Below are 54,971 nucleotides of genomic sequence, written 5' to 3'. Positions count from 1 at the left end.
CCAGGTCGAACACCCCGTGACGGAGGCCGTGTTCGGGCTCGACCTGGTCGCCCTGCAACTGCGGGTGGCGGAGGGCGAGCCGCTGGAACCGACGCCCCCGTCGCCGTCGGGCCACGCCGTCGAGGCCCGGCTCTACGCCGAGGACCCCGCCCGCGACTGGCAGCCGCAGACCGGAGCCCTGCTCGCCCTGGAGGTGCCGGACGCGCCGGGCCTGCGCCTGGACACCGGGTACACCGGCGGCGACACCATCGGCGTGCACTACGACCCGATGCTCGCCAAGGTGATCGCCCACGCCCCGACCCGCGCCGGGGCCGTCCGGCTGCTGGCCCGCGCGCTGGAGCGGGCCCGGATCCACGGCCCGGTCACCAACCGCGACCTGCTCGTCCGGTCGCTGCGCCACCCGGACTTCGCGGCGGCACGCCTGGACACCGGGTTCTACGACCGGCACCTGGCGGCCCTGACCGCCCCGGCCCCCGGCCGGGCTCCGGCGACGGCCGCCCTCGCCGCGGCCCTGGCGGCAGCCGTCCGCACCGCCGCCTCCGGCGGCCCCGCCCCCACCCGCTTCGGGGCCTGGCGCAACGTGGCATCGGGGCCGCAGGTCAAGCGTTACCGCAGCGAACCCGACGGGACCGAGCACGAGGTCGCCTACCGCACCCCGCGCACCGGAGTCCCGGAACCGCACGACCCCCGGGGCGTCCGGGTCCTCACCGTCACCCCGGACCGGGTCACGCTCGAAGCAGGCGGCGTGGCGCGGCACTTCACGGTCACCGCCGACCGTGACGGCGACCGGGTGTACGTGGACGCCGACGACGCCTCGTACGCCTTCACCGCCCTGCCCCGCTTCACCGACCCCGCCACGCACACCGACCCCGGCTCCCTGCTCGCCCCGATGCCCGGGACCGTCGTCCGCCTCGCGGAGGGCCTGGCCGCCGGGGCCCCCGTCGAGGCCGGGCAGCCGCTGATCTGGCTGGAGGCGATGAAGATGGAGCACCGCATCCTCGCCCCCGCCTCCGGCACCCTCATCGCCCTGCACGCCGCCCCCGGACTCCAGGTCGAGGTCGGCGCGCTGCTCGCCGTGGTCCAGGAGGACCCGGACGCCATCCCCGTACCGGCCGTGGTCCAGGAGGACCCGGCCGCCATCCCCGTACCGGAGGAGACCGCATGAGCACCGCCCGCACCGCCGTCGGCACCGTCCTCGAAACCGAAGAGCACCAGGCCCTGCGCGCCGCCGTCGCCGCCCTCGGCAAGCGGTACGGGCGCGACTACATGACCACCGTCATCCGCGAGGGCAACCACACCGACGAGCTGTGGGCGGAGGCCGCCAAGCTCGGCTACCTCGGGGTGAACCTCCCCGAGGAGTACGGCGGCGGAGGCGGCGGCATGGCCGAACTCTCGATCGTTCTTGAGGAGTTGGGAGCCGCCGGCTCGCCCCTCCTCATGATGATCGTGTCGCCCGCGATCTGCGGCACGGTCATCGCCCGCTTCGGCACCGACGAACAGAAGCGGACGTGGCTGCCGGGCCTCGCCGACGGAAGCCTCACCATGGCCTTCGGCATCACCGAGCCCGACGCCGGCTCCAACTCCCACCGCATCACCACCACCGCCCGCCGCGACGGCACCGGCCCGGACGCCGACTGGCTGCTCACCGGCCGCAAGGTCTTCGTGTCCGGCGTCGACATAGCCGACGCCACGCTGATCGTCGGCCGCACCGCGGACGCCCGCTCCGGGAAACTCAAACCCTGCCTGTTCATCGTCCCGCGCGACGCCGAGGGCTTCGGCCGGAACCAGATCGACATGGAACTCCACGCCCCCGAGAAGCAGTTCGAGCTGGTCCTGGACGACGTACGCCTCCCGGCCGACGCCCTGGTCGGCGACGAGGACGCGGGCCTTCTCCAGCTCTTCGCGGGGCTCAACCCCGAACGGATCATGACGGCCGCCTTCGGCATCGGCATGGGCCGCTTCGCGCTCGGCAAGGCCGTGGAGTACGCCAGGACCCGGCAGGTGTGGAAGGCCCCCATCGGCTCCCACCAGGCCATCGCGCACCCCCTGGCGACCGCGCACATCGACCTGGAGCTGTCGCGCCTGATGATGCAGAAGGCGGCCCGGCTGTACGACGAGGGCGACGACATCGGGGCGGGCGAGGCGGCGAACATGGCGAAATACGCGGCCGGGGAGGCGTGCGTGAAGGCGGTCGACCAGGCCGTGCACACCCTCGGCGGCAACGGCCTGACCCGCGAGTACGGCCTCGCCTCCCTGATCACCGCGTCCCGGGTGGCCCGGATCGCCCCGGTCAGCCGCGAGATGATCCTGAACTACGTCTCGCACCAGACGCTGGGCCTGCCGAAGTCGTACTAGCCCGGCCCGAGAGACCCGAGAGGCCCGAGAGGCCCGAGAGGCCCGAGAGGCCCGAGAGGCCCGAGAGGCCCGAGAGATCCGAGAGATCCGAGAGATCCGAGAGACCCAAGAGACCCAAGAGACCCAAGAGAAGCGCCTCCGACCTCTCCCCATCCCTCCCCCACAGGGGTGATTCCGACCCTCCACACCCGCACGGCGTCCCGCGCCGCCCCTCCCGGGCGGCGCGGGAGACCGCGACGACAGGGGACCGCCATGGTGTTCCGCAGCGAGTACGCAGACGTACCGGCCCTCGACACGCCCATCCACGACGCGGTCCTCGGCGGGGCCGCCGGGTTCGGTGACACCGTCGCCCTGATCGACGGAACGAACGGCGCCTCCCTCACGTACGCCCAGCTCGACGCCTTCCACCGGCGCATCGCCGCCGCGCTCGCCGAGGCCGGTCTCCGCAAGGGCGACGTCCTCGCCCTCCACAGCCCGAACACCATCGCCTACCCGGCGGTCTTCCACGGGGCCACCCGCGCCGGGGCCTCCGTCACCGCCGTGCACTCGCTGGCCACACCCGAGGAGTTCGCCAGACAGCTCGCGGACAGCGGGGCGAAGTGGATCGTGACGGTCTCCCCGCTCCTGGCGACCGCTCGCCGCGCGGCCGAACTGACGGGTGGGGTCCAGGAGATCTACGTCTGCGACCGGGCGGAGGGCCACCCCTCCATCCTGGACATGCTGTCCTCCACCGCCCCCGTGCCTACGATCGCCATCGACCCCGGCGAGGACGTCGCGGCGCTCCCGTACAGCTCCGGCACGACGGGCACGCCCAAGGGCGTGATGCTCACGCACCGCTCGATCGCGACCAACCTGGAGCAGCTGAGACCGTTCATCCCGATGGGCCAGGGCGACCGCGTCCTGGCCGTCCTCCCCTTCTTCCACATCTACGGCCTCACCGCCCTCATGAACGTCCCGCTCCGCTGCGGCTCCACCGTCGTCGTCCTGCCCCGCTTCGACCTGGCGCAGTTCCTGGAGGCCATTCAGACGCACCGGATCACCGGCCTGTACGTGGCCCCGCCGATCGTGCTGGCCCTGGCGAAACACCCGCTGGTGGCGGAGTACGACCTCTCCTCGGTCCAGTACGTCGTCAGCGCCGCCGCCCCCCTCGACGCCGACCTGGCCGCCGCCTGCTCGGCCCGCCTGGGGGTGCCGCCGGTGCGGCAGGCGTACGGGATGACGGAGCTGTCGCCGGGGACGCACGTGGTGCCGCTCTCCGCCGAGCGGCCGCCGCCGGGCACGGTCGGCAAGCTGCTGCCGGGCACCGAGATGCGGATCGTGTCGTTGGCGGACCCGGCGCGGGACGCGGAGGAGGGGGCGGAGGGCGAGATCCTCATCCGCGGCCCCCAGGTGATGAAGGGCTACCTGGGCCGCCCCGACGCCACCGCCGCCGTGATCGACGTGGACGGCTGGGTGCACACCGGCGACGTCGGGCGGGTCGACGTGGACGGCTGGCTGTTCGTCGTCGACCGGGTCAAGGAGCTGATCAAGTACAAGGGCTACCAGGTGGCCCCCGCCGAGCTGGAGGCCCTGCTCCTCACCCACGAGCACCTCGCGGACGCGGCGGTGATCGGGGTGTACGACGCGGACGGCAACGAGGTCCCGAAGGCGTTCCTGGTCCGGGGCCCGGCGGCGGACGGCCTGACGGTGCAGGACGTCCTGGCGTACGTCGCCGAACGCGTCGCCCCGTACAAGAAGGTGCGGCAGGCAGAGTTCGTCGAGGCGGTGCCCCGGGCGGCGTCCGGCAAGATCCTCCGGCGCGAGCTGCGCGACCGGGAGAAGACGGATCATTCGGGAACAGCGGAGGAACAGTGACCCTGATCGTACGGACGGGGGAGCGGGGCGTCGCGACCCTGACGCTCAACTCCCCGGCCAACCGCAACGCGCTCTCGGCGGCGCTGGTGGCCGAAGTGCGGGAGGCCCTGGAGGACTGCGGGTCCGACGACACCGTACGGGCCGTGCTGCTCTCCCACACCGGCACGACGTTCTGCGCCGGGGCGGACCTGAAGGAGCCGCCGGACCCGGGTGCGTTCGTGGGCCTGATGCGGGAGATCGTGGCGCTGCGCAAACCGGTCGTGGCCCGGGTGACGGGCCATGTCCGGGCGGGCGGCCTGGGCCTGCTGGCGGCGTGCGACATCGCGGTGGCGGGCCCGGCCTCCACCTTCGCCCTCACGGAGTCCCGCCTCGGGCTTGCCCCGGCGGTCATCTCCCTGACCCTGCTGCCGCGCCTGGACCGCACGGCGGCAAACCGCTACTACCTCACCGGGGAGCGCTTCGACGCGGCGGAGGCGGCCAGGATCTCGCTGGTCACGGTGGCCGCCGAGGACGTCGACCAGGCACTCGTCCCCGTCCTGGACGGCCTGCGCAGGGCCTCGCCGCAGGGGCTGGCCGCATCGAAGGAGCTGGTCACGGCTACCGTGCTGAGGAGCTTCGACCAGTACGCCGAAGACCTCGTCGCCCGATCCGCCGCGTTGTTCGCCTCCGACGAGGCGAGGGAGGGGATGACGGCCTTCCTCGAACGACGGGACCCGGCATGGGTGCGGTGACCTCCTCTTCCACGTCCAAGGCTGCTCACGCGCCGAAGCAGGACCGCAGCCGGGCGACGCGGCAGCGGCTCCTGGAGGCGGCGGTGGCCTGCCTCGCCGAACACGGCTGGGCGGGCTCCACCGTCTCCGTCGTCGCCGAGCGGGCCGGCGTCTCGCGCGGCGCGGCCCAGCACCACTTCCCGACCCGCGAGGACCTGTTCACGGGGGCGGTGGAGTACGTCGCCGAGGAACGCTCCGCCGCCCTGCGCACGCTCCCCGTCCAGGGCCGCGCCGAGGTGGTCGCGGCCCTGGTCGACCTCTACACCGGCCCCCTCTTCCGGGCCGCGCTCCAGCTCTGGGTCGCCGCCTCCAACGAGGCCCAGCTCCGGCCGCGCGTGACGGAACTGGAGGCGCGGGTGGGCCGGGAGACGCACCGGATCGCCGTCGAACTCCTGGGCGCCGACGAATCCCGCCCCGGAGCGCGCGAAACGGTCCAGGGCCTCCTGGACATGGCCCGCGGCCTCGGCCTCGCCAACCTCCTCACCGACGACGCCGCCCGGCGGGCACGGGTGGTGGCGCAGTGGGCGGCGCTGGTGGAGGAGGGACTGGGGTGAGAGCCCTGATGGAGGGCCGGGACGGCTTCAGGGAGCGGCCGGGGGGCCTCAGGAGGTGGCCGCCGGGGTGTCCTCAGGAAGTGGCCGGAGTGGCCGGCTCCTGGGGCTCCTGGGAGGCACTGCCGTCGTAGACGTGGTCCGGGGTGGCGATCCGCGTGACCGCTCGGGCGAGCAGGGTGGACGGCTCCTGACCATCACCGAGGGAGTCCGTGTTGATCATGATGACCATGGTGGCCTTCTGCGCGGGCAGGTAGACGGTCACCGTCTCGTACCCCGGCAGTGAACCGTTGTGCCCGATCCACCCGTCGGCGTCGAAGATGCCGAGGCCGTAGCTGAGTCCCGGGAACCCGGTCGGCAAGGTCTTGAGCCGCTGTGCCTGGGTCGCGGGGCTCAGCAGCTCCCCGGTGGCCGCGACCTTGGCCCAGCGGCGCAGGTCGTGCAGATCGGAGATCATCGCGCCGGCCGCCCACGCCCACGAGGGGTTCCAGTCCGTGGCGTCCTCGGTCTCGCCGCTCAGCGTCTGGTCGGTGTAGCCGCGGGCGTGCGGCTCGGGGAACTCGGCCCCGGTCGGGAAGAGCGTGTCGTGCAGGTGGGCGGGGCGGAGTACCCGCTCGTGGATGACCTGGCGGAGCTGCTGACCCGTGACCTTCTCGATCACCAGGCCGAGCAGGACGAGGTTGGAGTTGGAGTACTGGAACTCCGCACCCGGCTCGAAGGTGTTCTTGTGCTTCATGCCGTACGCGAGCACGCCCCGCGGGGTGAACGAGCGGTACGGATCGCTCAGCAGGTCGTGCACGAAGTCCGCGTCAGCCGTGTACGGGAACAGGCCGCTGCGCATCCCGGCGAGCTGGCGCAGCGTGATCCGGTCGCCGTTGCGCACGCCGGGGACGTAACGGGAGATCGGGTCGTCCAGCTCGACGAGCTTGTCGTCGACGAGTTGGAGCAGCGCGGTGACCGTGAACGTCTTGGTCTCACTGCCGATCCGGATCCGGGTGTCGGCCGACATCGGCTCGCCCGTGACCGTGTTGGCGACACCGTCGGCGTGGACGTAGCTGCCCTTCCCCGGCATCCACAGCCCGACGACGACACCGGGAATACCGGCCTGCTCGCGGACGTCCGCGATGGCCTTGTCCAGCTTGGCGGTCAGCTCGGGGCCGAGACCGCCGGGCGGACAGTCGTCCCGGTCGTGTCTGCTGAACAGGTCGTTCCCGTGGTGGTGGTGCTGATCGTGCCGGTCGAGGCCCGCGGCGTGGACCGCCGGGGCGGGAGTCACGGCCATCGGGGCCAGTACGGACGCCGCGAGGAGCATCGCGGCGTACAGGCGTCGGGTGGGGGAGCGTCGCACAGGGGCCTCTTCCGGACCGGGGGGGAGGGAGGGGAGCGGAGTGACGGCAACGACACCACCCGGCCCCCGGACTCCGTACCGCATCCCAGCCGCGCCCTGCGAAGTCCACTCGTTCGGCGTCGCGCGGGACGGGGCCGTCAGGGCCGCGCGATACGGGCGAGGTATGGGACCGTCGGGACCGGCGTCAGGCGGTTTCAGGCGGTTTCAGGTGGGGCCGGCGTCAGGCGGGGCCGGCCGGGGCGCGGTCCCCGGGCCCTCACCGGCCGGAACGGGCGTCGCCTGGTGGTAGTACATCCGCCACGACGTCTCCCCGGCCCGCCTGCGCCACAGCGAACTCCGGCGGGCCCGGACGCCGCCGATGACGGTCTCGTACGTGAGGTGCACCAGCCCGGGCCCCAGAACCGCTCCGGTCATACCGGAGGGCTCGTAGCGCGGGCTGTCCGCGCCTCCGCCGTCCAGGCCGGGGAGGGCGATAAGCATCTCCTCGTACGTCCACCGCCTTCCGGAAGCCCCGATCTCGACGAACTCCGGGTCGAGCAGTGTCTCGGTGAGGGACCGGGAGAGACGGACGGCGGGGTCCATCAGCCGCAACTCGCCGTCGATCGCCGCACTCACGTCTTTGTGTTCCTGATACATCCGGCCATCGTCGCCGACGAGGAGGCCCGGGCGTCATCCGTCCCGGACGGCGTGAGCGTCAGGAAGCCATGCGGGCCCGGTCGGACTCACTCCGCAGGACGCAGAACTCGTTGCCTTCGGGATCGGCGAGGATCGCCCAGCCCGAACCATCGGGATTGTGGTGATCGCCGACGAACGTGGCGCCCAGCTCCAGTAGCCGGCCCACCTCCTGATCGCGCGAGGTCTCCGGGCGCAGGCACAGATGGAGCCGGTTCTTGACCGTCTTGGCCTCGGGCACCTGATTGAAGTGCAGCACCGGGCCCTCCGCCAGAAGCACCTGGGCCTCCCGGACACCAGGCCTGTCCTCCGGGTGCAGCGGACGACCTGTCACACCGCTCCAGAACCGGGCCAGCCCGTAGGCATCCGCACAGTCGATCGCCACGTTCTGCACCACCGAAACCATGCGCCCCAGCCTTCCTGATCTTCCCGCGGAACGCCACCGACCTGCGCCCGTTCCGCGTTTGCGCGAGCAGCGGTGCGTTCGCCGCCGCAGATGAGGCCCTCACCTTTCGGCGGCGCGGCGATAGGTGTTGATCAGGACGCCGGACGGTGTCGGCCGCGTCGCGGTGAGCGTCAGGTGACGAGGGCTCCTGCCATCGGCGAAGAGCCGCTTCCCACCGCCCAGGAGGAGAGGGAAGACGAGCAGCCGGTACTCGTCGACGAGGTCGTGCTCGATCAGGGTCGCGAGCAGCTCTCCACTGCCCAGCACCACCGTCTCGCTCCTGGACGCGGCCGTGATCCGGCTGATCTCCGCCACCGGGTCGGCCCCGAGGAGGATGGAGTTTGCCCAGCCCAGCTCCTTCAGCGTGCGGGACGCGACGTACTTGGGCATCGCGTTCATCGCGGCCACAGCGGGGTCGTTCAGGTCGGCGTACGGCCAGGTGGCGGCGAAGATCTCGTACGTCCTGCGCCCCAGGAGCAGAGCACCGGCAGCGGCCGTGGCCTCGCTCATGTACCGCTCGACCACCTCGTCGACGTACGGCAGCACCCAGCCGCCCTGATCGAACCCACCGTCCCGGTCCTCGTCGGCCGAGAGGACCGACTGCATGACGCCGTCCAACGAGACGAAGTTGACCACGACCAGCTGACCCATGTGCTGCTCCTGTCCGTGCGGTTGCCTTGGTGCGGCTGCTTCCATCGATGCTGACCGCACGCGGGAGCGGAACTCATCGGTCGCGGCGGCACCTGAGGGAGCGTCCCGGGGGCTGCGCGACGTGCCGCCGAAGACGTTCACGGCGAAGGCGACGCCGGCGCCGGTGCGTGGCGATCCGCTCGTAGCCCTCGTCACCCGCAACCAGGACCACAAGCACCGCGCAGAGCACTGCCAGGACCGCCTGGGACGCGTGGGCCACCGGCAGATCAACCTCGGACAGGCCATAGCTGATCAAGGCTGAGGAAGCCGCCCCCAGGCTCAGTGCGAGGATGAGGCGGCGCGTACGGCCCGGAACCGTTCCTCCCTTGGTGGCCCACTGTTTCAGGCCTTCGACGAACCAGAAGACAATCAGCGCCCCCGCCACGACCCCCGACAACAGGACAGCCAGTCCAAGATCCAGGAACCACTTCGGCATGTACATCATGGTGCGACGGACGGGCAGCCACCCTCCTGAGTACGGCTACTCACCTGAAGCGGCCATAACGACTGACCCCGGGCTCTCACCGCAGGCTCGGCCGATGCCGTACCCGGCGAAACGCGTGGTGTGCGGGGGCCGCCGGAACCGGGTAACGTCTTTGTCATTCCAGACGCCGATTTACGAGTGAGCGCGTGATGGGCCGCCGCTGACGTCCTGCCGACGTCGCCGCCCGTCCCCCACCGGTGAATCCGTAGATCACTTCACATCGCAACCGGGAGAACCCGTGACCGTGAGCAAGAACATCAACAACCCCGTGGGCCAGGGTGGCGGCCAGCGCAAGAAGCTGTCCCGCGCCGAACGGCAGAACAACGGCCCGCACCGCAATCTCGACCGCCGGAGCGCCGCCGACCAGAAGGCGGAGCTGGTGCGCAAGATGCGCGAGAAGACCGGCACGGCCGAGGGCACCGGTCAGACGGGCGACGACACCGCGCAGTCGGGTGACGGCACCGCCCAGGGCTGACGCCCCGCCCCGCCGTCGCGGGGCGGCACCGCGCGGGGGCTCCCGTGTTCTGTTCCGCGGCCACACGCCCGATCGTCCGTCCCAGCAGACCGATGATCGGCGGTGGCCGCGCCCATGTCATCGCTCGTGGCTATGACCGCACGACCGGCACCGGCACCGGCACCGGCACCGGCACCGGTCCCGGTCCCGCATGGCTCCAACCGTTGATATCGAGCCCTGTTCCGTACAGACGGTCCACCTTCAACCGGATGACCATGCGGCGCTCGGCGACCAGCTCCTCCAGAAAAGCATCCGCATTCTCCGGCTTCGCGGCCGGCGGAATCAGTCCGAGCGGTTCCCGCCCGACCGCATCGCCGGGAACCGTGGTGCTGGGACCGTGGCGAGCGTGCCGAACTGCTGCTCGCCGAGCAGGCGGGAAAGGACTTCGTCGGACAGCGGGCGAGGCGCTGGTCTCTGGGTCATGAGACGACCAATGTCCGTGGCCGACCCGGAATTCCACGAATGCCGCGATCCCGGCGCACTTCACGACCCCTCGCAAATGAACGCCGCATTCCGATTGTTCGGCGCGCCGGGGAAACGTAGCGTCGCGATCATGGGATCAAGGACCGGAAACACCACCGACCAGGCGCCGGCGAACCCGGCCGCCACCGATGACATGCTGGCCACTCAGCCGATCGGCTACTGGAGCGCCCTGGCCCACGCGACCGTCACGGGGCATCTGCGTGACGCGATGGCCAGGATCGACGTCACGCAGCCGCAGTACTGGGTACTCAACAGCGTGAACGGCGGCGGCCCCGCCGGGCCGAGCCGCGATGAGGTCGTCGATGGGCTGACGCACCTCGCCGACGGGCCGCACGAGATCGCCAGGGTCGTGGACCAGCTGCTGCACCGCGAGTGGCTCAGGACCGATGACGGGCAGCGGCTGCACCTGACGGATGCCGGGGAGGCCGCCCGAGTGCGGCTGCGTGAGCTGGCGACCGAGGTACGCGCCGAAGTCCACCAGGGCATCAGCGACGAGGAGTACGTGGCCGCGCTCAAGGTACTGCGCAAGATGGTCGCCAATATCGCGGGCGTCGGAAATCCGGGGGCAACGCCCCGCACTTCATGATGCTCGGGCTCGCCGGAATACGGGGCGCCGGGCCCGGCAGCGCCCTCGGGGGAGCGCGGGACCGCCACCCCCGACCGTGAGGGCGCGCCGCTGGATGCGAGGGGTTGATGACCTCGGAGGTAATTGAGGCCCTCCGTGGGGCCGCCTACCTTCAGCACTGTTCGGAGGCCCCAGGGAGGGGCCACTTCCATCCGGGCAACTCCGCGGAGCACGAGAGGAAGACGACCATGACTTCGACGCAGTACGACGGGGTTACCTCCTACCCGAGGGCGACGGGATCCGACGGGTTCGCGAGGCTGGCGCTCAAGCTGGACGCGGTGGTCACCGGCCTCAACGGCATCGCGTACCTGGCGCTCGCCACGGTCCTCGACTCCTTCTTCGGCATCACGACGGCAGTCCAGTACCCGGTCGGGGTCTTCCTGCTTCTCTACGCGCTGGGAGTGCTCGCCGTCGGGACGCGGAAGGAGATCAGTCGCACGGGCCTGACGGCGGTCATCGTGGCGAACCTGCTGTGGGTTGTGCTCAGCCTGGTGACAGTGGTCTCCGGTGTACTCTCCCCGACCGGCTTCGGCACGGTCTGGATCGTGCTGCAGAGCCTGACCGTCGGCGGCTTCGCGGCCCTCCAGTACGTCGGACTCAAGCGGCTCTGAGCCCGTCCGGACCGGGCCCGGGGAGGCGATGGACCGAGGGTGACACGTACGGCTTCGCCCCGCCTGCTCGCCCGCGCCCGGTCCGGACGCGCCACCGTCGAAGCCAGGTACTTCGGCGCGGTCTGCGGCCGCCCTTCCCCGGACGGGCTTGACCGCGCTGCGAGACTTCCGGCATGGATATGGGGCGCGAGTCGCGGTGGGAGAAGGATGCGATGACGGTAGAGATCGCCTTTGCCCTGGTGACCGCTGCTGCCCTCGCCGCGGTGGTCTTCGCCGTCGCGCTGACCCTCACTCTTGTTCTTGACTTCTCCGACGCGGCGACCAAAGGGGTACGGACGGGGGGAGCCCTGGCCGGAGGGGCGGTCGGCGTGTGGCGTCTGGTACGGGTCCTGTGTCGCTTCGACGTGGAGCGACATAAAGGCCACTGACGGCACGGCTCGATACAGCGTGGCAGAGCCGGTCGGGGGGAGGGCCTCGGACAGCGGCAGGTGGAGCGGGCTCCGGAGAGGGCCGGCCCCACCTGGAGCGGCTGCGGGCTCAGCGGTACCGGATCACGTGCAACGCGTGGACTCCGGTCGGGTCGAACGACACGGGTTCCTCGGACGGAACCGTCGAGGAGCAGTACCCCGGTCGCTGTGGTGACTCCGTTGACCAGCCATCCCACGGCCTCGCGGCCCCGGCCGTCCGTGCGACGGATCCAGATCAGGGCCCGTGACCCGGCAGGGAAGGACGACAGTTCGTCGACCGCCGAAGACCAGACCTGATGGTCCGAGGTCGACAGGACGGGGCCGAGGTGGGCGAGGGTCGAGTCGAACCAGTCGGCACGGCCGGGCGGGGGTGGAGTCGGGAACTTCCCGGTGCCGGGGACGCCTCCCGCATCCCAGTGGGCCAGCCACTCCCAGGGATCCGAATTCGGCAGACCGAACGGCTCGGTGGTGTCCTTGGGTACGACCAGTGTCGCGTCGAGCATGGTGTCCTGCCAGCGTCCCCCGCGCAGGTGCCGCCGGGTGTCGCAGGAGAAGACCCAGCCCCGCCGGGTCTCGTCGCCGGTGGTGGGCCCGACCAGCTCGGCCTCGCCTCCGTATGCGTCCTCCAACCACAGCCGGGCCTTGGTCACCGCCGCCTCGAAGTCGTGAGCCTCCTGCTCCCAGGGCCGGCGTGGAGCCCTCAGCGCCTCGGGCAGGGCACGGACGAGGACCAACTCGCGCACCTGGTCGGTGTCCAACCGGGCGAGGGACGACGTCAGGCTGTCGAGGAAGACGACCTGCCCCTTGTTGTTGTGCGCGTACACCAGATTGCCCGTGACTTCCTGACCGCCGAGTTCACGACGAATCCACACCAGCCCCCGGGTGTCGGGCCCGGGCTCCGAGACCGCCTTCACGACCTCGTCCCAACTGTTCGCGCTCACCCGCTCGAACTCGGGGAAGTACCGGCGGGTCAGCCTGCTCCACCAGCCGGGCGCCTCGTCCGAAGGCTGCCAGGCGAGCGGTACGGAGGGGCTGCCATTGATCGCCGAGTGCATGGCCACCACGGTTCCGCGCGCGTTGATCCTGCGCCCCTGGTTCTGACTGCGGGCGACAGCGGCCTCGTACGACGCGGCGGGCTCCAGGTCGGCGAAGGGCGCGCTCGGCGCGGGGTGGAAGGGCGAGCTGCCGTCCTTGGGGACGACGCCCGAGGCCGCGAGCATGTTGGTCGGGGCGGAGCATGCTACTGCCCTTTCCTGGGGGGCCAGTTGCCCGAGGATTGGAGGGCCATGTATTCCTCTGCCGGCGGGAAAGCGGGGGCGAAGTGCGCGGCGGAGCGGTCGTGCGGGACCACGATCACGGCAGAGAAGGGGGCCTGAGTGAAATCTCCTGTTTCGATGTGCTCCTTGAAATCGAAGCAGACTGTCCAGCCGTAGGTGAATTCAATAGCAGTATCCGGGCGCATGACGATGGAGTCCGCTCGGTCCGGGTATGCGACCTGCCGTAGGAACGCTTCGGCGCTTCTCACTGCTTCGTCTTTGATTGCCATCCAGGAAGCTCCCTTCCCTCTCTTGGACATGCTCAGGAGACGGCGTCCGAAGGTTTACGTCGACGATCTCGCGTCGTACGCCAACTCAATCGTGAGCGCCGCGTAGACGACGGCGGCTGACGCCGATGAGTGCGAAGAAGCAGTAACAGCGGGGGGGCGACACCCCGGCAAGGGTAGACCGCGTCTCACCAAGTCCCTGTTACGAGCTCTCAAGGGGCCTTGAGCAAGTCACGGAGGCCGGCCACGTATGCCCCGATGTCGCGGGCGCCGGCCGCTGCCTCGGCGGTGCCGACCTGGGAAGGGGCCGCCCCGGATTGGTGGGCGGCGCGGCAGGGGCGGCAGAGGCCGTCGGGGAGGGCTTCCGGGCGTCCGGGGGTGCCGCAGTCGGCGCACTCCACCAGGACGCGGCGGGCGGGTGCGTCGGGCAGGGCCTGCTCGGCGGGCAGCCGGGGCGGGATCTTGTCGGTGAGGCGGCGGCGGACGAAGCCGACCGGGGAGTCGACGCGCTCGGGGAGCCCTGCGGTGAGGGCGGCGGTCAGGTAGTCCGCGTCCACGCCTCGGGCGAACCAGGCCGCAGCCGCCGCTTCCAAGGCGGTGCAGTCGTCGGCGGACAACGCCAGGCGTTGGTCCGTGCGGCCGAGTCGGGCCAGGGCGAGGTAGGCAGGGGAGTGGGGTGCGGTCGGAGCTGTCGGGCCCGACGGCGGAGCCGAGCTCTGGGCCGGGCCCGGCGCGGGTGCCGTGTACGGAGGTTCGGCCGGGGTGCGCTGGTGCGGTACGGAGGTGTGGGCCGGGGCCTCCGCGGACTCTGCGGGACCGGGGGCGGCATCCCCGGGAGACGGCTGCGATTCCGGGGCGGCTTCTCCCTGGGGCCCGCCCGGCATCGCGGGCGGGGGCGGGTCCTCGGCCGGGACCCAGGGAGGCGGAGGGGTGGCGGTGGAGGAGGCCGCCGTCGCTCCGGGCGCGGGGCGGGCGGCCCCGGCGTCCTCGGTGGCGAGGTAGGTGTTCCACCATTCGTTGTCGCGGGCGGTGCGGGACCAGAAGGTGCGGAACGCCCAGCGGGTCTCGTCGCCCGCGCCGACCGCGCATCGGACGCGCCGCAGGTGGCCGGCGACGGACAGGCTGGTCAGGGCGGTGGAGATGGCCTGCTGACCGTAGAGCGGGAGCTGCTTGGCCAGGGTCTTCACGCTCATCGCCGCGCCTTCGGGGAGGTGGTCGACGAATCCGGCGACGTACCGCTCGCGGGCCGGGAGGAGTGCGAAGTCGTGGCGCGAGCGGGCTTGTTGGCCCGGTGCGGAGCGTTTGCCGTAGCCGGGCTTGGCCATCGGGTACGCGGCGGAGAGTGCGGGAGTGTGCAGGGCGGAGCTAGGGTGCTGGGTAGCCAAGGGATCGTCTTTCTAGGGTATCGATCTTGCGGTGAGACCCCGGCCTGGTGTGCAACCACCGCGTCGGGGTCGTTTGGTTCTCGCACCGTAAGCAGTCGTGACGCTGTGCCGCAAGCTGTCACGATTAGTCATACTTGCTGACCGTTACGGGGTAGGGAGGTGGGGGCGGTTTTCCCAACCCCCTTCCTCTACCTACCGGTTAAAGAGGGAGCTCGAACCCCGGGTCCTGCATCCCGGAGCCCGAAACTCGGACCCCGGGTTTCGGAACGGGGCGTGGTTTGAGTACGCACGAACGAGTGATGGGCTCTACCGAACCTCGGGTCTTGACTCTGGGGTCTCGGGTGCTGAGTTTCGGATCGTGTTACGAAGAAATCGCCTCGGCCAACTCGACTCACCAGGAACGGGTGCCGTCCCGCAGATATATCGGCCGGCTGTCCCTCAGGGCCTCCACTGCCGCGTTCAATCGATGCCGCATTCGCTCACTGACCAGACCGCGCGCCTCCTCCAGAGGTACGAAGCGTGCTTCGGAAAGTTCATGATCGTGAGGTCGTAGTGCCTCGTCGTCGTTGAGAGTGCCGCCGTTGAAGATGAAGGCGATCTGGTCGTCCCACGGACCGTGCGGGGCGACCCAGTCCACGACCAAGAGGCCCTGCAGATCAATGTCGCGGTCCAGCTCCTCTCGCAACTCGCGCCGAGCTGCTTCTTCGGGCGGCTCGTTCGCTTCGGCCATGCCTCCCGGCAGGTCCCAACCCGGCTTGTAGGTGGGGTTCACCAGCAGCACGCGCCCAAACGGATCTCGGAGGAGCACGTCTGCCGCGACACGTTTGCGGGCCTGCTTGGCGTTGCCTTCGGCGAGGTATGCGTTCCAGGCGTTACGGGGGCCAGGTGTTGGACTCACTTCTAGGTACCTCCCCCAGGCGGGATGATGTCGGCCAGCAACAACATTCTTGCGCGTCGTGCGTCGTCGAATCGCTCCAGGTGCTGGCGGACCGGTGCGTGTGCTCTGTAAGGCACCAGGAGACGGCGCAGTGAGTCGAGCTGGCGCACTACACGCACGGAGCCCAGCGTGGGACTCGTGCTGAGGAGGTCGTTGCCGACGAGGAGGGCCGCATCGAGATTTCGGCGGGTTACGTGAATCCTGGCCAGCGTGATACGGCTCAGAGCCAGGGACCGTGCCCGGCGCTCCTCGCGAAGCCGTACGGCGCTCTCCGCGTGTAAGAGAGCCTGTTCGTATTGCTCGAGGTCACTCAGGATGAGCGCTGACTCACTAGCCAGAGCTGCTTCGTCGAACGGGCTCAGCCAGGGGTGCTCGTCGTCCGCCTGCGCCATGAGCGCGCTGCGGGCGTGCTCCAAGGCGCGGTGCGCCGCGCTGCGCTGGGAGGCTGCGGCGAGGGCACGCGCATGCATGGTGTGCAGACGAGCGGCAAGGGTGGGTAGGCAAGGTCCTCGTCCCACGAGTTCGAGGCCGGTCTGAGCCCAGTGCGCGGCCTGCGCCGCGTCGCCGACCTGGAGAGCGAGATGGCTATTGCTCGCGGCGACATGGGCGGACAGGGCAAGATCGCCCGAGGCGCGTGCCAACGGCAGCGCTCCGGAGAAGTGCTGTTTGGCCAGGTCGTCCTGGCCGGAGTCGTGAGCCATCCACCCGGCCATTTCTGTCAGGGCCGCTGCAGCGGCGAAGACGTGAGGGCCCCCGTTCGCCGCGACCAGACGTGGTGCGACGTGCGTGCCGAGGTGCTGTATCACTGCCTGGTAAAGCCGCCCTCCCCCTGTTTGCCTGTCAGCTGCACGAAAAGCGTTCATCGCGTCCAAGTCCGCGCTCGAAGGCGCGGCCTGGACGTGCAGCGTCTGCGTCCCAACAGCTGCAGGCTCCCACTCTCTGCGAGCAAGACCCAGAAGATGACCGGGAATATGGAGGGCATCCGCGATCTGCTCGAACAGAACGAGCTTCTCGACCCGGCTCTTGCCGTTCATGTAGTCGTAGAGCCGCCCCTGAGTGATCTCGGCCGCCGCGGCGAGCCGTCGGGTGCTGACCCCGCGGTGGTTGAGGAGGCGGAACAGCGTGCCCATGTCCCGGTCCGCGCAAGCTGTGAGCAGACGCACGTCGTCGAGCAGGCCCGCTACGACCTCGCGCGGGTCCATTGCCTGGCGGTCCATCGCCCGTCCCCCTACATGACGTCAGTCCGATGCTACGGGCAGCCATCGCTCGGTGACTCCATCTTGGGGTCACCTCACGGAGTCTCTTCTTGCCTTGCGTAAGCCGTTGACTGAATAACGGTCGCCCCGCGGGTCGCCGTTGCCTCTCGCGCGGGGGCTTGGAGAGAGCCCAGCCCTGCGTCCCCCGTCAGGGCTGGGTCGCCCATCTCCCAAGGAGACAGGTCGTGAGGATGATGACCGCCGCCCGATCGAGCGCGATCGGTGCGCCTGGCTACAGCGAGACCCTTCTGTGTCGACCCGAGTCCGCCCGCCGAGCGCGTCTGCTGGTGTCGACAGCACTGCAGGTTTGGGGTTTGCATGCCTGCACGGACTCGGGAGCGTTGATCGTCTCCGAGCTGGTCGCCAATGTCGTTACCCACACGCGATGCCGCCTGATGCCTGTCACCATCACCCGCATCGGGGGTTGCACAGTCCGGATTGCGGTAGCGGACACGTCCAGGTCGGTTCCGGCTATGTCTTCTCCAACTTGTGACGCCGGAAATGGCCGTGGCCTGTTGTTGGTCGACGCCCTGAGCGACCGCTGGGGGTACAGGCTCCACCGTGCGACCAAGGTCGTCTGGGCGGAACTGAGCAGCGAGTCTGACGAGGCTGAGAAGTGACGCGGCCGGCAACCGCCCACAGGGTCGCGTTGTGGCTCCTGTCGTCGGAAGAGTTGGCTGACGATTCTCGATCGGAGGGGAAAGTCGCAGTCGAGTCCCGGGAGCCGGACGCTGCTCTCTTCGCGCGCATCTTGGACGGTCTGCGCAGGAACGCTGTCGCTTCCGTATGACCTCAGAGTTTCCGCCTGCGGTCGATGCTGTCCGGCACGGGCGGATTGTCTCAACTCCCCGTTCACGGGAGCTGAGGAGACCTCCGCCCGCGTCCGGCCGGAGGAGCACTCGAAGAAGGAAGGAGCACGGCATGGCAGAGAACGCTTCACCATCTCCGCAAAGAAGCGGCCTTCTGGTGGCGGTCGAGGAACTAATCGCCGTCCACGACCGGTACGACAGCCTCCGATCGGATAACCAGGGGAGCTCCGGAGATTCACCGTGGCCGGGTGGCGACGGAAACCTGAACGACATCGAGTAGCACCGCAAGAACGCGGGGGCCGGCATGGCTTGCTGTGGCGGCCCCCGCCGATGGTCTGCGCCACGAAGTCCAATACATCAGGAGGCAGCGATGGAACACCGGCTGGTCCAAGCCCTTGAGAAGGCTCTCGGGTGGAACGGAGCTGAGGAACTCGGCACCAGCTTCGTGAGGGGGCACGTGGACGACCAAACCCTCGCCTCCCGCATCATGACCCCGAACCGCCTACTCGACATCGCCATGCGCAGGAGCCTGAACCGCCCCCAGCTCCGATGCTTCCGCCAGGGCGAGGAAGTTCACCCGGCCGTCTACTACACCGACAGCGTCAGCCCTCGTGGCCAGAGCATTTCCATGGTCAACATGCGCAGCCTGGGGTCTCTCCTCAAGGGAGGCGCGACGCTCATCCTGGACCAAGCCAACGTCTTCGACCCGACGATGGAGGTGGCGTGCAGGGCCCTCCAGTGGTGGTCGCGCGAGCGGGTACAGGTGAACGCGTACCTCACGACTAATGACGCCGCCGGATTCCCGCTGCACTGGGACGACCATGACGTCCTGGTCGTCCAGCTCGCGGGGGAGAAGGACTGGGAGGTGCGCGGCACTTCACGTAAAGCCCCGATGTACCGGGACGCGGACCCCAACATTACGCCGAGCGAGTCCATCGTTTGGTCCGGCACCATGAGGGCCGGCGACGTCATGCACATCCCGCGTGGACACTGGCACCAGGCCACTCGTACCGGCAGCGGTTTGGGGAAGAGCCTTCATGTGACGTTCGGTATCACCAAACGCACGGGAGCCAGCTGGCTCGCGTGGCTCGCCGACTGGTCCCGCGAGCAGGAGATCTTCCGGCACGATCTCGACCGCTCCAGCACGGTCGGCGACCGCGCCCTCGTCGACGCCGCAGCCGGGCTTATGGGCGAGCGACTCCCGGGCGACTTCCTGGCAGCGTACGAGCAGGAGACGGTGCCCTCACGGCACGTGCCGTTCCTCGATATCTTCGGCCCGCTGGAGGCCGTGGTGTGCGTCACTCAGTTTCCACCCCGAGTGCAGGAGAATGGAGGGACAGTCGATGTCCTGACCTCGGGAAAGAAACTCACCCTCACCGCCCAGGCGCTTCCATCGCTGCGTCTCTTGCTGAGTGGCAAGCCCGTTCACCTGGACCAAGCGGCCTCTTCGAGAGGTGCCGAAGTCGCTGAAGTAGCAGCGATTCTGGTGGAGGAGGAGATATGTGCACCGCTAACCCCCGAATTGTCCTCGGGTTACACCGGTCTCGTCACCAGCGCTCCATCCTGACCAAGGCCGTAGACCTCGGTGTCACGGCGATCGACACCAGCGCCAACTACCTCAGGTTTCAGTCTCACAAGGTCCTTGCCGAGGTAGCCGGAGACCTGCTTCCGAACTTCTCGGTATCCACGAAGATCGGCTACTTCTCCGTCGGCGGGACTTCGATGCACTCGCTCGACCCCGATCGCCTCCGTGCCGCCTTGGAGAGCGCCGTTCGTGAGCTGGGCAGGGAACCGGACCTAGTCTTCCTGCACAACCCGGAACACAGCCTCGCCGAGGTCTCCGAGAAATCCGCGCTGAATCTCCTGGGCGATGCCTGCTCCGTGCTTGTGGACGCCACCGCGCGTGGCCTCTGCGGGGCTTGGGGGATCTCATCATGGGATCCACGGCCGCTGATCAACCTGGCGCATCGGCAGTTTCCTCGCCCAGATGCCCTCATGCTCCGGGCAGGGCTCCTGGTCGGTGCCGATGTCCTCCACGCGGGTGAGCAGTTCGCCTCACGCGTCGACCCTTCAGCCGTGTGGGGCATGAGCCCCTTCGCAGGCAACACAGCCGACCGGGTGTGGGCCAAATTCGATCCGCGATTGTTCCTGCGTGCTCCAGAACGGGCCAGCAGGACCCAGGCTGCCTTCCGCGTTGCCTTCCACCTACCCGCAGCAGCCAGGGTTGCGGTTGGCTCCAACAACGCGGAGCATCTGAGTGAGTTGGTCGGATCGCTCGCTCACGGAGTGAACGCCGAGGCTGTCGCCGAGTACCGCCGCCTACTGATGCGAGCACGTCAGGAGGCATGAAGCTCGCCGACGATCCGAACGGCTTCCTCACGGGCCGGCACCAGCCGCGGGTCGGCTTCGTGCGCGTACGGACCGACGATCTTCGCGCAGATCAAGAGAGCCATCAGCCGGCCGGACCTGCTTTCCAGGTCCGGCCGCCGCTCGTTCCATACACGATCCGCAAGAGCCGGTACGGCCAGAGCGTTCCCCCACAGGGTCGCCGCGTCCAGCCCTCTCGGCGCGGTCCCCCAATCCTCCCAGTCGATGATGCAGAACTCGGGGCCGCCCATGACGTTGGCCCAGGTCAAGTCAGCATGGGCCGTGGTCCACTCGTCTACGGTGAGGTCGGCGACCTCAGGGAAGACGTGCCGGATGGTCGCCTCCACGAGGCCCTGCGTGATCGACTCGGTGTCCGGTGTCGCGATGCGAGGAGTGGACTGCGCAGCGAGTGCGTCCAGCGACGCGTTCAGGCCGCCCCACCATGTGTCCGCCAGCTGAGGGTCCTCGACCACCAAGGCCGCTTGTCCGACGGGAGCCCCGGCGACGAACTCTGTCTCGTCGGCCCGCCACATGACCGGTTCCCGCGTGTCCCGCCAAGTCAGCCCTGCGTGCCATCGGGGCATGGCCACCCCGCGCAGAACTACGGCTGTCTCCGGCCCGTTGCCGCCCTGGGCCGCGATCCGTTGAAACGATCGCCGCTCCACCCGCACCCACGTGTTCCGGTCCGTGCGCCCTCCGACGGACCGCCGCTTCCGGATGACCGCGTCCCGATCAATCCGGACCTGCAGGGACCGCTCCACGTGGTCGAGCACGTCACCGACCGGCTCAACCCTCAGGTCAACAGCACGCGCAGAATGCCCCGACAACGTCATGGCCGGACCGTAGCAAATTGCGCTACTCGGGTAGGTAGCCTTCTCTCAGCCACCAGGGATGTGTTGCGGGTGGGCAGCTCGCGGCCGGGGTTGGGCGATCCGCTTCACGCCCTCACTCCTCGCGCAGGCTCAGGACCAGCTCGCGGGGCAGTCCATGGGTGTCGTGGAGGTAGTGGAAGTCCTCCTCGGTCAGCGGGCCTTGGAACCGGGGCTTGGCGAGCACCCCCCGGCCGCGCTCCAGGAGTCCGCGGAACCGGTGTTCCTCTTCGAGGAGCATTCCGAGCACGTCGCCCGGGCGCAGGTCCTGCCGGAAGTGGTCCAGGGTGTGCTCGACCAGTTCCTCCGGCAGGTCGCCGACGCAGCGCGAGGGATCATCGCGCCACAGCACGGTGAGTACCCGTCGTACCAGGCGGCGCAGCACGTAGCCGCGCCCCGTGTTGGCCGGGCGTACGCCGTCGCCGAGCACCACGACGGCCGAGCGGAGGTGGTCGCAGACCAGGCGCAGTGACGGCTCGTCCAGCGGCCAGAGGGCGGGTACCAGGTGACGCCAGGGGGAGAAGAGGTCACAGGCGAAGACGGACGGCTTGCCCTGGAGCAGGGAGGCCAGCCGCTCCAGGCCGAGGCCGGTGTCGACGTTGCGCTGGGGGAGCGGGACGAGGGAGCCGTCGCCGAGGCGGCGGTGGGTCATCGTGACGTGGTTCCACACCTCGACCCAGCGGTCGTCGCGGGTGGGCGTCGACCGAGGCGGGCCTTCGCCGGTCCACAGGAAGATCTCCGAGTCGGGGCCGCAGGGGCCGGCCGAGCCGTTCGGCCACCAGTTGTCCTCCACGGTGAGTTCCACGGGGACGCCGAGGCCCTGCCACAGGTCGACGGAGGCGGTGTCCGGACCGGTTCGGCCGTCACCGGCGAAGGCGGTGGCGTGCAGCAGACCGGGATCGACGCCCAGGCCCTCGGTGAGGAACCCGTACCCCCAGTCGAGACTGAGCGGGCCCCCGTAGTCGCCCAGCGACCAGGTGCCGAGCATCTCGAAGACCGTCAGGTGTGTGGTGTCCCCGACCTCGTCCAGGTCCGTGGTGCGCAGACAGCGCTGTACGTTCACCAGTCGCCGGCCCAGCGGGTGGGGGCGGCCCTCCAGGTACGGCGTGAGCGGGTGCATGCCGGAGGTGGTGAAGAGTACGGGGTCGCCGTCGGGCGGCAGCAGGGTCGAGCCGGTGATGCGGCGATGGCCGCGCTCCTCGTAGTACTCGACGAACGTGCTGACCAGCTGGTCCGTACGCATGGGTGGGGCTCCTTCGCGTTGAGGCGGGGAGGCACCGGAGAACGGGACCGTTCGGTCACCCGGCCGGGGCCAGGGGCGCCACGGCACTGCCGACGGACCGTTTCCGGTCGCCGGGGGGAGAGTGAAGGTCAGGCGGCGGCAACCGGCGAGCTGGTCGCTCGCGCGGTCGCGGTGGTGCTGAGGCCGGTGACGTTCATGCGGTCGAGCCTAGCGTGGTCCTCGCGCCGGAGCACCCGGATTCTCCAGCCCGCGCACCGGCCGACGCGATCACCCCGCGAAGGAGAGCAGCGCGGTCAGTTCGTGATCAGCGGTCGCGCGAAGTCCGTGTTGTCCACCACCGCGTCCATCTTCGGCAGTGGGTCGACCTCCCTGAGGTAGAGACGTTCCGCCACCAGGTAGCGGTCGCGGTGGATCGCCTCCGCATCCGAGCCGGCCCAGTTCCGGTCGCGTTCCGCGCCCCGGCGAACGGAGAGTTCGGCGTCCACGTCCATCCAGATGCGGAAGTCCCAGTACGTGTCGATCTCGGGCCGGAACGCGAAGACTCCGTCCACGATCAGCACCGAGTCCGGGTCGAGCGGGGCCGTCTCCGTCGCGTGGCTCTTCTGCGTCAGCGGGTCGATGGAGCACAGCGTGCAGGAGTCCGCCGCCGGGTTCCGGCAGGGGTCCAGCAGCAGGCGGCGGGCCGCTTGGTAGTCGTACGCGTTGCGGTAGTAGCCCTCGCCCGACTCCCGGTCGTAGAGGTGGCGGTCCTTCCACGGGTTCTTGTAGTCGTCCAGTGTGGCCCGGAGCACCGGGCGGCCCGACTCCGCTATGCGCTCGGCCAGTTCGTGGCCGAAACTCGTCTTGCCCGCTGCGGTGAAGCCGTCGATGCCCACGAGCAGGCGGCCCGGACCGATGGTCAGAACGCGTTCCGCGAGTGCTTCCGTCAAGGCGCTGCGATCGGCCGACGCCGGTGCCGGACAGGGCTGTTGCCAGGTCGAGGGGGAGTAGTGGACGGGTGCCGCGTCAGTGGGTCGCATCGGCTGATCCTCCCAAAGGCCCCTGGCGGGCCCTCAGGTGGGCCCGTTCGCCCTGGTGGCCGAAGAGGACCAGGAGTTCCACCGTCCGGTCGTCGCCGGGGCCGAGCCAGTGCGGCACGTGGGTGTCGAACTCGGCCGCCTCGCCCGGCTTCAGGACCAGCGTCCGTTCGCCCAGGATCAGTCGCAGCCGCCCGGCCAGCACGTACAGCCACTCGAAGCCCTCGTGGGTCCGCAGGGTCGGCTCGGTGTCCGGGCCCGGCGGGATCAGCAGTTTGTGGGCCTGGACGCCGCCGGGGCGGCTGAGCGGTACGTAGGTGAGGCCGTCACGGGTGACCGGGCGGAGGTGGATGCGCGGGTCGCCGGTGCGGGGTGCGCCCACCAGTTCGTCCAGCGGCACCGCGTGGACCTCCGCCAGCGGCAGCAGCAACTCCAGGGTCGGCTTGCGCGTGCCGCCCTCCAGACGGGACAGGGTGCTCTCGTTGATCCCGGTCCGCTCGGCCAGCTCGGCGAGGGTCATCCCGTGCCTGCGCCGCAGGTCGCGGAGGCGGGGGCCCACCGCGGCCAGGACGCCGTCCTTGGCCTTGCCGGTGTCCTTGGGCGTCTGTCGTACCGCGTCTTCTTCGGCTGCCATGCCTGCCAGGTTGCCGAAACGGCATGGGAGCTTGCAAGGGTGGCAGGCCGCGGCGCACCTTTCTGTCCAGCGGGGCGGCTCGTCCGGAGCGGCCTCCACGGGCATGAAGGGAACAGCCATGGGCAGCGACACCACCGGCGTCACCGACTCCGCCGCCTTCTGGGAGAACCACTACGCCGGCGTCGACGCACAGTGGGGCACCCGCCCCAACGCCGTCCTCGCCGAGGTCCTCACCTCCCTGGCCCCCGCGCCGGGCGGCGGCGGACGGGCGCTGGACCTGGGGTGCGGGCACGGCGGGGACGCGCTCTGGCTCGCCTCGCTCGGCTGGGACGTCACCGCCGTCGACGTCTCGTCCACCGCCCTGGGCAGGGTCGCCGCCGGGGCCGCCGCGGCCGGGCTGACCGAACGTGTCCACCCGAGCCGGCACGATCTGGCCCGGACCTTCCCCGACGGGACCTTCGGTCTGGTGACCGCCAGCTATTTCCACACCCCTGTGGAGATCCCCCGCGAGCAGGTACTCCGGCGGGCCGCCGGGGCCGTCGCCCCGGGCGGCCTGCTCGTCCTGGTCGAGCACGCCTCGCTCGCCCCCTGGTCCTGGCGGGACGGCCACGAGGACGTACGCTTCCCCGCCCCCGACGACGTGCTCGCGTCCCTGCGGCTCGGCGACGGATGGCGGACCGAGCGGTGCGACGCGCCCCGGCGGACCGCCACCGGGCCCGGCGGTGAGACCGCGACCGTGACCGACAACGTCATCGCCGTCCGACGCGCCGACACCCGGGACTGAGCCGCCCTCGGGCGTGACAGGCGGACGTCCGCCGGACCGGGGTCAGGCAGGGGCGAGTTCGGCCGCCCCGGCAGGCCGGAGTCAGGCGGGGGCGAGTTCGGCCGCCCCGAAGGAGACGCTGAACCGGGCGCACCAGATGCTCACGCCGGTGAACTCGTCGAGGTCGACGCCGGCCGGCAGGGCGTAGTTCTGGTCGCCCTTGTTGCCCTTGAGCTTGCCGAGACTCTCGTAAGCGCCGTCGTCGAACACGCTCCAGCCCTCCCTGCCTTCCTTGACCGGAGCGTCGGTGATCCAGACGTGCAGATCCGGGCCGTTGCTGGTGTCCAGGCCCTCCAGGCGCAGCGTGCGCGAGCCGTCGGGCAGGCGGACCACCTTGACCGTGCCCCTCGTGCGGTGTTCGTGGCTGATCAGCTCACCCGTCGCCAGCGTCTCCGGTCCCGGCGGCGCCGTGGACCGGGAGGCGCCGGGGGAAGGCGGCGCGGTCTCCGGCGGGGCGGTGGGGACGGCCAGTTCCTCGCGTACGGTCTCGTCCTGCCACAGCTTCCACGGCTGGAACCAGTACAGACCCACACCCACGGCCAGCGTGACGGCGATCAGCGCGGCGGCGAGCACCGGCCCGCGCGATCGCGAGCGCCGTCGCTTCGGAGCGTCCGCGTGCCGCGGATCGTGCGTGGTCATGGTCTCGCCTCTCTGTCGGTGCCGGTCGTCGGGTGCGAGCCGTGACCCGGTGTGCGTCGGTACGGGAAGGACGCCCGCGCGCCACCGGACCCAGTGGACGCGCCCGAACAGGGCCCACCAGGGTCTTCGTACGCCGACTCGGGTTCCCGGTCGCCTTCACGATGGTGGCATTCACCCTACGAAGGCGAAGTGGGCACAAGGGGCTTCGAGTTCTTACGAAAGCGGGACGTCGACGGCTGGACCAGGGCCGGACGCCGCCGACCGGTGCGAGGCTGGGGCCATGCAGACACCACCGCCGGACGCCGGGCTCCGCGTGCTCGTCGTGGACGACGGCCCGGCCGTGGCCGTGGCCGTCGCGGGGCACCCGGGCCGCGCCGGCCATGAGGTCACCCGCGCCGACGACGGACCGGCGGCCCCGGCGTGCGTCGCGCGGCACAGATCCGGCCGGCCGGGGCACTCCACGACGACCGAAGGCTGACGGACCCGTGCTGGACATACTCATCATCGCCCTGCTGGCCTTCTTGGGCGCCGCGGTGGCCGGTCTGCTCGGCGCCCTGGCGCTCCGGCTGCTGCGTCACCGTTCCCTCGTGGTCACACTCACGGTCGTCGCTGCCGTCGCGGTCCTCGCGATGCTGCTCGGAACCCTGGCCGTGGCCTGGGAGATGTTCCTGTCGCCGCACGACCTGAACGTGATCGTGATCGTCGTGGCGATGGCCGCCGTCGTCTCCCTGGCCACCGCGCTGCTGCTCGGCCGCTGGGTGGTCGCCCGCAGCCTGGCCCTGACCGAGGCGGCCCGCTCGTTCGGCGACGGCGGCAGCTTCGCCGCGCCCGCACAGGCTGCGACAGCGGAACTGATGGCGCTGAGCGCGGAGTTGGAGTCCAGCAGCGCCAAGCTGGCGGAGTCGAGGGACCGTGAACGCGCCCTGGAGGCATCACGGCGAGAGCTGGTGGCCTGGATCTCGCACGATCTGCGTACGCCGCTCGCGGGTCTGCGCGCCATGTCCGAGGCCCTCGAGGACGGTGTGGCCGCCGACCCCGACCGCTATCTGCGCCAGATCCGCTCCGAGGTCGAACGCCTCGACACCCTGGTCGGCGACCTCTTCGAGCTGTCCCGCATCCACGCGGGCGCCCTCGCTCTGAGCCGCGCCCGGATCTCCGTCTACGACCTGGTCGCCGACGCCATGGCCGGGGCCGACCCGCTCGCCCGGGAGCACGGAGTACGCCTGGTCGGCGAGGCGGTCGACAGTGTGCCGGTGGAGGTCGACAGCAAGGAGATGAGCCGCGTTCTGGGCAACCTCCTGGTGAACGCGATCCATCGCACTCCCTCCGACGGCACTGTCGCGGTGGCCGCGCGACGCACCGACGACGGTGTCGTCCTGTCCGTCACCGACAGTTGCGGCGGTATCCCCGAGGAGGACCTGCCGCGCGTCTTCGACACCGGCTGGCGCGGCAACCACGCCCGTACGCCGCCTGCGGGAGCGGGACTCGGCCTGGCCATCGTGGCGGGCATCGTCGAAGCCCACCAGGGCCGGGCCGCCGTACGCAATGTGATGGGCGGCTGCCGCTTCGAAGTCACCCTGCCCACGACGCGTGCTTAGGACCGGCCCGGGGCCGGGTCGTTCACGAACAGGCAGAACGGATGGCCCACCGGGTCGAACAGCACCCGTACGTCGGGCTCCGGCTGGAATTCCGCGGGTGTCGCGCCCTCCGCCACCGCGTGGGCCACGCCTGCCTCCAGGTCCGTCACCTCGAAGTCCAGGTGCAGCATCATCAGCTGGTCGCCGGGGGACGCGGGCCAGACCGGAGGCACGTACGCCTTCTCCGTCTGGAAGCCCAGGCCGGAGCCGCCGCCCGGCGGGAGCAGCTTCACCCAGTCCGGCTCCTCCTGCACCGGCTCCCACCCCAGGAGGCGGCGGTAGAAGTCCGCCAGCTCCGCCGCGTCCGGGGCGTCGAGCACCGTGCTGGAGAGGGTCAGGGACGGTCGGGGGGTGGTCACGGTGAGCCTCCTCGTGCCGGAGATGAGGTCGAGATGCGCCGGGGTCTGTCTGCCGGCGTCTGTCGACGTGTGCCGGCGTCTGCCGACGTGCGCCGCGTCTGCCGGCGTCTGCCGACGTGTGCCAGGTTCTGCTTCTGCCGACGTGTGCCGGTACGCATACCCCGTACCCGCGCGTTCATCAGCCGCGAGCCCCCGCGTCCGCCCCCTCTCACCCCGTGATGTCGTCGTACCCGTCGATCTCGCGCGGGTCCCGCGTCCCCGGGCCGACGTACGTCGCCGACGGGCGCACCAGACGCCCCGTGCGCTTCTGCTCCAGGATGTGCGCCGACCAGCCCGCCGTACGGGCACAGGTGAACATCGACGTGAACATGTGCGCCGGGACCTCCGCGAAGTCCAGCACGATCGCCGCCCAGAACTCCACGTTCGTCGCCAGGACGCGGTCCGGACGCCGTGCGTGCAGCTCCTCCAGCGCCGCCTTTTCCAGCGCCTCCGCCACCTCGAAGCGCGGGGCGGCCAGCTCGCGGGCCGTGCGGCGCAGGACGCGGGCCCGGGGGTCCTCGGCGCGGTAGACGCGGTGGCCGAATCCCATCAGGCGTTCGCCCCGGTCCAGGGCCTGCTTCACGTAAGCGCTCGCGTCGCCCGTACGCTCGATCTCCTCGATCATGCCGAGGACCCGGGACGGGGCGCCGCCGTGCAGCGGGCCCGACATCGCGCCCACCGCACCGGACAGGGCGGCCGCGACGTCCGCGCCCGTCGAGGCGATGACCCGGGCCGTGAACGTCGAGGCGTTCATGCCGTGCTCGGCCGCCGACGTCCAGTACGCGTCGACCGCCTTCACATGCTTCGGGTCCGGCTCGCCGCGCCAGCGGATCATGAACCGCTCCACCACCGACCGCGCCTTGTCGATCTCGCTCTGGGGCACCATCGGCCGCCCCTGGCCGCGCGCCGACTGGGCGACGTAGGACAGCGCCATCACAGCCGCCCGCGCCAGGTCGTCGCGGGCGGTCGCCTCGTCGATGTCCAGCAGCGGCTTCAGACCCCAGACGGGGGCCAGCATCGCCAGCGCCGACTGCACGTCGACCCGGATGTCACCGGAGTGCACGGGGAGCGGGAACGGCTCGGCGGGCGGCAGCCCGGGGTTGAACGCCCCGTCCACCAGCAGGCCCCACACGTTTCCGAACGAGACATGGCCGACGAGATCCTCGATGTCGACCCCGCGGTAACGGAGCGAACCGCCTTCCTTGTCCGGTTCGGCGATCTCCGTTTCGAATGCGACGACTCCCTCAAGGCCGGGTACGAAATCGGACATCAGGCGGCTCCCTCGGTTCGGCGGGCGGCGGGCGGGCGGCAGACCCGTTCGGCGGCCGTGGCGTACGGAGTGTGCACGTACCCGAAGGTGCGTGCGTGTACCCGGGAGGCCGCCGCTGTGCGACATCCACAGGGGCCTGCCCCAAGATATTGGCGGGTTCCCACGGAGCGGGGAAGCGTGACATCCGGCACAGGGCTCCCTTTCGGCGGTGCGTGGTTACGGGCCCTCCCCGCCGGGCACACTCCGTCGCTGCGGCAGGATGGGCCTGTGCCCACACCAGACGATTCCTCGGGATCCCTCCCCGACGATTGCACCACCGATCCGGCGGCGATGCGCGAGCAGTACCGCTCGGAGGACTTCACCGAGCACGACCTCAGCCCCGATCCGATGGACCAGTTCGCCCGCTGGTTCCGGCAGGTCGCCGTCGGCGGGGTGCTGCACGAGCCCAACGCGATGATCGTCTCCACCGCCGCTCCGGACGGCCGCCCGTCCTCGCGCACCGTGCTCCTCAAGCAGTACGACGAGCGGGGCTTCGTCTTCTTCACGAACTACGACTCCCGCAAGGGCCGCGAGCTGGCCGCCAACCCGTATGTCTCGCTGCTGTTCCCCTGGCACCCGATGGCCCGCCAGGTCATCGTCACCGGCACCGCCCTGCGCACCTCCCGCGAGGAGACCGTGGGCTACTTCCGCACCCGCCCGCACGGCTCCCAGCTCGGCGCGTGGGCCAGCGCCCAGTCCACCGTCGTCGCCTCCCGCGAGGAGCTGATCCGCCGGTACGAGGGGCTGGCCGCCCGCTACCCCGAGGGCGAGAAGGTCCCGGCCCCGCCGCACTGGGGCGGCTTCCGGGTGGTGCCCGAGACGATCGAGTTCTGGCAGGGGCACGAGAACCGGCTGCACGACCGGCTGCGGTACGTGAGGGAGGGCGACGAGCCGGGCGCCGGGAAGTGGCGCGTGGAGCGGCTCTGCCCGTGACCCTGCCGCTGTGAGCTGTGAGCTGTGAGCTGTGAGCTGTGAGCGGCGTGCGGGGCCGGGAAACGCAGAAACCCGCAGGCTCTGGTTCCTCCGTGCACAGAGGAGCCGGCCGGACTTACCGGCGAGCCTGCGGGTCGGTGACTGCTGGGGATTGGCCGGCGTCCGGCCTGCACTGCAGAAAGAGTGCGACGACGGGCGTCAGCCCGCAGTCACCTCACGAGTCCGAGAAGAAATCACTTCTTGAACACCTCCTTTCCTGTGTGCCCACAGCCTAGGAGCGTCCCGGATCGCGGTTCAACCGATTTATTCGGTGACTTTCTCCGCGCCGATTTTTCCCCTGGTGCCCGTGAGGCCCAGCGCTCCCCGGACCTTCCGCAGATCGACGAACTTGAAGCCGGTGGCCTCCCGTCCGTCCTGCGCCGGGGTGGCGCTGCCGTCCTGGACGACGAGCAGGCCGCCCGGGTACCGGCTGCCGAGCGGTTCGGCTCGCACCGCCGCGCCGTCGCACACCTCGGACCCGTCCAGCGTCGCCGAGGCCGCCGTCACGCGGAAGCCGCCCGCGTACCCGGGGAGGGCCCTGTTCTCGCCACCCGCCCCGTTCTCGCTGCCGGCCCGGCGGGCGTACGCGGCGAAGGTGTCGTCGCCCTGACTGGAGGCCAGCAGATACCGGTCGCCGTTCCGCCCGGGGAGCAGGGTCAGCCCCTCCACGTCGGCCGAGATCCGCGTGCCGCCGAAGCCGGGGTCCTCGCCGGGGGCGCACTCCTCGCTCTCCTCGTCGTACGTCCCCGGCACGCCGTACTCGCGGACCTTGTCGACCAGCGCCGGCTTCCCCCGCAGGTCGGCGGGCATCCGCCAGATGCCCACGTCCTCCTGGCCCGCGTAGAGCGTGCCGTCGGCCGGGTCGACCACCATCCCCTCGACCTGGGGCAGCTCGCCCGGTTCGCCGCACGGCGTCCAGGACGTGCCGTCGGGCAGCCGGAAGGCGGAGGGCAGGTCGAGGCTCCGGACCTTGCGGTACGTCACGGTGCCGGACCGGGTCGGGAGCAGTTCCAGCAGCGCGACCGAGGTGCGGTTGCGCCGGCTGGCGAGGGCGTACGCACGGCCGCTGCGGCGGTCCGTCCAGGTGGCCAGGCCGTACGCCGTCGCCTGCTCGTTGACCTCGTCCTGGTCGGCGGAGAACACCCGGGGCGCGGCCGGGTCGGTGACGTCGGTCAGCGGGCCGCCCGGCCGGGACGGATCGATGCGGTGGACGCGCAGCCGGTCGTGGCCGCGGTCGGAGGTGACGGCCAGGTCCGCCGTCCCGCCCCCGGAGAGCCGCAGCCCCTGGACCAGGTCGACGTTGTTGAAGCGGCCCGGGGCGTCGTCGGGGCCGGGCGCGGGCGGCGCGGGGAGCGACTGCACCGGGCGGGCGTCCAGATCGTAGACCCGCAGCCCGCCCTCCTTGGCGGTGGCTATCACCAGGCTGTCGTCCGGAGAGGCGGGATTGCGCCAGATCGCGGGGTCGTCCGCGTTGGCGTTGCCGCCCTGCTCGTCGTCGTACAGCGTGGCGGTCTCGGCGCGCGGGGTGACGGCGGGAAGCGGCAGGGGGCCGCCCTGCCGCGCGGCCGGAACCAGGGGCGCGGCGGGCGCGGGCGCGGCGGCGACGAGTGTCCCGAGCGCGGCGCAGACGACGAGGGCGGTCGTCGCCCGCGTCGCTGTGGGACGTGCGGTGCGGAAGGGCGTCACGGAGGAGCTCCTTGCGGTCGAGGGTCGGAGGAGCGGGGTCGGGAGCGGCAGAGCGGGCGGGAGGAGCTATGCGGGCGGGCGGGGCCGTGCGGGCCGGGAAGGGCCGGGCCGGGGCGTCCCGGGGCGACCCGAGGCGGGGGCGAAGACGCCCCGAGGCGTACGAGGGCGTGTGCGAGGCGTGTGCGAGGCGTGTGCGAGGGCGAGGGCGACCCAAGGATGGGCGGGGGCGGTGGACTCCGCGTGACGTCGTCACCACGCACCGCCGTGCCGCCGGTGAACTCCCCACGCCGAGGGATCGACGGGCCCGGCCGCGTTCGCTCGCGCTGTGGCGTGAAAGCGATGGGCAGCGAGGGGAGTCCGCCGGTGGGAGAAAGGATTTTCGGCGAAGTTGATGTGTGCTGGGTCACGTTCGAGTTGAATGGTCTGACGTGCAGCAATACACGCGGCGACGCGTGGGAGAACAGCCGACACGTGGCGCGGGGGTGCGGAGTGGGTGCTTTCAGCAGCAGCGGGACCACCGACGAGCTCGGACCGGACGAGGATCCCGGCGGCGGGTCACCCGGGCGCTCCGCCGACGCCGCGTCCCGGCCGGCGAGGGCGGGATCCCCGGGGAGCCTCCCGGGTCCGAACTGCTGGCGGCGTTGCTCGACGGCATGGACGCCGCGCTCTGCGCGTTCGACGCGGCCGGCACGGTCACCCACTGGAACCGCGAGGCCGAACGCGTCCTCGGCTGGACGGCGCACGAGGCCGTGGGACGTAACGGCTTCGCGGGGTGGGCGGTGCGCAGAGCCGACGCGGACGAGGTGCGGGCGCGGCTGATGTCGGCCATGGACGCGCCGGGGCGGCAGGTGCACGAGTTCGCGCTGCTGCGCAAGGACGGCGGCCGGGTGCTGGTGCGGACCCAGTCCTCCGGGGTGCGCGGCGCGGACGGGAAGCCCGCCGGGGTCTACTGCGCGTTCAGCGAGGTGCACGCCCAGATCGGCCTGGAGCGGGCCATCGCGCTGAGCGAGGCGCTGCTGGAGGACGTGTCCTGGGGTGTGGTCCTCGTCGACGTCGACCTGCGTCCGACGGTCGTCAACGCGTACGCGGCCCGTGCGCTCGGCGGGGGCCGCGCCGCTCTCCTCGGCCGTCCGCTCGGCGAACTGGTGGTCCAGGGCGTCGAGGAGCTGGAGGCGGCCCTGCAGCATGTGCTCGCCGAAGGCGCTCCGACCGCCCCCGCCGAGCTGTGGGTGACCCTGCGGACGGCCGAGGGCGAACGGCGCCGGTGCTGGCGCAGCGGGTTCCTGCGGCTGGCCTCGCCGCTGACGGAGGAACCGGTCCCGCTCGGGGTGGGATGGCTGTTCCGGGACGTCACCGCCGCGAAGCTCGCCGAGCAGGAGGCCGACCGGCTGCGGTTCCGGACGAGCCAGCTGCACCGCGCCGCCCGTACGGCCGCCGAGTGCGAGGACCCGATGGAGGCGGCGACCGCCCTGCTGGACTTCGCGCTCGCCGGGTTCGCCGACCACGTCCTGGTCGACCTGGTGGCGGGCGATCCGTCGACGGGCGATGCGACGGCGGGCGGGCGCCTGGTGCGTACCGCGGGGACCCCTTCGGACGGGCCCGGCCCGTGTCTGCTGGTCGCGGGCGGCTCGATCCCCGTCCGCTACGGCCCCGGGCACCCGGCCCTCCAGGCGCTCGAGCGCACCGGCTCGGTCCGTACGAGCGCGGGCGCCGGGACCTCCGGCGGGCCGGAGTGGGCGACCGAGCGCCGCTGGCCCGGGGACGCGGCCCACGCCCTGTGCACGGTGCTCCGGAGCCGGGGGCGGACGCTGGGCGCGCTGACGTTCCTGCGCGCGGCGAACCGGGCCGCCTTCGAACGTGCCGACGCGGCGTACGCGGAGACGGTGGCGGCCCGGGTCGCGGGAGCGTTCGACCTGGCGCGGGCGGTGCGGCGGGCGGCCACCGCCACCTGAGGCCCTCCCGGGAGAGCCTCTCCGGGAAAGCCGGTGTACACGTTCATCCCGGTGGTCGAGGACGCCTGCCGCGCGGGCCCGCCGACACTCAGTTCTGGAACGCGGCCTTCCGGAGGTCCCTGATCCTCGTGGCCTCCGCGAGCTTCTGCGGCCCCGGGAATTTCTGCAAATGGGCCCCCATGGCGACCGGGTCCTGGATCGACAGCAGGAACTCGGCGATCTCCTCCCTCGCGACCACGTCGCGGAACTCGCTCGCGGTCAGGGGGACCACGCCCTGCGCCGTCGAATCCCTCCGCTCGATCCCCACGATGTCGTAGGGCGCGCCCTGCTGCGCGATCCAGCCCTGCTCGGAGCCCGTGGCGCCCTTCATCAGGTACTTCCGCTTGATCCGGATGGTGAGCATGTATCCGTACCGGGCTTCGGACGCGAACTGTCTCGCTATCGCGGGGTCCGTGGAGAACTCGATCAGCTTCGCGGTCTCGTCGTTGCGGGTTTGATGCTTGTAGCCCTCGACGTGCTCGGCGTCGGGCCGTGTGGCGTTCGCGTCCGGAGCCTTGACCATCTTGGGGAGGCTGATGAACGAGCCGCTGATGATCTCGTTCTGGAGGTGTTTCCTCTGTGTGGGCGTCACGCCGCGCATCAGGACGACCTCCTGTTCGCTGTCCTCGGGCAGCGAACCGACATGGGCCTCGGGGCTCAGGGGCGAGACCGGATCCTCCGGGGCGATCCGTCGACCGGCCGCCTCCGCCTGCTCCTCGCCGTCCGTCATCCGCTGGACGGCACCGTGCGAGCCGTTCGCCGCGCCGCGGGGGGCGGTGACGGACGGGGCGGTGCGCACCCCCGCGGCGTAGGCGGCGCCGTCCTTCTCGGCCGCCCGCTCGGAACCCTGCTTGGGGTCGGTGACGGTGACCCCGGCGCCGTTGCCGTGGCCCTTCTCGGGCACGCCCTTGAGGTTCTTGTCCACGTGGCTCAGCTCGTGACCGATCAGCTTCTCGTCGCTCGCGGCCCCGGAGGAGAGGAAGATGTGGTTGCCGACGGTCATGGCCTGGGCCCCCATCGCCGCCGTGGCGCGCTGGGCCATCGCGCCGCTGTGGAGGCGGGTGGAGGCGAGGGCGTCGTTCTGGTAGAACGCCCCGGCCTTCGCCACCACCGAGGAAGGCAGGGGAGCGCTCGACGAGTTCATGGCGGAGGCCAGCAGGGCGCTCTGGCCTTCCGGAGTGGTGTCCGGCACCCTCTCGTGGTCGTGATGGCGGTGTTCGTCCTCCGCGGCGCGCGCGACACCGCTGCCGCCCGGGGCGCGCTGTACCCGAGCTTCCCGCGCCGGGTGCCCGCACTCGGGACCGTGCTGATGCCGGTCCCCCGCTCCCCGGTGCCCGGCCTGCCGCAGCATCGCGACCACCGTCTCGTTCCCGACGGTCCTCTGCAGGTCGGGCATCCGCTGTGCGGCTGTTCCGGCGGATGCGGGCGTCGTGCGCGGCCGGCCGGGCGCCGGCGACTTCCCCGCTGCGGTGTCGTCCTCACGGGCTAGTCTCATGCGTTTTCCTCCGACGATCACAGGCGGGCCAACCGCCTCACGCTCGCACGGAGTCCGGGTGGGTTCCCAGGGCCCGGGGGGCAGACATGCGGCACTCCCGGTCCCCGGAGGGCCGCACCGGCGGGGAAGACCGGCAGGAGGTGGCCGTACCCGGCCAGGATCGGGAGGGGCACGGCCACCTCCTGCCCGGCGGGGCGCCGGGACAGAGGAGTCCGCGCCCCGCGCCGCGCGCAGGCGTTCAGTGGCGGTAGAAGATCCGGTCCCGGTACTCCGTCATGACCCGGCCGTTCCACTCGTGGCCGCCGTCGACGTTGCCCGAGCGCAGCATCGGCGGCTCGACGCCCCGGGCCACCAGCTGCTCCACGGCGGCGGCCAGCATCGCCTGCATGATCGCGCTGGTCACCACGGTCGAGGCGGGGGCGAAGGGGGCGTCGACGCCGGGGGCCGTCAGCTCCGCGTCGCCGATCGCGATCTTGCTGTCCAGGACGATGTCGCAGTGGTCGCGCAGGAAGCCGCCCGAGGCGTGCCGGGAGCGGGTGCTCTCCGCGTACGCGACCGAGGTGAGGCCGATGACCTTCAGTCCCAGGGCGCGGGCGTTCTGCGCCATCTCGACCGGCAGGGCGTTGCGCCCCGACAGCGAGACGATCACCAGGAGGTCCCCGGCGGTGGCGGGGCTGGAGTCCAGGACGGCCGAGGCGAGCCCGTCGACCCGCTCCAGCGCCGAGCCGAGCGTGGCCGGCATGACGTCCACGCCGACCACGCCGGGCACGGTGAGCAGGTTCATCAGCGCCAGGCCGCCCGCGCGGTAGACGACGTCCTGGGCGGCCAGCGAGGAGTGGCCCGCGCCGAAGGCGAAGAGTCTGCCGCCGGACTCGACGGTGTCCGCGACGGCCGCGCCGGCGGCGGCGATGCTGTCCGCCTCCTCGTCCCGCACCCGCGTCAGCAGGCCGATCGCCGCATCGAAGAACTGACCGGCCAGCTTGCTGTCGCTCATCGGGGGAGCCCTTTCGACGGGGGATGCGGCGGTGCGGAATGCCGGTGCCGCCGATCACGTTGCGGTCTGGACCAGTGGACTGTCAATAGCGCCTCGTGGCCCCCGCCACACGCACTTCCCCCCGTCTTCCACCGGGGCGGCACGGTTGTCGGCGCTATGCGTCAGAATTGGTGCAGGGCCATCGCACGACGTTTTCTAGTCACAGCATCGAGGGGCACGTATGTCCGGACTGATCGACACCACGGAGATGTATCTCCGCACCATCCTCGAACTGGAAGAGGAAGGCGTGGTCCCCATGCGCGCCCGCATCGCCGAACGGCTGGACCAGAGCGGTCCGACCGTCAGCCAGACGGTGGCCCGCATGGAGCGCGACGGACTGGTCCAGGTCGCGGGGGACCGCCATCTGGAGCTGACCGAGGAGGGCCGCCGCCTCGCCACCCGCGTCATGCGCAAGCACCGGCTCGCCGAGTGTCTGCTCGTGGACGTCATCGGCCTGGAGTGGGAGCAGGTCCACGCCGAGGCCTGCCGCTGGGAGCACGTGATGAGCGAGGCGGTGGAGCGGCGGGTGCTGGAGCTGCTGCGCCACCCGACGGAGTCGCCGTACGGGAATCCCATCCCGGGCCTGGAGGAGCTGGGCGAGAAGGCCGGGGCCGACCCGTTCCTGGACGACTCCATGGTGAGCCTGGCCGAGCTCGACCCGGGCACGGAGGGCAAGACCGTGGTCGTGCGCCGGATCGGGGAGCCGATCCAGACCGACGCCCAGCTGATGTACACGCTGCGCAGGGCCGGGGTGCAGCCCGGGTCCGTCGTCAGCGTGACGGAGTCGCCCGGCGGGGTGCTGGTCGGCTCCAGCGGGGAGGCGGCGGAGCTCGACTCCGAGGTCGCCTCGCACGTCTTCGTCGCCAAGCGCTGACCCGGCTGCCGCCCGATGCTGACGCGTTCGTCGCCCGGTATCGGCCCGGTGGCCGCCCGCGCGTCGGCCGCGGCAACACAACCGTGATGTGCGCTCGCCGATTTCCGTCCGGAACGCCAGCGGCCGGACGCGTCACATGCCAGGCTGAGGCCAGGCAGAGGACCTGAGGGTGTCGGCCGGCTCCGGTCGGCACGGTCGGGGAGGGAGCAGGGAATGCGCCCGTCGTACCAACGCGCGCACCGCACGGTGCCCGGCGCGCTCCTCGACGCCCTGAGGAATGCCCTGATCCCGGCAGGTGCGGGGCCCTTCGCGCCGCTGCCTGCCATCGTTGTCGAGGATGTCGGGCGCGGTGCCCGGACAGGGGGCGGCCCCGGCGTCCGAAGGCGCCGGGGCCGTTCCTCCCCTGTGCTGACCCGGAGCCCCGAGCTCTCAAGGTCAGTTCCCGCGGGCCCCTGTCCCCGAGCGGCCCGCCTCCCGCTGAAGATCTCCCCAGGCCGGTCGGCATCAATCCTTGACCGGTGTCACTCGAACGTGGGGTCTTCGGTGGCGGAACCTGTTCTCGAATAAGCGTTCGATAGTCTGGTGGGGTGCGACCACACGGTGATCGAGGACCAGAAGGGGGTGCCAGGACTATGGTGCGGCGCATCGATGTGACCGGAACCGACGGCGTACGCCTCGCGGCATGGGAGTTCGCCGATCCGCCCAAGGAGCGCGCGGAAGCGGACACCGCGCCCGGCGTCTTACTGCTGCACGGACTGATGGGCCGGGCCTCGCACTGGGCCCCGACCGCCCGCTGGCTGGCCGAACGGCACCGCGCGGTCGGCCTCGACCAGCGGGGCCACGGCCGCAGCGACAAGCCCGCCGACGGCCCGTACAGCCGCGACGCCTACGTCTCCGACGCCGAGGCCGCGATCGAACAGCTCGGGCTCGGCCCCGTCACCGTCGTCGGCCACGCGATGGGAGCGCTCACGGGCTGGCAGCTCGCAGCCAAGCGCCCCGACCTCGTCCGCGCCCTCGTCGTCTGCGACATGCGGGCCTCCGCTCTCGGGGCGGCCTCCCAGCGCGAGTGGAGCGACTGGTTCGACTCCTGGCCGCTGCCCTTCGCCACCCTCGCCGACGTACGGAAGTGGTTCGGCGAGGACGACCCCTGGGTGGAGCGGCCGAACCCCTCCCGCGGCGAGTTCTACGCGGAGGTGATGGCCGAGCGGGAAGACGGCTGGCGCCCCGTCTTCTCCCGCCGCCAGATGCTGCGCACCCGCGCCACCTGGGTCTTCGACGCCCACTGGGAGGAGCTGGCCCAGGTCCAGTGCCCCGCCCTGGTGCTGCGCGGCCTCGACGGGGAGCTGGGCCGCGCCGAGGCCCAGGAGATGGTCCGGGTCCTGCCCCGCGGCCAGTACGCGGAGGTGGCCGACGCGGGCCACCTCGTCCACTACGACCAGCCGGAGGGCTGGCGGGCCGCGGTCGAACCCTTCCTGGAACAGCTGAGGGCTGTCCCGTAATCAGCCCTTGCCGACCGCCGCCAGGATCTCCGGCAGCCGGGCCGCCGTGCGCCGCGCGGCGATCCGCAGCCCGGCCCACCCGACGAGCGCCCCGTACACGAGCCCGCCCGGCACCAGGAGCCACAGCGCGTCGTGGCGGTCCGTGACGTGCATCCAGACGGTCGGCACGATCACCGGCGCGGCCAGCAGCGCGGCGGCCACCATGCCGCCGAGGATCGAGATCCAGGCCAGGCCGCCCTGCCCCGGCGCCACGTTCTTGAACGCGCCCTCCTGCGGAATCGAGTACGGGAACAGCGCCGAGGCCACCGCGCCCGTCGCCAGCATCGAGCCCAGCAGCGCGAACGACAGGCCGAGCGCCCCCGGCAGCGCCTGCCAGTCACCGATCACCGCCGCCGTCACCGCGCAGACGACCAGCGTGAACGGCAGGGTGAGCAGCAGCAGGACCAGCGCCCGCGCCCGCAGTTCGACGTACGCGTCCCGGGGCGAGGAGATCGTCAGCGCCACCATCCAGAAGGCCGAGGTGTCCTGGCCGAACTGGTTGTACATCTGCATGCCGAGCATCCCGGCCGCGAAGCACGCGAAGTAGACCGAGCCGGTGCCCTGGACCGCGTTGAGCAGCGGCACGATCGCCCCGACCGCCAGCGCCGTCACCCAGGCCGCCTTGGTCTTCGGGTCCCGGGCCACGTACCGCAGGCCGCGCTGCATCACCGTCGCGGTGCGGCCCTCCGGCAGCAGCGCCGACAGACCGCCCCGGCCGGACTCCTCGCAGGCCGGCTCCGCCGCCGCCAGGGTCGAACCGTCCGGCGAGGTCATCAGCCTCACCAGGGTCCGCCGCCACATCCACATCAGCGCCGCCAGGGCCGCCACCGTGATCAGGAGCTGGGCGAGGGCGACCCCGTACGCACCGTCCGAGGCCGCGTCCACCGACGCCACGGCGGAGGCGCCGGGCAGCCAGCGGACCACGTCGCCCGCCGGTTCCAGCGTGGACAGCCCGCCGGCCCGACCGAGCCGCTGCGCGCCGAAGTTGACGAACTGGATGCCCACCGCGATCACCAGCCCGCTGAGCACCGCGAGGTCGCGGCCCTTGCGGGAGTTCAGCAGCCGGACGTTGGCCGTGGCCACCGCCCGGGACAGCGCCACGCAGAGCAGCATCGTCAGCGGGACCGCGAGCACCGCGAAGACCACGCCCGCCGCCCCGTGCGCCGTCGCGATGACCGAACCGGCCACCAGGCACAGGGTGAACAGCGGGCCGATGCCGATCATCGAGGACACCAGCAGGGCCCGGACGAGCGGCTCCGGCCGCAGCGGCAGCATCACCAGCCGGGTCGGGTCGAGGGTGTCGTCACCGCTGGGGAAGAACAGCGGCAGCACCGCCCAGCCGAGCGCCACGACACCGGCCAGCAGCACCACGACGGTGCCCGCGTGCTCGTTGCCGCGCAGCAGCACCAGGCCGAGCACCTGACCCGCGGCGAGCAGCAGCGTGAAGACCAGGGAGGCGACGAACACCGCCTTGCGCCCGGAGGACTGCCGCAGTCCGTTGCGCAGCAACGTCCACTTGAGCCGGACGAAGATCGGGGTCAGGCCCGTCGTCGGCCCCGCCGGGGCGGCCGACGTGACCGGGGCGTCCAGCACGCTCATCGGGAGCCGCCCAGCCAGTCGAGGGAGTCGCCGGCGTCCCGGCCGCCCGCGCCGACCAGTTCGAGGAAGGCGTGTTGCAGCGAGGGGGCGTCGCCGCGCACCTCGGCCAGGGTGCCCCGCGCCTTGATCCGGCCCGCCGCCATCACGGCGACCCAGTCGCACAGCGACTCGACCAGCTCCATCACATGGCTGGAGAAGACCACGGTCGCCCCGGACCGGGTGTAGCGCTCCAGCACCCCCCGGATCGTCTGCGCCGAGACGGGGTCGACGCCCTCGAACGGTTCGTCCAGGAAGAGCACTTCGGGGTTGTGGAGCAGCGCCGCCGCGAGCCCGATCTTCTTCCGCATGCCGGTCGAGTAGTCCACGACCAGCTTGTGCTGCGAGCCCGCGAGATCCAGCACGTCCAGCAGCTGGGTGGCCCGCTTGTCCACCTCGTCGCCGGGCAGGCCCCGCAACCGCCCGTTGTAGGCGAGCAGTTCACGCCCCGAGAGCCGCTCGAACAGCCGCAGCCCCTCCGGCAGCACCCCGATCCGGGACTTCACCTCGACCGGGTCCGTCCACACGTCGTGGCCCGCGACCTCGATCTTGCCCATGTCGGGCCGCAGCAGCCCGGTGACCATCGAGAGCGTCGTCGTCTTGCCCGCCCCGTTGGGCCCCACCAGGCCGACGAACTTCCCCGCGGGAAGCTCCAGATCGATCCCCGCGACGGCGACCTGGTCCCCGAACCGCTTCCACAGCCCCTGTACGCGGACGGCGGGCCGCGCCTCCTGGGCACCGCCCGCCGTCAGGTCCTTCGCCGCGTCCGTCTCCGCGCCTGTCTCCGTACGTGCATCTGCCCGGTCCGGCATGGCACAGCCTTTCGATATCCCCATAGATGGGGACCACCCTACGAAAGGCCTGTCCGGAGCCCCGGGAGACGCCGTCCGGGCGCTCTACGGAACGCGCGTACGGGCGTCGGCCGCCTCCCGTGCGCAGGCGTACGCCAGGGGGCTGATCAGCTCGTCCACATCGGGCAGCCAGCGGTTGGCGTGGGTGGGCTTCCGCGCCCACTGCACGGCCCCCCGGGCGCCGACCCGGGTGGGCGGCGCGGCGACGTAGTGGCCCTCGCCGCGGCCGGTCAGATCGATCGCCCCGGCGTCCCAGCCGAGCCCGCGCACCAGCTCGGAGGTCTTGGCGGCGGCGCCCGGCAGTACGAAGAACAGCATCCGGCGGTCGGGTGTGCGGGTGACCGGGCCCAGCGTCAGGTCCATCCGCTCCATCCGGGCCAGCGCCAGGAACCCGGCGGACTCCGGGACTTCCAGCGCGTCGAAGGTCCGGCCGGTCGGCAGCAGCACCGAGGCGCGGGGCTGCCTGCTCCACATGCGCCGGGCGGCGGCCCCGCTGCCGGTCGCCCGGCCCGCCCAGTCGGTCCGGTCCGCGTGGGCCCCCGGCAGGGCGCAGTCGGCGTCGCCGCACGAACACCGCTCCCCGCCGCCCACCGCCTCCAGCCAGGCGCCGGGGAACACGTCCCAATGACGCTCTTCCGCATACCGCACCGCGGCGTCGAGCAGGGGCTCACCCCGCTGCTGAGGGACCTGTGCGGCTTTTGTGACTCCGATGGGCTCTTCCACGCCGTGCACAACTCCCGCCGTCACCTGGGGTTACGGCCTCCCCTGAACCGGGGCCCGGCGCATCGATCCCGCACGCGGGGCGCATCGGTGCACGGGTGGGGGCGCGCGTGAGGCGTCGCACCGAAGGGCGGGTAACCACCTCCAGGACCGCCGCCCGGGGCCGCTCCCGGCCCTCCGCGACGGAGCAACGCGCCATGGCCGTACCGAATGCCGATGGAATATGCGCATTTCTTGAGTATGTGACGGGCAGTGATCACTTCCACCGATCACTGCACATAACCGATGCTTCAGGGGGACATATGGCTGCAAGGCCTCTCGTAGCCCGCCAGCCCAACGAACGGCTCCAGACGCTCATCCAGGAAGCCGCCTGTTCCAACGCGGGCCTCGCGCGCCGCGTGAACATGGTCGGGGCCGAGCGGGGTCTCGACCTGCGCTACGACAAGACCTCCGTGGCCCGTTGGCTGCGGGGGCAGCAGCCTCGGGGCCGGGCCCCGGGGATCATCGCCGAGGCGCTCGGCCGCAAGCTCGGCCGTACGGTCACCATCGACGAGATCGGCATGGCCAACGGCAAGAACCTGGCCTCCGGCGTCGGCCTCCAGTACGCGCCGACCGTCGCCGGGGCCGTGGAGCAGGTCTGCGAGCTGTGGCGCAGCGACGTGGGCCGGCGCGATCTGCTCGCCGGGTCGGCGGTCGCCGCGTCCGCGCTGGTCGAACCCAGCCGGGACTGGCTGATCTCCGGCCCGGACGTCCAGGTCGAGCGGACGGCGGGGGCCCGGGTCGGGATGTCCGACGTCGAGGCGGTGCGGGCGATGACCGCCGCGCTGACCGACCTCGACCACCGCTTCGGCAGCGGCCATGTGCGGCCGGTGCTCGTGCACTACCTCAACAGCGTGGTCTCCGGCCTGCTTTCGGGGGCGTACCGCGAACAGGTGGGGCGGCAGCTGTTCGGCGCGGTGGCCCGGCTCGCCGAGCTCGGCGGCTACATGGCGGTCGACACCGGCCAGCCCGGCCTCGCCCAGCGCTACTACATCCAGGCGCTCCGGCTCGCGCAGGCGGCGGGCGACCGGGCGTACGGCGGCTATGTGCTCGCCGCGTCGATGAGCCATCTCGCCGCCCAGCTCGGCAATCCCCGCGAGATCGCCCAACTGGCCCGTGCCGCGCAGGAAGGGGCCCGGGGGCACGTCACGCCCCGCGCCCAGGCGATGTTCTACGCGGCGGAGGCCCGCGGGCACGCGCTGCTCGGGGACGCCAGGACCTGCCACGCGGTGTCGGGGCGGGCGGTCGCCGCGCTGGAGCAGGCGAGCCCGGAGTCGGGTGACGACCCGGGCTGGATCGCGCACTTCGACGCGGGGTACCTCGCGGACGAACTGGCCCACTGCCACCGGGACCTGGGGCAGCCGGAGCAGGCGGCCCGGCGGGCGAAGGAGGCGCTGGCCGCGCTGCCGGAGACCCGGGCCAGGCGCCGGGGCATCGCGCTGGTGCTGCTGGCCTCGGCCCAGGTGCAGCAGCGGGAGGTGGAGCGGGCGTGCCACACGGGCACCCGGGCGATGGAGCTGCTGTCGACGGTGCGCTCCAGCCGGGGGGCCGAATATCTCGACGACCTCCAGCAGCGGCTCGCGCCCTACGGCGAGGAGCCCGCGGTGCGGGAGTTCGGCGAGCGGCTGGAGCTCCAGGCGGCTTGAGGGCACGGGGTCGCCGATGCGGTCCGGGCCGTGTTCGTGACGGTCCGGCCGTTAACAGCGTCGCGGGGCGGCGGGGTGTTACCGGCCCTGTGAAGGGGTCGTGAGGGGCACCACGCGCTTGGCGGAGGCGGGCGACCACCCGATAGCGTGAGCCGACGGTTCCGTAGTTCACACGTAGGAGTCCTGGTGACGCAGAGCGGACAGGGCGGCGAGCACGAGCTCCCCGCCGCACGACCCGCGCACGAGGGTGTCGTGCTGCCTGCCGACGGCGGAGCCCCCTGGACCCCGGGGACGCCCGGGGCCGGGCAGGGCGAGCAGGGCGGGCAGCAGGGCGAGCAGGCGGCGCCCACGGGCGGTCAGCCGTGGGGCCAGGTCTGGGGGCCGCCGGGGCCGCAGCAGCAGCCGGACGGGGGCTACGGCTACCCGCCCGCGCAGCCCCTGCCGCCCGCGCAGCAGCCGCCGGGCCCGGAGGCGTACCAGCAGCCCGGGGCGTATCAGCAGCCTCAGCAGCCGGGTGCGTACCAGCAGGCTCAGCAGCCCGGCCCTTACCAGCAGCCTCAGCAGCCCGGCTCCTACCAGCAGCCTCAGCAGCTGCCGCACCAACAGCCCCAGCAGCCCGGCGCGTACCCGCAGCAGTACCCCCACCAGCAGAACCAGCAGCCCCAGCCGTACGCGCAGCCGCTGCCGCCGGAGGCGGGGTCGGGCGCCCCGCGCGGCCAGGGCGGTCAGGGTGTTCCCGGCGGTGACGCGGACGCCACGCAGTACATCGCGCCCGTCCCGGGCGGTCCCGGCCCCGTGGGGCCCACCCAGGGCGGCGGTGACGCGGACGCCACGCAGTACATCGCGGCCGTCCCGGGCGGTCCCGGCCCGGTGGGGCCCTCGCAGGGCGGCGGGGACGCCGACTCGACCCAGTACATACCCCCGGTGCCCGGAGGGGCCCCGTACGGGATCAGGCCGGGCGCGCCGGGGGACCGGCAGCCGCCCGCGGAGTTCGACAACCTGTTCCGTTCCGAGGAACCCGCGGGCGCCACGCAGCAGATGCCGCAGTTCGACGCCGGACAGCAGCCCCCGTCCCCGTACCAGCAGCAGGGCTATCAGCCCCAGCAGCCCCAGCAGCCCCAGCAGCCCCAACAGCCCCAGCGGGGGCCCCAAGGCGGCCAGTTGCCGCCGCAGGCGCCCGGGGGCTACCAGTCCGGGGTCCAGGGCTTCCAGGGCCGCGCGGAGCAGGACGGGCCGGTCCCGCAACCGAGCGGCGACGCCCCGCGCCGGCGGTCCGCGCATGTTCCGCTGATCGCCGCGGTCGTCGTGGGCTGCGCCGTCATCGGACTCGGCGCGGGCGCGCTGCTGGGCGGCGGCGAAGACTCCGGTGAGGACGACAAGCAGCCGGTCGCCTCGCAGAGTTCACCGGCGGTCACGGATCCCACCGCCGAGGCGGCGCCCGACCCGGCGAAGCCGCAGGCCGAGGCGCTGGACAAGCTGCTGGCCGACAGCAACGACAGCCGGGCCGCGGTGATCAGCGCGGTCGAGAAGATCAAGTCCTGCAAGGACCTCGACCGGGCCGACACCGACCTCAAGGGCGCCGCCCAGCAGCGCCGTGACCTGGTGACCCGGCTCGAAGGGCTGGCCGTGGACAAGCTCCCGCGGAACGCGGAGCTGACCGCCTCGCTGAACCGGGCGTGGAAGGCCTCGGCGGCGGCCGACGACCACTACGCGGCCTGGGCGCGGCAGGCGAAGAAGAACAAGTCCGTCTGCAAGGGCGGCCAGGCCCGGTCGACGAGCGAGACGGCCAAGGCCAACCAGCAGAGCGGGGTGGCCACCCAGGCCAAGCGCGAGGCGTCCAAGCTCTGGAACACGATCGCGGCGAAGTACGGCCTGACCAAGCACGGGTTCACCGAGCTCTGAGCCCCGGGCCGGCCTGTCCGATCCCCAAGGGGCCTAGGCCCTGTCAACGACAGGGCCTAGCTGCGCGGGGCGTCCGTCAGGGCGTCCGAGACGTCGACGAAGCCCTTCTTCTGGGCGGTGAGCCGGCCCTCGCGGACCACTTGGAACGTCACCTTCGTGTTGACGATGCGCGGGTAGCTCAAGGTGCCCACCAGGTCCTCGAAGCGCCAGCGGAGCGTCGGGGTCAGGCCGCCGGTGTCGACCTCGACGCCCCGGTTGAGGGCGGCCACGACCCGGCCCGGTGTGACCTTCTCGTCGTCGATCGCCCGGACGGCCGCCCGCAGCGCCGTGTACGCGATCCAGGTCGTCTGCACGGCGGTGTCGTCCGGGTCGATGCGGTTGTCCCCGAAGGCGTACTCACCGACCACCTCGCGCATCTCCTTCCAGCGCGCGTTCCTCGCGTCCGGGTACCAGCCGGTGACGTAGGCGCCCTCGAAGGGGCTGTTCGGGCCGCCGGTGCGGTCGATGAGCGGCTGGCTGACGCTGCCCAGCACGGAGGAGATCCTGACCTGCTCGCCGTCCGGCTCCAGGCGGCGGAAGGAGTCGAAGAACGTCTCCGTACGGGCGCCGAGCACCGCCGTCACACAGCCGCCGTCGGACCGTTCCAGCGCCTGCGTGGCCTGCTCGTCGTAGGACGTGGCGTCCAGCGGGGCCAGGATGTCGGTGGAGGCGGGCCGGTCGGCGGCCATCAGCCCGTTGTTCAGGAGCGGCGGCATGCCGTCGCCGCCGATCGAGTCGGGCCGCACCAGCGAGACCCGCTCGCAGCTGCGGCCCAACTGCTGTCCGTGCCCGGCCAGCAGCGCCGGCTGGCCACCGTTGACGGGGTACGAGAGGTAGCTGCTGAACTCCTCGGTGGAGGCGCCGTAGCCGCCGATGTACGGGACGCCGCCCGCCTCCAGCGCCGGCATGAAGCTCTGGCCGTGGCGGCTGTACGAGCCGACGACGGCGGCCACCTTCTTCTCGACGGCCTCCCGAGCGCACCGCTCCGCGCCGAGCGCGGTGTCGCCCTCGTCGCAGACGACCACCTTCAGCTCGCGCCCGTCGATGCCGCCGGTGTCGTTGACCCAGCGCGCGTACGTCTGCGCCATGGCGGGCACCCCGGACATCTTCACCGCGTTGATGTCCTCCGACCGGTCGGGCGCCCAGGTCATCACGGTGACGGGCCCCCTGGACCCCCCCGAGGCCCCAGGGAGCACGCCGCAGCCGGACAGCAGCACCGCCCCCGCCGCCGCCGCGCTGATGACGCCCGGGAAGGGGCGGGGAAGGGTGAGGCGTCGCCGACCGGTCATGGACCAGGACCCTTCCGCGCCCCGGGTAACGGCGCGGTGTGCCGTTCTCAACGCACGGTGACGTCCAGGTGAATTACGGGGGCCCGTGCGGAGGCGGGGTGAAGGAACGTACGATCGACGACCGTGCAGCAAGGTTCGGAGAACTCTTCCCGTCGCGGCCGTCGCTCCTCCACCATGGGCGGCATGCCGCTCACTGACATGCCGTGGTGGCGCTGGCGCACCAACGTGCGCTCGGCGCTGCACATGCTCTCCGACCCCGTCTTCCACCACGAGTGCTGGCTCGCCGGCCGGGAGGGGTACGGGGACGTCACCGACGCCGTGTACCGCCTGGTCGAGGACACCTGGCTCGACAACTGGTCCGCCGAGAAGTACGTCGGCACCATATTCAGGGACTCCGCCGAGGCCGCCGCCGTGGACGCCGCGGCCCTGCGGGTGCTGCGGATCATGCACCAGGTCGGGGCGGACGCCCCCGTCTCCGCCTATCTGGAGCACCACGGCTGGCCCGAGGCCGTCCAGGCGGCCCGCGACGCCCATGTGATGCTCGCCACCAACGACGCGGAGGATCCGGACATACCGCCCCGCTCGCTGGACGTCATCCGCATCATGACCAGGGCCGCCTGAGACACGGCGGGTGTGGCACCCTACGAGGATGACCGCGCCGCAGCCCGCCCCCTCCGCCGCCTCGGACGCCGCCGCGACCGAGCAGTACGTCCTCACGCTCTCCTGCCCCGACAAACAGGGCATCGTGCACGCCGTGTCGAGCTATCTCTTCATGACCGGCTGCAACATCGAGGACAGTCAGCAGTTCGGGGACCACGACACGGGCCTGTTCTTCATGCGCGTCCACTTCTCGGCCGACGCCACCGTGACGGTGGACAAGCTCCGCGCCAGCTTCGCCGCGATCGGGGAGGCCTTCCGCATGGAGTGGCAGATCCACCGGCCCGCCGAGCGCATGCGGGTCGTGCTGATGGTCAGCAGGTTCGGCCACTGCCTCAACGACCTGCTGTTCCGCTCCCGCACCGGGGCGCTGCCGGTGGAGATCGCGGCCGTCGTCTCCAACCACACGGACTTCGCCGAGCTCGTCGCCTCGTACGGCATCCCCTTCCGGCACCTTCCGGTGACGAAGGACAACAAGGCGGAGGCCGAGGCGCGACTGCTGGAGCTGGTCCGCGAGGAGGACGTCGAGCTGGTCGTCCTCGCCCGCTACATGCAGGTCCTCTCCGACGACCTGTGCAAGCAGCTGAGCGGCCGGATCATCAACATCCACCACTCGTTCCTGCCGAGCTTCAAGGGCGCCAAGCCCTACCACCAGGCGCACGCGCGCGGGGTGAAGCTGATCGGCGCGACCGCGCACTACGTCACCGCCGACCTCGACGAGGGCCCGATCATCGAGCAGGAGGTCGAGCGCGTCGGTCACGGCGTGACGCCGGACCAGCTGGTCGCCATCGGCCGGGACGTGGAGTGCCAGGCGCTGGCGCGCGCGGTGAAGTGGCACGCGGAGCGGCGCATCCTGCTCAACGGCCGCCGTACGGTGATCTTCGCGTAAGGGTCGTCCCGTGATCCGGCGCCGTTCGGCGGGACCTACAGCCGGCTGAGCGAGGCCGTCGCGAACAGGACGTCCCGGATGGCCTCGCGGTCGCCCTCCTGGCCCGCCGCCGCTTCCACCGGCGAGATGTGGCCCGCGGCGAGCCGGCAGAACTCGACCCCGTCCAGGGCCACCTGCGCCACCGTGCGTTCGGGCGAGCCGAGGGCGGCCGGCGAGTCCAGCGCGATGTACCAGTCGCCCCCGCCGTGGCCCTCGATCTCCAGATGGACCGAGCGGCCCGGCGCACCTGCCGTGACGAGGTCCTTCGCCGGTCCGGCCAGTCCGGCGCGGCGGCGTCCCGCCATGGCGGCCGGGAGCAGCCGGGCCGCCAGGTCGATCATCCGGTGCAGATGGGCCGCCGACGGGGCCTCGTACGGGTAGTCGACGGCGTCGGCGATGTCCCCGCCGTGCACCCAGCACTCGAAGGCGCGGTCCAGCAACGCGTCCTGGAGCGGCAGGGCGAAGGCCCCGTAGGAGACGGAGGTCTCGGCGACGTTCCGCCCGGCGAAGGAGGCCGTGCGGATCAGCTCGTGGCTCTGGGCCCGCCAGGGCTCGCGGACGGCCCGGGTGGGCGGCCGGTGCGCCGCCGACCAGTGCCTCTCGGTGCGCTCGGTGGGGTCCAGCGGCGCCTCGCCGCCGCCGCCGAGCGGGTCGTCGAGGCCGAGCGCGGAGGTCAGCAGCCCGTCGACCGCCATCAGGTGGCCGATCACCCCGGCGACCGTGGTCCTGCGGCTGACCTCGCGCTCCTCCTCGAACCACCGCAGGCGCACCGGCGCGTGCCACTCCGAGTCCCCGATGTCGCGGAGCAGCGCGTCGAGCCGGGCGGTCTCGGCGTCGTACGGGGCGGCGTACTCCGGCACCGGGATCCGGGCCGGCCGGCGGCCCAGACAGCCGTCCATCACCCGGGACCGGAGCGTCGGATCGAGATCCAGGGAGCCGTCGGTGTGCAGCAGCCCCACCGCGTCCCGCAGCCGCAGCGCCTCGTCCGCGCAGGGGGCGCACGTGGTGAGGTGGTCCTCCACGGCGGCGGTCTCCTCGGCCGAACAGGCGGACAGCGCCCAGGCGCCGAGAAGGGCCTTGAGGACCCGGTGGGGGAGGTCGACGCCCGGCGCGGAGGCGGAGGCGGAGACGGACGTCATGAGCGGCTCCGGGAGGGCCTGTTCAGGTCCGGCCTGTTCCGGGAGGGCCTGTTCCAGTTCGGCCTGTTCCGGGAGGGCCTCATTCGGTCCGGCCTGTTCCGATCCGGCCTCATTCGGGTCGGCCCCTTCCGGTCCCGACGGCTCCGGTTCGGGCGGCTCCGGTGCGGACTGCTCCGGCACGGCCTCGTCCGGGGCCGCCGATCCGGGCGGCGGCAGGGGAGGCCGCGGTACGGACTCCAGGTCGAGGTCGTCCGCCGCCCCGCGCGGGCCCGGTATCCGGCGGGCGCCGCGCACCTCCTCCTCGCCTCCCTCGCTCTCGCGTCCGTCGCCGCTCACCGGACCCGTCCGTAACCGGGTGGCGAGGCCCCTTCGAGGGGGCGGACGTTCGCCGTGGAGAGCAGTTGGAGCCCCAGCCGGAGCCGGCGGCGCGCCTCGTCCTCGGTCACCCCGAGGTCGGCGGCGGTCTGCCGGTAGTCCCGGCGATGGATGTACGCCAGCTCCAGGGCCTGCCGCAGCGGCGCGGGCATCGAGGAGACGATGTAGTCGGCGCGGGCGGCGGCCGTGGCGCTGCGCACCCTCCGCTCCAGCTCCCGCGGGTCGGGCGCCGCGTCCTCGCCGTGCTCCGCCGCGTAGGAGGAGACCGCCGTGCGGCGCAGCCGCTGGACGGACTGGCGGTGCGTGAGGCGGGCCACCCAGGAGCGCATCGAGCCCTGCTTCGGGTCGTACGCCTCGGGGTTCTCCCAGACCTGGGCGAAGACCTCGCGGGTCACCAGGTCGGCGGCGTCCTCGTCGTCGAGCATCCGGTGCGCCTGGCTGTGGACGAGGGCTGCGAACCGGTCGTAGAGCTCGCCGAGCGCCGCCGCCTCACCGCAGGCCAGCCTCTGCTGCATCCTGCGGTCCCAGCGGGGTGCCGTCTCCTTTGCCATGAACCCCCCAGCCCCCGGCCCTGTCCGCCCGACTCCGTGATCCGCCCTGTGCCCGTGAGGACCGAATGTAGTCCGCCGGGCGGGCGGTGCACGCGCCTTTGCGGCAACTCTCCTACCGCGGCGCGTGGCCGACGACGGTAGTCGATTTTCGGCCCTGATGCGTCGCTGTCCGCTCGCTTTCCGCCGACTGTCCCCTCTGAGCAGCGGAAACGGCCCGAAGCGCTCCTTTCCACCGGAAATCTCCTGGGCGTCGGACGGCGCGTCGGTGTTTCATGGGGGTGCGGTGGGGCAGCCGCGAGGAGGAACGGAAACTTCCGGATTGCCGGGAGCCCCGGAACGAGAGGTCCAGTCGCGTGACGCTCAAGGTGGACGAGGCGGAGCAGGGCTCCTGGACCGTGCTGCGCATGAGCGGCGAACTCGACCTGGTGACCTCACCCGTCGTGCGCCAGTCCGTCCACGAGGCGGTGGCGGAGGGGCAGCACGATGTGGTGCTCGACCTGTCCGAGGTGTTCTTCTGCGACTCCAGCGGCGTCGGTGTGCTGATCGCCTCGCGCCGACTGATGAAGTCCTGCGGCGGCCGGCTGCGGCTGATTCTCCCGGCCCGGGGCGCGGAGGACGGTTCGCACGTCAACAAGGTGCTCGGGGCGCTCGGAGTGCGCCGGCTGTTCGACGTCTACCCGGACGCGCGGTCCGCCACCGACGAGGAGTGCAGGCCGCTGAGCGCCTGAAGCGACTCCTTCCGATGCGAGGTTGTCACACGGGAGGCGCTGCTCGGTGACACGTGAGCGCCCCGGGCGTCGTACGCTCCCCGCATGGACAGCGCAGAGTACGAGCGAAAGATCGCGCACCGCTTCGCAGCCTTCGACCAGGACGGTAACGGCTATATCGATCGTGCCGATTTCAACGCCGCGGCGGCCCGTCTGCTCACCGAGTTCGGTACGACGGCCCGCTGCGACAAGGGGCAGGCGCTCTACACCGGTGCCGAGGCCTTCTGGCAGGGCATGGCGGGGATCGCCGATGTGGACGGGGACCAGCGGGTCACCCGTGAGGAGTTCGTGGGCGGGGCGGTGAAGCGGCTCCGCGACAATCCCGGGCGGTTCGCCGAGATCGCCCGGCCGTTCCTGCGGGCGACCATCGCGGTCGCGGACGGCGGGAACGACGGCAGGGCGTCGGTGGCGGACGTGGAGCGGGCGCTCCGGGTCCTCGGCGCCAGCGCCGAGATCGCGGGCGTCGCCGCCCAGAGCCTGGACACGGACCGGGACGGGCTGATCGCGGAGAGCGATGTGGTGGAGGCGTTGGCCGTGTACTTCACGGTGATCGAGCCGGACGCGTAGCGAACCCGGGCGTTACGGGGACGGAGCGCCGTCCCCGTAACGCCGCCCGCGCCGCTCCCGTGACGCCTCCCGCTCCCACGCGGGGCCCCCGGCTCCGCCCGTCTTGCCCGCCTCACCCGCCGAACCCCGTACGGTCGATGGATCCGCTCACACCGCTGCACCGGGTGGCAGGGCGCACGGCGGACACGGAGGCGTACTCCGGCGCACTCCACTACGAGGGGGCGCTTCTCACTGCTGCCGAACAACTCGGCAGCGCTGCCCGTACCACCGAGACAGCCGTTCAACACGCCGGGGACCGACAGCAGTTCGGATCGCCCATCGGATCGTTCCAAGCGGTCAAGCACCTCTGCGCCGACATGCTCGCCCGCACCGAACCCGCCCGCGCCGCCGTGTACGCGGCCGCCGTGACGGGCGACCCATTCGAGATCGAGGCGGCCAGACTGTTCGCCGACGAGGCGGCCGTACGCAACGCCCGCGACTGCCTCCAGACCCACGGCGGGATGGGCTTCACCTGGGAGGCAGATGTTCACCTCCACCTGGAACGGGCCTGGCTCCGGGCCGCGGCCCGGCTCGGCGGGGCCGCCGCGGAGGAGCTCCTGGCCGCCGGTCCGGGGACCGTGCGGCCGCGTTCCGGCAGCTCGACGGCGTCCGGTGGAGGGACCCCGGAAGCGAGGGGCGGAGGGTGACGCAGCGCAGCCGTGCGGCGCCGATACCGGCTTGTGTCCTTTGCGTGATTCGTCACCGGGTGGAGTCGGTGTCCGGCTCGGGTACGCTCCGTGGGATGCGAGTGGTTCTGGAACCGGGCGATCCGGGGGCGGCCTGTGCGGCGGCCCCGGTCCGGGGCGAGGGCTCTCGTCGGAGATGTGCCGGGCCTGCCCGAAGAGCGTTTCTCGCGGTCTCTGCGCGCTCCTGTTCGACTCCCCGCGGTGAGCGTCGCACAGTATGCACCACGCGTACTCCTTCGCGCTGGAATATGCCCGAAGCGCTTGTTGCGGTGACTGTACGTCAACCATGCTGTCGCGTAAGGGAATCACGTTCCGTGACCCTGAGGAGGCGCGAGGCGATGTGTCCGCCGGTTCGGATGGTGTGAGCGGTGCAGGTGCTTCAGGTTCAGCTGGAGGTCGGTCCGGATCCCGCGGAAGTGGGGCGGGCCCGTAGGTGGGCGCGGTCGCGCCTGGTCGGTTCCGGGATAGGGGATGACGAGCCTCTCGCCGAGACGCTCATCCTGCTGATCTCGGAGCTGGTCACCAACGCCGTCGTCCACACGGGCTGTCCTGCGGTGCTGCGGATGCTCTTCGGCGGGTCCGGGGCGTCCGGCGCGGCCGGGACCGTCCGGGTCGAGGTCGCGGACGCCAGCGACCGCCCGCCGCTCCAGCGGCACGCGGAGGGCGACGACACGGGCGGCCGGGGCCTGGAGCTGGTGGACGGCCTCGCGGACCGCTGGGGCTGGCTGCCGGAGGGCGCCGGGAAGCAGATCTGGTGCGAGGTCGACCGGAGCGGCCCGGTGCGGCTCCCGGAGGCGCCCCCGGTGTCGGCCAGGGCGGCGAGCCGTGCGAACCGCCGTCCTGCCTCTTCACCAACCTGGCCTGAGCCCGGATCCCTCCCTCACCACCACTTCTTCGACGGCTTCCTCCCCATTCCCTTTCGCGGAGGCCGTTCACAGGATCGCCACCGGGGCGACCGGCGAGTCGGTGGCCCCGGCGAACTGCTCCGGTGTCGCGGTGAGCGGGAAGGCGTGCGGATAGCCGTACGCCTGCCGGTCCCGGCCGGCGCGAGCCGCACCTGCCCGGTCCGTACGAGTACGACGCGCACCACGGGCGGGTGGCCCGGGGGGTCCTGGTCTTCTGAGCCGGGCCTAGAGGCGTCCCCGGGCCGAGGCGCGAGGGCCTCGGGGTGCGATGTCCGCCGAGGACCGGAACGTACGCCGGTAGGCGCTCGGCGGCACGCCCAGCGCCGCCTGGAGGTGCTGGCGCAGCGAGGTCGCCGTGCCGAAACCCGCGTCCCGGGCCACCTGGTCGATGGACAGGTCCGTCGACTCCAGCAGGTGCCGGGCCCGCTCCACCCGCTGTTGGGTGAGCCACTGGCCGGGGCTGATCCCGACCTCCTCGCGGAAGCGGCGCGTGAACGTCCGTACGCTCATCGCCTCCTGCTCCGCCATGTCCCGCAGCAGGATCGGCCGGTCGAGCCGGGCCAGCGCCCAGGCCCGGGCGCCGGTGGTGGTCGCGAACTGCGGCTCGGGGACGGGGCGGTGGATGTACTGGGCCTGCCCGCCGTCACGGTGCGGAGGCACGACCGTGCGGCGCGCGATCTCGTTCGCGACGGCCGTTCCGTGGTCGCGCCGCACCAGGTGGAGGCAGAGGTCGATCCCGGCGGCGACCCCGGCGGAGGTGAGGACGTCGCCGTCGTCGATGAACAGGACGTCCGGGTCGACGCGGACCTGCGGGAAGGTCCGCTGGAAGTGGTCGGCGGACGACCAGTGCGTGGTGGCGGGGCGGCCGTCGAGGTACCCGGCCGCCGCCAGGACGTAACTGCCGGTGCAGATGGAGACCATTCGGGTGCCGGGCCTGACCAGGGCGAGCGCTGCGGCCAGCTCCTCGGTGAGGCGGCCCTCCTCGAAGACCGGGCCCAGCTCGTAGGAGGCGGGGATGACCACCGTGTCGGCGGTGGCGAGCGCCTGAGGGCCTTGCTCCACGAGGATGGAGAAGTCCGCGTCGGTCCGGACCGGGCCCGGCGGGCGGATGGAGCAGGTCACCACGTCGTACAGCCTCCCGCCCTTCCCGCCCGTCTCCGTGCCGAGACTGCGGCCGAAGATCCGCTGCGGAATGCCCAGTTCGAAGGGGAGCAGTCCGTCGAGGGCCAGAACGACGACGCGGTGCTGCACGACGGCCTCCTCGAAGATCACAGGAAATTGCTGTAGTGGTATAGACCACGAGCTGGTACAGGTTAGCGACGTGATGGAGAAGCCGACAGAGCGCGCGTCCATTCCCGACGCCGCGTGCGACACCCGAACGACCCCGAACCCGCTCCCGGACCCGAACCCTCTCGCGACGCTGCCCCCGCTCGACCCCGGCGGGCCCGGCGGCACCACCGGGACGGGCCTGGGCGCCGGGTCCTCCTTCGGTTCCGCCCCCGGCCCCGCGCAGCTCTGGAACCGTAACTTCCGCTACTTCTTCGTGGCCCGTACGGTCGCGCTCTTCGGCGACGGCATGATCCCGGTGGCCCTGACCGCCGGGCTGCTGGGCGCGGGCCGGCCCGCCTCCTCGGTCGGCTTCGCGCTCGCCGCCTGGATGGGGCCGCTGGCGGTGTTCGTCCTGTTCGGCGGGGTGCTCGCGGACCGGTTCACCCCCCGCCGCATGATGATCATCGCCGACGCCCTGCGGCTGATCGGCGCCTCCGTCCTGGCCGTGACCTTCGCGACGGGCAACCCGCCGCTGTGGTCGGTGTACGTCCTCAGCTCGGTGGCCGGCGTCGGCGCGGCGCTCTTCCAGCCCGGGGTCGCCTCGACCGTGCCGCGCGTCTCCACCGACGTCCAGCGCGCCAACG

The 54,971-nt window shown here is 71.7% G+C and carries 51 protein-coding genes and 5 pseudogenes (2 of these 56 only partly in view); 28 read left to right on the top strand and 28 right to left on the bottom strand.

Annotation, left to right across the window (positions count from 1 at the left end):
* The 5 genes from AC3CH1_RS10875 to AC3CH1_RS10855 form a co-directional block, all read left to right on the top strand.
* Positions 1–1,165 carry the 3' portion of an acetyl/propionyl/methylcrotonyl-CoA carboxylase subunit alpha gene (locus AC3CH1_RS10875; RefSeq protein WP_488462704.1) on the top strand. 854 nt of this gene lie to the left of the window's left edge, so the window shows 1,165 of its 2,019 coding nt (coding positions 855–2,019); its start codon lies off the left edge, out of view; the stop codon is at positions 1,163–1,165.
* Complete coding sequence (locus tag AC3CH1_RS10870; protein ID WP_488462703.1) at positions 1,162–2,355, top strand: acyl-CoA dehydrogenase family protein; 1,194 nt, start codon at positions 1,162–1,164, stop codon at positions 2,353–2,355. The genes AC3CH1_RS10875 and AC3CH1_RS10870 overlap by 4 nt, the downstream gene beginning before the upstream one ends.
* Positions 2,356–2,607: 252 nt before the next feature.
* On the top strand, positions 2,608–4,209 hold the full coding sequence (locus tag AC3CH1_RS10865) for an AMP-binding protein (RefSeq protein ID WP_488462702.1): 1,602 nt from the start codon (positions 2,608–2,610) through the stop codon (positions 4,207–4,209).
* The gene (locus AC3CH1_RS10860) at positions 4,206–4,940 is read left to right on the top strand and encodes an enoyl-CoA hydratase family protein (RefSeq protein ID WP_488462701.1); all 735 of its coding nucleotides are present in this window, start codon (positions 4,206–4,208) and stop codon (positions 4,938–4,940) included. Before AC3CH1_RS10865 ends, AC3CH1_RS10860 begins: the two co-directional genes overlap by 4 nt.
* The gene (locus AC3CH1_RS10855; protein WP_488462700.1) at positions 4,928–5,533 is read left to right on the top strand and encodes a TetR/AcrR family transcriptional regulator; all 606 of its coding nucleotides are present in this window, start codon (positions 4,928–4,930) and stop codon (positions 5,531–5,533) included. Before AC3CH1_RS10860 ends, AC3CH1_RS10855 begins: the two co-directional genes overlap by 13 nt.
* A 73-nt stretch (positions 5,534–5,606) precedes the next feature.
* Here AC3CH1_RS10855 and AC3CH1_RS10850 read toward each other — a convergent pair whose 3' ends face one another.
* From AC3CH1_RS10850 to AC3CH1_RS10830, 5 genes are all read right to left on the bottom strand, one after another.
* Positions 5,607–6,878 (bottom strand): serine hydrolase domain-containing protein, encoded by a 1,272-nt coding sequence (locus tag AC3CH1_RS10850; RefSeq protein WP_488462699.1) that lies wholly within the window; start codon positions 6,876–6,878, stop codon positions 5,607–5,609.
* A gap of 204 nt (positions 6,879–7,082) precedes the next feature.
* Positions 7,083–7,514, bottom strand: a complete 432-nt coding sequence (locus tag AC3CH1_RS10845) for a nuclear transport factor 2 family protein (RefSeq protein ID WP_488462698.1) — start codon at positions 7,512–7,514, stop codon at positions 7,083–7,085.
* A 58-nt stretch (positions 7,515–7,572) separates the two neighbouring features.
* The gene (locus tag AC3CH1_RS10840) at positions 7,573–7,956 is read right to left on the bottom strand and encodes a VOC family protein (RefSeq protein WP_488462697.1); all 384 of its coding nucleotides are present in this window, start codon (positions 7,954–7,956) and stop codon (positions 7,573–7,575) included.
* Between the two features lie 99 nt (positions 7,957–8,055).
* Positions 8,056–8,646, bottom strand: a complete 591-nt coding sequence (locus AC3CH1_RS10835; protein WP_488462696.1) for a dihydrofolate reductase family protein — start codon at positions 8,644–8,646, stop codon at positions 8,056–8,058.
* Between the two features lie 73 nt (positions 8,647–8,719).
* Positions 8,720–9,121, bottom strand: coding sequence for a hypothetical protein (locus AC3CH1_RS10830; protein ID WP_488462695.1), 402 nt, complete (start codon positions 9,119–9,121; stop codon positions 8,720–8,722).
* A gap of 286 nt (positions 9,122–9,407) precedes the next feature.
* Here AC3CH1_RS10830 and AC3CH1_RS10825 point away from each other — a divergent pair, with 286 nt between their 5' ends.
* On the top strand, positions 9,408–9,644 hold the full coding sequence (locus AC3CH1_RS10825; protein WP_488462694.1) for a DUF6243 family protein: 237 nt from the start codon (positions 9,408–9,410) through the stop codon (positions 9,642–9,644).
* 130 nt (positions 9,645–9,774) lie between these two features.
* Here AC3CH1_RS10825 and AC3CH1_RS10820 read toward each other — a convergent pair.
* Positions 9,775–10,106, bottom strand: a pseudogene (locus AC3CH1_RS10820) (hypothetical protein).
* 130 nt (positions 10,107–10,236) lie between these two features.
* Between AC3CH1_RS10820 and AC3CH1_RS10815 the strand changes: the two are divergent.
* The 3 genes from AC3CH1_RS10815 to AC3CH1_RS10805 all read left to right on the top strand — a co-directional run bounded on the left by AC3CH1_RS10815 (position 10,237) and on the right by AC3CH1_RS10805 (position 11,830).
* Positions 10,237–10,752, top strand: a complete 516-nt coding sequence (locus tag AC3CH1_RS10815; protein WP_488463469.1) for a MarR family winged helix-turn-helix transcriptional regulator — start codon at positions 10,237–10,239, stop codon at positions 10,750–10,752.
* 227 nt (positions 10,753–10,979) lie between these two features.
* Complete coding sequence (locus AC3CH1_RS10810) at positions 10,980–11,402, top strand: hypothetical protein (RefSeq protein WP_488462693.1); 423 nt, start codon at positions 10,980–10,982, stop codon at positions 11,400–11,402.
* A gap of 173 nt (positions 11,403–11,575) precedes the next feature.
* Positions 11,576–11,830, top strand: coding sequence for a DUF6332 family protein (locus AC3CH1_RS10805; protein WP_488462692.1), 255 nt, complete (start codon positions 11,576–11,578; stop codon positions 11,828–11,830).
* 458 nt (positions 11,831–12,288) lie between these two features.
* On the opposite strand, the pseudogene AC3CH1_RS10800 reads toward AC3CH1_RS10805, so the two are convergent.
* The 5 genes and pseudogenes from AC3CH1_RS10800 to AC3CH1_RS10780 all read right to left on the bottom strand — a co-directional run.
* Positions 12,289–12,924, bottom strand: a pseudogene (locus AC3CH1_RS10800) (YrhB domain-containing protein); the annotation flags it as partial.
* 185 nt (positions 12,925–13,109) lie between these two features.
* Positions 13,110–13,415: a YrhB domain-containing protein gene (locus AC3CH1_RS10795; protein WP_488462691.1), complete on the bottom strand. Its 306-nt coding sequence runs from the start codon at positions 13,413–13,415 to the stop codon at positions 13,110–13,112.
* Positions 13,416–13,624: 209 nt separating this feature from the next.
* Positions 13,625–14,797 carry a MarR family transcriptional regulator gene (locus AC3CH1_RS10790; RefSeq protein ID WP_488462690.1) on the bottom strand — a complete coding sequence of 391 codons (1,173 nt, stop codon included), beginning with the start codon at positions 14,795–14,797 and terminating at the stop codon, positions 13,625–13,627.
* 391 nt (positions 14,798–15,188) lie between these two features.
* Positions 15,189–15,695: an NUDIX domain-containing protein gene (locus tag AC3CH1_RS10785; RefSeq protein ID WP_488462689.1), complete on the bottom strand. Its 507-nt coding sequence runs from the start codon at positions 15,693–15,695 to the stop codon at positions 15,189–15,191.
* Positions 15,696–15,697: 2 nt separating this feature from the next.
* Positions 15,698–16,951, bottom strand: coding sequence for a helix-turn-helix domain-containing protein (locus AC3CH1_RS10780; protein ID WP_488462688.1), 1,254 nt, complete (start codon positions 16,949–16,951; stop codon positions 15,698–15,700).
* 230 nt (positions 16,952–17,181) lie between these two features.
* Between AC3CH1_RS10780 and AC3CH1_RS10775 the strand changes: the two genes are divergently transcribed.
* The 3 genes from AC3CH1_RS10775 to AC3CH1_RS10765 all read left to right on the top strand — a co-directional run bounded on the left by AC3CH1_RS10775 (position 17,182) and on the right by AC3CH1_RS10765 (position 20,148).
* Positions 17,182–17,610: an ATP-binding protein gene (locus AC3CH1_RS10775; protein WP_488463468.1), complete on the top strand. Its 429-nt coding sequence runs from the start codon at positions 17,182–17,184 to the stop codon at positions 17,608–17,610.
* Positions 17,611–18,169: 559 nt separating this feature from the next.
* Positions 18,170–19,366 (top strand): JmjC domain-containing protein, encoded by a 1,197-nt coding sequence (locus tag AC3CH1_RS10770; RefSeq protein WP_488462687.1) that lies wholly within the window; start codon positions 18,170–18,172, stop codon positions 19,364–19,366.
* Positions 19,300–20,148 (top strand): aldo/keto reductase, encoded by an 849-nt coding sequence (locus AC3CH1_RS10765; protein WP_488462686.1) that lies wholly within the window; start codon positions 19,300–19,302, stop codon positions 20,146–20,148. The genes AC3CH1_RS10770 and AC3CH1_RS10765 overlap by 67 nt, the downstream gene beginning before the upstream one ends.
* Here the strand turns inward: AC3CH1_RS10765 and AC3CH1_RS10760 are convergent.
* From AC3CH1_RS10760 to AC3CH1_RS10745, 4 genes are all read right to left on the bottom strand, one after another.
* Entirely contained in the window at positions 20,136–20,999 is an 864-nt protein-coding gene (locus AC3CH1_RS10760) for a hypothetical protein (RefSeq protein WP_488462685.1), read from the bottom strand. The genes AC3CH1_RS10765 and AC3CH1_RS10760 overlap by 13 nt on opposite strands.
* A gap of 112 nt (positions 21,000–21,111) precedes the next feature.
* Positions 21,112–22,278 (bottom strand): alanine--tRNA ligase-related protein, encoded by a 1,167-nt coding sequence (locus AC3CH1_RS10755; protein WP_488462684.1) that lies wholly within the window; start codon positions 22,276–22,278, stop codon positions 21,112–21,114.
* A gap of 293 nt (positions 22,279–22,571) precedes the next feature.
* Complete coding sequence (locus AC3CH1_RS10750; protein ID WP_488462683.1) at positions 22,572–23,207, bottom strand: nucleoside/nucleotide kinase family protein; 636 nt, start codon at positions 23,205–23,207, stop codon at positions 22,572–22,574.
* A 76-nt stretch (positions 23,208–23,283) separates the two neighbouring features.
* A complete protein-coding gene (locus AC3CH1_RS10745) occupies positions 23,284–23,928 on the bottom strand; it encodes a helix-turn-helix domain-containing protein (protein ID WP_488462682.1) in 645 nt (214 codons plus the stop codon).
* 118 nt (positions 23,929–24,046) lie between these two features.
* Between AC3CH1_RS10745 and AC3CH1_RS10740 the strand changes: the two genes are divergently transcribed.
* Positions 24,047–24,712: a class I SAM-dependent methyltransferase gene (locus AC3CH1_RS10740; RefSeq protein WP_488462681.1), complete on the top strand. Its 666-nt coding sequence runs from the start codon at positions 24,047–24,049 to the stop codon at positions 24,710–24,712.
* Between the two features lie 81 nt (positions 24,713–24,793).
* Here the strand turns inward: AC3CH1_RS10740 and AC3CH1_RS10735 are convergent, their stop codons facing one another.
* The gene (locus AC3CH1_RS10735; RefSeq protein ID WP_488462680.1) at positions 24,794–25,390 is read right to left on the bottom strand and encodes a DM13 domain-containing protein; all 597 of its coding nucleotides are present in this window, start codon (positions 25,388–25,390) and stop codon (positions 24,794–24,796) included.
* Between the two features lie 280 nt (positions 25,391–25,670).
* Here AC3CH1_RS10735 and AC3CH1_RS10730 point away from each other — a divergent pair, with 280 nt between their 5' ends.
* Positions 25,671–25,868 carry a hypothetical protein gene (locus tag AC3CH1_RS10730; protein WP_488462679.1) on the top strand — a complete coding sequence of 66 codons (198 nt, stop codon included), beginning with the start codon at positions 25,671–25,673 and terminating at the stop codon, positions 25,866–25,868.
* 7 nt (positions 25,869–25,875) lie between these two features.
* On the top strand, positions 25,876–26,988 hold the full coding sequence (locus AC3CH1_RS10725; RefSeq protein WP_488462678.1) for a sensor histidine kinase: 1,113 nt from the start codon (positions 25,876–25,878) through the stop codon (positions 26,986–26,988).
* Here the strand turns inward: AC3CH1_RS10725 and AC3CH1_RS10720 are convergent.
* Positions 26,985–27,386 (bottom strand): VOC family protein, encoded by a 402-nt coding sequence (locus tag AC3CH1_RS10720; RefSeq protein WP_488462677.1) that lies wholly within the window; start codon positions 27,384–27,386, stop codon positions 26,985–26,987. The two genes, AC3CH1_RS10725 and AC3CH1_RS10720, sit on opposite strands and share 4 nt — an antisense overlap.
* Positions 27,387–27,594: 208 nt before the next feature.
* Entirely contained in the window at positions 27,595–28,695 is a 1,101-nt protein-coding gene (locus tag AC3CH1_RS10715; RefSeq protein WP_488462676.1) for a citrate synthase 2, read from the bottom strand.
* A 330-nt stretch (positions 28,696–29,025) separates the two neighbouring features.
* Here AC3CH1_RS10715 and pdxH point away from each other — a divergent pair, with 330 nt between their 5' ends.
* A complete protein-coding gene (gene pdxH / locus AC3CH1_RS10710; protein WP_488463467.1) occupies positions 29,026–29,667 on the top strand; it encodes a pyridoxamine 5'-phosphate oxidase in 642 nt (213 codons plus the stop codon).
* A gap of 303 nt (positions 29,668–29,970) precedes the next feature.
* Here pdxH and AC3CH1_RS10705 read toward each other — a convergent pair whose 3' ends face one another.
* Positions 29,971–31,392: a phytase gene (locus AC3CH1_RS10705; RefSeq protein WP_488462675.1), complete on the bottom strand. Its 1,422-nt coding sequence runs from the start codon at positions 31,390–31,392 to the stop codon at positions 29,971–29,973.
* 489 nt (positions 31,393–31,881) lie between these two features.
* On the opposite strand from AC3CH1_RS10705, the pseudogene AC3CH1_RS10700 reads away from it, so the two are divergent.
* Positions 31,882–33,344 (top strand): annotated as a pseudogene (locus AC3CH1_RS10700) (PAS domain-containing protein).
* An 88-nt stretch (positions 33,345–33,432) separates the two neighbouring features.
* Here AC3CH1_RS10700 and AC3CH1_RS10695 read toward each other — a convergent pair.
* Both AC3CH1_RS10695 and AC3CH1_RS10690 read right to left on the bottom strand, forming a co-directional pair.
* On the bottom strand, positions 33,433–34,878 hold the full coding sequence (locus AC3CH1_RS10695; protein WP_488462674.1) for an eCIS core domain-containing protein: 1,446 nt from the start codon (positions 34,876–34,878) through the stop codon (positions 33,433–33,435).
* A gap of 238 nt (positions 34,879–35,116) precedes the next feature.
* Complete coding sequence (locus tag AC3CH1_RS10690) at positions 35,117–35,872, bottom strand: SIS domain-containing protein (RefSeq protein WP_007454120.1); 756 nt, start codon at positions 35,870–35,872, stop codon at positions 35,117–35,119.
* A gap of 220 nt (positions 35,873–36,092) precedes the next feature.
* Between AC3CH1_RS10690 and AC3CH1_RS10685 the strand changes: the two genes are divergently transcribed.
* Entirely contained in the window at positions 36,093–36,785 is a 693-nt protein-coding gene (locus tag AC3CH1_RS10685; protein ID WP_361875138.1) for an iron-dependent transcriptional repressor DtxR, read from the top strand.
* Between the two features lie 632 nt (positions 36,786–37,417).
* Complete coding sequence (locus AC3CH1_RS10680) at positions 37,418–38,284, top strand: alpha/beta fold hydrolase (RefSeq protein ID WP_488462673.1); 867 nt, start codon at positions 37,418–37,420, stop codon at positions 38,282–38,284.
* Here AC3CH1_RS10680 and AC3CH1_RS10675 read toward each other — a convergent pair whose 3' ends face one another.
* The 3 genes from AC3CH1_RS10675 to AC3CH1_RS10665 form a co-directional block, all read right to left on the bottom strand.
* Positions 38,285–39,922: a transporter gene (locus tag AC3CH1_RS10675; protein ID WP_488462672.1), complete on the bottom strand. Its 1,638-nt coding sequence runs from the start codon at positions 39,920–39,922 to the stop codon at positions 38,285–38,287. It lies immediately after the preceding gene.
* A complete protein-coding gene (locus AC3CH1_RS10670; protein WP_488462671.1) occupies positions 39,919–40,770 on the bottom strand; it encodes an ABC transporter ATP-binding protein in 852 nt (283 codons plus the stop codon). Before AC3CH1_RS10670 ends, AC3CH1_RS10675 begins: the two co-directional genes overlap by 4 nt.
* 84 nt (positions 40,771–40,854) lie before the next feature.
* A complete protein-coding gene (locus AC3CH1_RS10665) occupies positions 40,855–41,541 on the bottom strand; it encodes a bifunctional DNA primase/polymerase (RefSeq protein WP_488463466.1) in 687 nt (228 codons plus the stop codon).
* 290 nt (positions 41,542–41,831) lie between these two features.
* On the opposite strand from AC3CH1_RS10665, the gene AC3CH1_RS10660 reads away from it, so the two are divergent.
* The gene (locus AC3CH1_RS10660) at positions 41,832–43,214 is read left to right on the top strand and encodes an NsdA family TPR-like regulatory protein (protein WP_488462670.1); all 1,383 of its coding nucleotides are present in this window, start codon (positions 41,832–41,834) and stop codon (positions 43,212–43,214) included.
* Between the two features lie 186 nt (positions 43,215–43,400).
* Positions 43,401–45,116: a hypothetical protein gene (locus AC3CH1_RS10655; protein ID WP_488462669.1), complete on the top strand. Its 1,716-nt coding sequence runs from the start codon at positions 43,401–43,403 to the stop codon at positions 45,114–45,116.
* A gap of 56 nt (positions 45,117–45,172) precedes the next feature.
* Here the strand turns inward: AC3CH1_RS10655 and AC3CH1_RS10650 are convergent, their stop codons facing one another.
* The gene (locus AC3CH1_RS10650) at positions 45,173–46,444 is read right to left on the bottom strand and encodes an ABC transporter substrate-binding protein (RefSeq protein ID WP_488462668.1); all 1,272 of its coding nucleotides are present in this window, start codon (positions 46,442–46,444) and stop codon (positions 45,173–45,175) included.
* A gap of 174 nt (positions 46,445–46,618) precedes the next feature.
* On the opposite strand from AC3CH1_RS10650, the gene AC3CH1_RS10645 reads away from it, so the two are divergent.
* On the top strand, positions 46,619–47,065 hold the full coding sequence (locus AC3CH1_RS10645) for an SCO4402 family protein (protein ID WP_488463465.1): 447 nt from the start codon (positions 46,619–46,621) through the stop codon (positions 47,063–47,065).
* Positions 47,066–47,093: 28 nt separating this feature from the next.
* The gene (purU, locus tag AC3CH1_RS10640) at positions 47,094–47,990 is read left to right on the top strand and encodes a formyltetrahydrofolate deformylase (RefSeq protein ID WP_018960339.1); all 897 of its coding nucleotides are present in this window, start codon (positions 47,094–47,096) and stop codon (positions 47,988–47,990) included.
* A gap of 35 nt (positions 47,991–48,025) precedes the next feature.
* Here the strand turns inward: purU and AC3CH1_RS10635 are convergent, their stop codons facing one another.
* Both AC3CH1_RS10635 and AC3CH1_RS10630 read right to left on the bottom strand, forming a co-directional pair.
* On the bottom strand, positions 48,026–49,504 hold the full coding sequence (locus tag AC3CH1_RS10635; protein ID WP_488462667.1) for a zf-HC2 domain-containing protein: 1,479 nt from the start codon (positions 49,502–49,504) through the stop codon (positions 48,026–48,028).
* Positions 49,501–50,094, bottom strand: coding sequence for an RNA polymerase sigma factor (locus AC3CH1_RS10630; RefSeq protein ID WP_488462666.1), 594 nt, complete (start codon positions 50,092–50,094; stop codon positions 49,501–49,503). Before AC3CH1_RS10630 ends, AC3CH1_RS10635 begins: the two co-directional genes overlap by 4 nt.
* Positions 50,095–50,447: 353 nt before the next feature.
* Here AC3CH1_RS10630 and AC3CH1_RS10625 point away from each other — a divergent pair, with 353 nt between their 5' ends.
* The 4 genes and pseudogenes from AC3CH1_RS10625 (at position 50,448) to AC3CH1_RS10610 (ending at position 53,018) form a co-directional block, all read left to right on the top strand.
* Positions 50,448–50,822 carry an STAS domain-containing protein gene (locus AC3CH1_RS10625; RefSeq protein WP_007454150.1) on the top strand — a complete coding sequence of 125 codons (375 nt, stop codon included), beginning with the start codon at positions 50,448–50,450 and terminating at the stop codon, positions 50,820–50,822.
* A gap of 84 nt (positions 50,823–50,906) precedes the next feature.
* Positions 50,907–51,428, top strand: coding sequence for an EF-hand domain-containing protein (locus tag AC3CH1_RS10620; RefSeq protein WP_488462665.1), 522 nt, complete (start codon positions 50,907–50,909; stop codon positions 51,426–51,428).
* 125 nt (positions 51,429–51,553) lie between these two features.
* Positions 51,554–52,114 (top strand): annotated as a pseudogene (locus tag AC3CH1_RS10615) (acyl-CoA dehydrogenase family protein); the annotation flags it as partial.
* A gap of 407 nt (positions 52,115–52,521) precedes the next feature.
* A pseudogene (locus tag AC3CH1_RS10610) lies at positions 52,522–53,018 on the top strand (ATP-binding protein).
* A gap of 265 nt (positions 53,019–53,283) precedes the next feature.
* Here the strand turns inward: AC3CH1_RS10610 and AC3CH1_RS10605 are convergent.
* Positions 53,284–54,309, bottom strand: coding sequence for a GlxA family transcriptional regulator (locus AC3CH1_RS10605; RefSeq protein WP_488463464.1), 1,026 nt, complete (start codon positions 54,307–54,309; stop codon positions 53,284–53,286).
* A 73-nt stretch (positions 54,310–54,382) separates the two neighbouring features.
* Between AC3CH1_RS10605 and AC3CH1_RS10600 the strand changes: the two genes are divergently transcribed.
* A protein-coding gene (locus tag AC3CH1_RS10600) for an MFS transporter (protein ID WP_488462664.1) crosses the window boundary here: on the top strand, positions 54,383–54,971 show its start. 791 nt of this gene lie beyond the right edge of the window; the window shows 589 of its 1,380 coding nt (coding positions 1–589); its start codon is at positions 54,383–54,385; its stop codon lies beyond the right edge, outside the window.

The organism is Streptomyces sp. MGP-P1 (assembly GCF_057766565.1).
Note: the sequence above shows the minus strand (reverse complement) of the source record. Positions and strands in the feature narration are given on the sequence as shown.

What these genes read in the sequence shown, in the direction of transcription:
- AC3CH1_RS10760 (WP_488462685.1), bottom strand. Translation starts at nt 20,999, where the DNA reads ATGACGTTGTCGGGGCATTCTGCGCGTGCTGTTGACCTGAGGGTTGAG.
- AC3CH1_RS10775 (WP_488463468.1), top strand. Translation starts at nt 17,182, where the DNA reads ATGATGACCGCCGCCCGATCGAGCGCGATCGGTGCGCCTGGCTACAGC.
- AC3CH1_RS10780 (WP_488462688.1), bottom strand. Translation starts at nt 16,951, where the DNA reads ATGGACCGCCAGGCAATGGACCCGCGCGAGGTCGTAGCGGGCCTGCTC.
- AC3CH1_RS10735 (WP_488462680.1), bottom strand. Translation starts at nt 25,390, where the DNA reads ATGACCACGCACGATCCGCGGCACGCGGACGCTCCGAAGCGACGGCGC.
- pdxH (WP_488463467.1), top strand. Translation starts at nt 29,026, where the DNA reads ATGCGCGAGCAGTACCGCTCGGAGGACTTCACCGAGCACGACCTCAGC.
- AC3CH1_RS10715 (WP_488462676.1), bottom strand. Translation starts at nt 28,695, where the DNA reads ATGTCCGATTTCGTACCCGGCCTTGAGGGAGTCGTCGCATTCGAAACG.
- AC3CH1_RS10675 (WP_488462672.1), bottom strand. Translation starts at nt 39,922, where the DNA reads ATGAGCGTGCTGGACGCCCCGGTCACGTCGGCCGCCCCGGCGGGGCCG.
- AC3CH1_RS10685 (WP_361875138.1), top strand. Translation starts at nt 36,093, where the DNA reads ATGTCCGGACTGATCGACACCACGGAGATGTATCTCCGCACCATCCTC.
- AC3CH1_RS10870 (WP_488462703.1), top strand. Translation starts at nt 1,162, where the DNA reads ATGAGCACCGCCCGCACCGCCGTCGGCACCGTCCTCGAAACCGAAGAG.
- AC3CH1_RS10755 (WP_488462684.1), bottom strand. Translation starts at nt 22,278, where the DNA reads ATGCGTACGGACCAGCTGGTCAGCACGTTCGTCGAGTACTACGAGGAG.
- AC3CH1_RS10630 (WP_488462666.1), bottom strand. Translation starts at nt 50,094, where the DNA reads ATGGCAAAGGAGACGGCACCCCGCTGGGACCGCAGGATGCAGCAGAGG.
- AC3CH1_RS10845 (WP_488462698.1), bottom strand. Translation starts at nt 7,514, where the DNA reads ATGTATCAGGAACACAAAGACGTGAGTGCGGCGATCGACGGCGAGTTG.
- AC3CH1_RS10770 (WP_488462687.1), top strand. Translation starts at nt 18,170, where the DNA reads ATGGAACACCGGCTGGTCCAAGCCCTTGAGAAGGCTCTCGGGTGGAAC.
- AC3CH1_RS10765 (WP_488462686.1), top strand. Translation starts at nt 19,300, where the DNA reads ATGTGCACCGCTAACCCCCGAATTGTCCTCGGGTTACACCGGTCTCGT.
- AC3CH1_RS10650 (WP_488462668.1), bottom strand. Translation starts at nt 46,444, where the DNA reads ATGACCGGTCGGCGACGCCTCACCCTTCCCCGCCCCTTCCCGGGCGTC.
- AC3CH1_RS10830 (WP_488462695.1), bottom strand. Translation starts at nt 9,121, where the DNA reads ATGCCGAAGTGGTTCCTGGATCTTGGACTGGCTGTCCTGTTGTCGGGG.
- AC3CH1_RS10680 (WP_488462673.1), top strand. Translation starts at nt 37,418, where the DNA reads ATGGTGCGGCGCATCGATGTGACCGGAACCGACGGCGTACGCCTCGCG.
- AC3CH1_RS10690 (WP_007454120.1), bottom strand. Translation starts at nt 35,872, where the DNA reads ATGAGCGACAGCAAGCTGGCCGGTCAGTTCTTCGATGCGGCGATCGGC.
- AC3CH1_RS10840 (WP_488462697.1), bottom strand. Translation starts at nt 7,956, where the DNA reads ATGGTTTCGGTGGTGCAGAACGTGGCGATCGACTGTGCGGATGCCTAC.
- AC3CH1_RS10660 (WP_488462670.1), top strand. Translation starts at nt 41,832, where the DNA reads ATGGCTGCAAGGCCTCTCGTAGCCCGCCAGCCCAACGAACGGCTCCAG.
- AC3CH1_RS10855 (WP_488462700.1), top strand. Translation starts at nt 4,928, where the DNA reads ATGGGTGCGGTGACCTCCTCTTCCACGTCCAAGGCTGCTCACGCGCCG.
- AC3CH1_RS10835 (WP_488462696.1), bottom strand. Translation starts at nt 8,646, where the DNA reads ATGGGTCAGCTGGTCGTGGTCAACTTCGTCTCGTTGGACGGCGTCATG.
- AC3CH1_RS10805 (WP_488462692.1), top strand. Translation starts at nt 11,576, where the DNA reads ATGGATATGGGGCGCGAGTCGCGGTGGGAGAAGGATGCGATGACGGTA.
- AC3CH1_RS10795 (WP_488462691.1), bottom strand. Translation starts at nt 13,415, where the DNA reads ATGGCAATCAAAGACGAAGCAGTGAGAAGCGCCGAAGCGTTCCTACGG.
- AC3CH1_RS10745 (WP_488462682.1), bottom strand. Translation starts at nt 23,928, where the DNA reads ATGGCAGCCGAAGAAGACGCGGTACGACAGACGCCCAAGGACACCGGC.
- AC3CH1_RS10740 (WP_488462681.1), top strand. Translation starts at nt 24,047, where the DNA reads ATGGGCAGCGACACCACCGGCGTCACCGACTCCGCCGCCTTCTGGGAG.
- AC3CH1_RS10815 (WP_488463469.1), top strand. Translation starts at nt 10,237, where the DNA reads ATGGGATCAAGGACCGGAAACACCACCGACCAGGCGCCGGCGAACCCG.
- AC3CH1_RS10695 (WP_488462674.1), bottom strand. Translation starts at nt 34,878, where the DNA reads ATGAGACTAGCCCGTGAGGACGACACCGCAGCGGGGAAGTCGCCGGCG.
- AC3CH1_RS10730 (WP_488462679.1), top strand. Translation starts at nt 25,671, where the DNA reads ATGCAGACACCACCGCCGGACGCCGGGCTCCGCGTGCTCGTCGTGGAC.
- AC3CH1_RS10865 (WP_488462702.1), top strand. Translation starts at nt 2,608, where the DNA reads ATGGTGTTCCGCAGCGAGTACGCAGACGTACCGGCCCTCGACACGCCC.
- purU (WP_018960339.1), top strand. Translation starts at nt 47,094, where the DNA reads ATGACCGCGCCGCAGCCCGCCCCCTCCGCCGCCTCGGACGCCGCCGCG.
- AC3CH1_RS10670 (WP_488462671.1), bottom strand. Translation starts at nt 40,770, where the DNA reads ATGCCGGACCGGGCAGATGCACGTACGGAGACAGGCGCGGAGACGGAC.
- AC3CH1_RS10645 (WP_488463465.1), top strand. Translation starts at nt 46,619, where the DNA reads ATGGGCGGCATGCCGCTCACTGACATGCCGTGGTGGCGCTGGCGCACC.
- AC3CH1_RS10620 (WP_488462665.1), top strand. Translation starts at nt 50,907, where the DNA reads ATGGACAGCGCAGAGTACGAGCGAAAGATCGCGCACCGCTTCGCAGCC.
- AC3CH1_RS10810 (WP_488462693.1), top strand. Translation starts at nt 10,980, where the DNA reads ATGACTTCGACGCAGTACGACGGGGTTACCTCCTACCCGAGGGCGACG.